The sequence below is a fragment of the Streptomyces sp. NPDC037203 genome, assembly GCF_055605065.1.
Genome location: NZ_JBVJUC010000003.1, coordinates 428890 through 486560, shown reverse-complemented (window position 1 = coordinate 486560; position 57671 = coordinate 428890). Strand labels below are relative to the sequence as shown.

At 74.4% G+C, this 57671-nt stretch carries 45 protein-coding genes (1 of these 45 running past the window's edge); 17 read left to right on the top strand and 28 right to left on the bottom strand.

Features of this window, described 5'->3' with window-relative positions; all coding sequences use genetic code 11:
* On the top strand, positions 1-232 hold the 3' end of the coding sequence (locus ACZ7EC_RS11365) for a DUF4232 domain-containing protein (RefSeq protein ID WP_471060950.1). It extends 482 nt beyond the left edge of the window; 232 of the gene's 714 nt are visible here — the last part of the coding sequence; the start codon falls outside the window, past its left edge; it ends in the stop codon at positions 230-232.
* Positions 233-274: 42 nt separating this feature from the next.
* Here the strand turns inward: ACZ7EC_RS11365 and asnB are convergent, their stop codons facing one another.
* On the bottom strand, positions 275-2116 hold the full coding sequence (asnB, locus tag ACZ7EC_RS11360) for an asparagine synthase (glutamine-hydrolyzing) (RefSeq protein ID WP_471060948.1): 1842 nt from the start codon (positions 2114-2116) through the stop codon (positions 275-277).
* 415 nt (positions 2117-2531) lie between these two features.
* Between asnB and ACZ7EC_RS11355 the strand changes: the two genes are divergently transcribed.
* A complete protein-coding gene (locus ACZ7EC_RS11355; protein ID WP_471060945.1) occupies positions 2532-3626 on the top strand; it encodes a baeRF3 domain-containing protein in 1095 nt (364 codons plus the stop codon).
* A 108-nt stretch (positions 3627-3734) separates the two neighbouring features.
* Here ACZ7EC_RS11355 and ACZ7EC_RS11350 read toward each other — a convergent pair whose 3' ends face one another.
* The gene (locus ACZ7EC_RS11350) at positions 3735-5759 is read right to left on the bottom strand and encodes a phosphocholine-specific phospholipase C (RefSeq protein ID WP_471060942.1); all 2025 of its coding nucleotides are present in this window, start codon (positions 5757-5759) and stop codon (positions 3735-3737) included.
* 174 nt (positions 5760-5933) lie between these two features.
* On the bottom strand, positions 5934-6347 hold the full coding sequence (locus ACZ7EC_RS11345) for an SsgA family sporulation/cell division regulator (protein ID WP_471060939.1): 414 nt from the start codon (positions 6345-6347) through the stop codon (positions 5934-5936).
* Positions 6348-6711: 364 nt separating this feature from the next.
* Between ACZ7EC_RS11345 and ACZ7EC_RS11340 the strand changes: the two genes are divergently transcribed.
* Positions 6712-8226, top strand: coding sequence for a PP2C family protein-serine/threonine phosphatase (locus ACZ7EC_RS11340; protein ID WP_471060937.1), 1515 nt, complete (start codon positions 6712-6714; stop codon positions 8224-8226).
* 120 nt (positions 8227-8346) lie between these two features.
* On the opposite strand, the gene ACZ7EC_RS11335 is transcribed toward ACZ7EC_RS11340, so the two are convergent.
* The gene (locus ACZ7EC_RS11335; RefSeq protein WP_471060935.1) at positions 8347-9840 is read right to left on the bottom strand and encodes a DNA-binding protein NsdB; all 1494 of its coding nucleotides are present in this window, start codon (positions 9838-9840) and stop codon (positions 8347-8349) included.
* Positions 9841-10084: 244 nt separating this feature from the next.
* Between ACZ7EC_RS11335 and ACZ7EC_RS11330 the strand changes: the two genes are divergently transcribed.
* A complete protein-coding gene (locus ACZ7EC_RS11330; protein WP_471060932.1) occupies positions 10085-11230 on the top strand; it encodes an aminoglycoside phosphotransferase family protein in 1146 nt (381 codons plus the stop codon).
* A gap of 364 nt (positions 11231-11594) precedes the next feature.
* The gene (locus ACZ7EC_RS11325; RefSeq protein WP_471060930.1) at positions 11595-13574 is read left to right on the top strand and encodes an N-acetylmuramoyl-L-alanine amidase; all 1980 of its coding nucleotides are present in this window, start codon (positions 11595-11597) and stop codon (positions 13572-13574) included.
* 4 nt (positions 13575-13578) lie between these two features.
* Here the strand turns inward: ACZ7EC_RS11325 and ACZ7EC_RS11320 are convergent, their stop codons facing one another.
* The 4 genes from ACZ7EC_RS11320 to ACZ7EC_RS11305 all read right to left on the bottom strand — a co-directional run bounded on the left by ACZ7EC_RS11320 (position 13579) and on the right by ACZ7EC_RS11305 (position 16743).
* The gene (locus ACZ7EC_RS11320; protein WP_111583711.1) at positions 13579-14076 is read right to left on the bottom strand and encodes a glycosyltransferase family protein; all 498 of its coding nucleotides are present in this window, start codon (positions 14074-14076) and stop codon (positions 13579-13581) included.
* 421 nt (positions 14077-14497) lie between these two features.
* Positions 14498-15397 carry a universal stress protein gene (locus ACZ7EC_RS11315; RefSeq protein ID WP_471060927.1) on the bottom strand — a complete coding sequence of 300 codons (900 nt, stop codon included), beginning with the start codon at positions 15395-15397 and terminating at the stop codon, positions 14498-14500.
* A gap of 173 nt (positions 15398-15570) precedes the next feature.
* Positions 15571-15813: a DUF397 domain-containing protein gene (locus ACZ7EC_RS11310; RefSeq protein ID WP_471060924.1), complete on the bottom strand. Its 243-nt coding sequence runs from the start codon at positions 15811-15813 to the stop codon at positions 15571-15573.
* A 93-nt stretch (positions 15814-15906) separates the two neighbouring features.
* A complete protein-coding gene (locus ACZ7EC_RS11305; RefSeq protein ID WP_471060921.1) occupies positions 15907-16743 on the bottom strand; it encodes an alpha/beta fold hydrolase in 837 nt (278 codons plus the stop codon).
* Positions 16744-16936: 193 nt separating this feature from the next.
* On the opposite strand from ACZ7EC_RS11305, the gene paaK reads away from it, so the two are divergent.
* Positions 16937-18247: a phenylacetate--CoA ligase PaaK gene (paaK, locus tag ACZ7EC_RS11300; RefSeq protein WP_471060919.1), complete on the top strand. Its 1311-nt coding sequence runs from the start codon at positions 16937-16939 to the stop codon at positions 18245-18247.
* A gap of 49 nt (positions 18248-18296) precedes the next feature.
* On the opposite strand, the gene ACZ7EC_RS11295 is transcribed toward paaK, so the two are convergent.
* The 3 genes from ACZ7EC_RS11295 to ACZ7EC_RS11285 all read right to left on the bottom strand — a co-directional run bounded on the left by ACZ7EC_RS11295 (position 18297) and on the right by ACZ7EC_RS11285 (position 22396).
* On the bottom strand, positions 18297-19820 hold the full coding sequence (locus tag ACZ7EC_RS11295; protein WP_471060917.1) for an acyl-CoA synthetase: 1524 nt from the start codon (positions 19818-19820) through the stop codon (positions 18297-18299).
* 124 nt (positions 19821-19944) lie between these two features.
* Positions 19945-21513, bottom strand: a complete 1569-nt coding sequence (locus ACZ7EC_RS11290; protein ID WP_471060914.1) for a phytoene desaturase family protein — start codon at positions 21511-21513, stop codon at positions 19945-19947.
* A 43-nt stretch (positions 21514-21556) separates the two neighbouring features.
* Positions 21557-22396, bottom strand: a complete 840-nt coding sequence (locus tag ACZ7EC_RS11285) for an oxygenase MpaB family protein (protein ID WP_471060912.1) — start codon at positions 22394-22396, stop codon at positions 21557-21559.
* A gap of 206 nt (positions 22397-22602) precedes the next feature.
* Here ACZ7EC_RS11285 and ACZ7EC_RS11280 point away from each other — a divergent pair, with 206 nt between their 5' ends.
* Entirely contained in the window at positions 22603-23538 is a 936-nt protein-coding gene (locus ACZ7EC_RS11280) for an adenosine kinase (protein ID WP_471060909.1), read from the top strand.
* A gap of 48 nt (positions 23539-23586) precedes the next feature.
* Here the strand turns inward: ACZ7EC_RS11280 and ACZ7EC_RS11275 are convergent, their stop codons facing one another.
* Entirely contained in the window at positions 23587-24363 is a 777-nt protein-coding gene (locus ACZ7EC_RS11275; RefSeq protein WP_471060906.1) for an SDR family NAD(P)-dependent oxidoreductase, read from the bottom strand.
* A gap of 188 nt (positions 24364-24551) precedes the next feature.
* Complete coding sequence (locus ACZ7EC_RS11270) at positions 24552-24926, bottom strand: four-helix bundle copper-binding protein (RefSeq protein WP_471060903.1); 375 nt, start codon at positions 24924-24926, stop codon at positions 24552-24554.
* 116 nt (positions 24927-25042) lie between these two features.
* Here ACZ7EC_RS11270 and ACZ7EC_RS11265 point away from each other — a divergent pair, with 116 nt between their 5' ends.
* Positions 25043-25408, top strand: a complete 366-nt coding sequence (locus tag ACZ7EC_RS11265) for a DUF6479 family protein (RefSeq protein ID WP_471060900.1) — start codon at positions 25043-25045, stop codon at positions 25406-25408.
* 76 nt (positions 25409-25484) lie between these two features.
* On the opposite strand, the gene ACZ7EC_RS11260 is transcribed toward ACZ7EC_RS11265, so the two are convergent.
* The 15 genes from ACZ7EC_RS11260 to ACZ7EC_RS11190 all read right to left on the bottom strand — a co-directional run bounded on the left by ACZ7EC_RS11260 (position 25485) and on the right by ACZ7EC_RS11190 (position 40464).
* Entirely contained in the window at positions 25485-25679 is a 195-nt protein-coding gene (locus ACZ7EC_RS11260; RefSeq protein WP_471060897.1) for a hypothetical protein, read from the bottom strand.
* Between the two features lie 77 nt (positions 25680-25756).
* Positions 25757-27001: an ANTAR domain-containing protein gene (locus ACZ7EC_RS11255; RefSeq protein ID WP_471060894.1), complete on the bottom strand. Its 1245-nt coding sequence runs from the start codon at positions 26999-27001 to the stop codon at positions 25757-25759.
* A 153-nt stretch (positions 27002-27154) separates the two neighbouring features.
* Positions 27155-28063, bottom strand: coding sequence for a glycosyltransferase family 2 protein (locus ACZ7EC_RS11250; protein ID WP_471060892.1), 909 nt, complete (start codon positions 28061-28063; stop codon positions 27155-27157).
* Positions 28063-29022 (bottom strand): glycosyltransferase family 2 protein, encoded by a 960-nt coding sequence (locus ACZ7EC_RS11245; RefSeq protein WP_471060889.1) that lies wholly within the window; start codon positions 29020-29022, stop codon positions 28063-28065. Before ACZ7EC_RS11245 ends, ACZ7EC_RS11250 begins: the two co-directional genes overlap by 1 nt.
* Complete coding sequence (locus ACZ7EC_RS11240) at positions 29012-30010, bottom strand: glycosyltransferase family 9 protein (RefSeq protein ID WP_471060886.1); 999 nt, start codon at positions 30008-30010, stop codon at positions 29012-29014. Before ACZ7EC_RS11240 ends, ACZ7EC_RS11245 begins: the two co-directional genes overlap by 11 nt.
* A 58-nt stretch (positions 30011-30068) precedes the next feature.
* Positions 30069-31532, bottom strand: coding sequence for a PfkB family carbohydrate kinase (locus ACZ7EC_RS11235; RefSeq protein ID WP_471060883.1), 1464 nt, complete (start codon positions 31530-31532; stop codon positions 30069-30071).
* Complete coding sequence (locus ACZ7EC_RS11230) at positions 31529-32200, bottom strand: D-sedoheptulose-7-phosphate isomerase (protein WP_471060881.1); 672 nt, start codon at positions 32198-32200, stop codon at positions 31529-31531. Before ACZ7EC_RS11230 ends, ACZ7EC_RS11235 begins: the two co-directional genes overlap by 4 nt.
* Positions 32197-33429 carry a glycosyltransferase gene (locus ACZ7EC_RS11225; protein WP_471060878.1) on the bottom strand — a complete coding sequence of 411 codons (1233 nt, stop codon included), beginning with the start codon at positions 33427-33429 and terminating at the stop codon, positions 32197-32199. Before ACZ7EC_RS11225 ends, ACZ7EC_RS11230 begins: the two co-directional genes overlap by 4 nt.
* Positions 33426-34388: a glycosyltransferase gene (locus ACZ7EC_RS11220; protein ID WP_471060876.1), complete on the bottom strand. Its 963-nt coding sequence runs from the start codon at positions 34386-34388 to the stop codon at positions 33426-33428. Before ACZ7EC_RS11220 ends, ACZ7EC_RS11225 begins: the two co-directional genes overlap by 4 nt.
* Positions 34385-35395 carry a glycosyltransferase family 9 protein gene (locus ACZ7EC_RS11215; RefSeq protein WP_471060873.1) on the bottom strand — a complete coding sequence of 337 codons (1011 nt, stop codon included), beginning with the start codon at positions 35393-35395 and terminating at the stop codon, positions 34385-34387. Before ACZ7EC_RS11215 ends, ACZ7EC_RS11220 begins: the two co-directional genes overlap by 4 nt.
* A complete protein-coding gene (locus tag ACZ7EC_RS11210) occupies positions 35392-35934 on the bottom strand; it encodes a D-glycero-alpha-D-manno-heptose-1,7-bisphosphate 7-phosphatase (RefSeq protein WP_471060871.1) in 543 nt (180 codons plus the stop codon). The genes ACZ7EC_RS11215 and ACZ7EC_RS11210 overlap by 4 nt, the downstream gene beginning before the upstream one ends.
* Entirely contained in the window at positions 35931-36941 is a 1011-nt protein-coding gene (locus ACZ7EC_RS11205; RefSeq protein ID WP_471060868.1) for a glycosyltransferase family 2 protein, read from the bottom strand. Before ACZ7EC_RS11205 ends, ACZ7EC_RS11210 begins: the two co-directional genes overlap by 4 nt.
* Entirely contained in the window at positions 36938-38572 is a 1635-nt protein-coding gene (locus ACZ7EC_RS11200; RefSeq protein WP_471060865.1) for a carbamoyltransferase family protein, read from the bottom strand. The genes ACZ7EC_RS11205 and ACZ7EC_RS11200 overlap by 4 nt, the downstream gene beginning before the upstream one ends.
* 30 nt (positions 38573-38602) lie before the next feature.
* A complete protein-coding gene (locus tag ACZ7EC_RS11195) occupies positions 38603-39619 on the bottom strand; it encodes an NAD-dependent epimerase/dehydratase family protein (RefSeq protein ID WP_471060862.1) in 1017 nt (338 codons plus the stop codon).
* 476 nt (positions 39620-40095) lie between these two features.
* The gene (locus ACZ7EC_RS11190; RefSeq protein WP_471060859.1) at positions 40096-40464 is read right to left on the bottom strand and encodes a DUF3040 domain-containing protein; all 369 of its coding nucleotides are present in this window, start codon (positions 40462-40464) and stop codon (positions 40096-40098) included.
* A 453-nt stretch (positions 40465-40917) separates the two neighbouring features.
* On the opposite strand from ACZ7EC_RS11190, the gene eccCa reads away from it, so the two are divergent.
* The 9 genes from eccCa to ACZ7EC_RS11145 all read left to right on the top strand — a co-directional run.
* On the top strand, positions 40918-44913 hold the full coding sequence (gene eccCa / locus ACZ7EC_RS11185) for a type VII secretion protein EccCa (protein WP_471060856.1): 3996 nt from the start codon (positions 40918-40920) through the stop codon (positions 44911-44913).
* Positions 44914-44965: 52 nt separating this feature from the next.
* The gene (gene eccD / locus ACZ7EC_RS11180; RefSeq protein ID WP_471060853.1) at positions 44966-46360 is read left to right on the top strand and encodes a type VII secretion integral membrane protein EccD; all 1395 of its coding nucleotides are present in this window, start codon (positions 44966-44968) and stop codon (positions 46358-46360) included.
* Between the two features lie 13 nt (positions 46361-46373).
* Positions 46374-47861 (top strand): type VII secretion protein EccB, encoded by a 1488-nt coding sequence (eccB, locus tag ACZ7EC_RS11175; protein ID WP_471060851.1) that lies wholly within the window; start codon positions 46374-46376, stop codon positions 47859-47861.
* Positions 47862-47865: 4 nt separating this feature from the next.
* Positions 47866-51123, top strand: coding sequence for a hypothetical protein (locus ACZ7EC_RS11170; protein WP_471060848.1), 3258 nt, complete (start codon positions 47866-47868; stop codon positions 51121-51123).
* Positions 51120-54683 (top strand): right-handed parallel beta-helix repeat-containing protein, encoded by a 3564-nt coding sequence (locus tag ACZ7EC_RS11165; protein WP_471060845.1) that lies wholly within the window; start codon positions 51120-51122, stop codon positions 54681-54683. Before ACZ7EC_RS11170 ends, ACZ7EC_RS11165 begins: the two co-directional genes overlap by 4 nt.
* A 153-nt stretch (positions 54684-54836) precedes the next feature.
* The gene (locus ACZ7EC_RS11160) at positions 54837-55178 is read left to right on the top strand and encodes a WXG100 family type VII secretion target (RefSeq protein WP_397987682.1); all 342 of its coding nucleotides are present in this window, start codon (positions 54837-54839) and stop codon (positions 55176-55178) included.
* Positions 55179-55242: 64 nt separating this feature from the next.
* Positions 55243-55530, top strand: a complete 288-nt coding sequence (locus ACZ7EC_RS11155) for a WXG100 family type VII secretion target (protein WP_037655754.1) — start codon at positions 55243-55245, stop codon at positions 55528-55530.
* 3 nt (positions 55531-55533) lie between these two features.
* Entirely contained in the window at positions 55534-56088 is a 555-nt protein-coding gene (locus ACZ7EC_RS11150; RefSeq protein ID WP_471060840.1) for a hypothetical protein, read from the top strand.
* A gap of 90 nt (positions 56089-56178) precedes the next feature.
* A partial coding sequence (locus tag ACZ7EC_RS11145; protein WP_471060837.1) for a WXG100 family type VII secretion target occupies positions 56179-57671 on the top strand: 1493 nt, incomplete at its 3' end.

Below are 57671 nucleotides of genomic sequence, written 5' to 3'. Positions count from 1 at the left end.
TTCGTCACGGGCCGCGGACCGGGACCTGGGACTCGGCGCGGCGACCCGGCCGAACCCGAAGCCGGCCCCGGCGAAGACGACGCCGGCTCCTAGCCCGACCCCGACCAGGACGACGCCGACACCGAGCCCGGTGAGCCCGAGCCCGACGCCGGTGAGCCCGAGCCCGACGCCGGTGAGCCCGAGTCCGAGCCCGACCAGCCCGAGCCCGGCGAGCCCTGCCAGCCCCAGCTGACACCCGGTGACCCACGGCTGACAGCGGCTCGCCGGGCCGCTGTCAGCCGAGGACGAGTTCCGGCGTGTACAGGTCCAGCCACTGCGCGAGGTCCAGGGTGCGTTCCAGGCCGCGCCGGGCCGCCTGGTCGGTCACCGGGTCCTCCCGTTCGGCGGCCTGCCGTACGCGGTCCCGGTCCACCAGGTCGAAGACGCTGTGCGAGGGCCGGGCGAGCAGGTCCTTGGCCTGCTCCTGGAGGGCGAGGGCGTAACGCGGGTCCTGGGTGGACGGGTAGGGGCTCTTGACCCTGTCGTACACGCTCCGCGGCAGGACGTCCTTGGCCGCCTCGCGCAGCAGGCTCTTTTCCCGGCCGTCGAAGGACTTCAGGGCCCAGGGGGCGTTGAACACGTACTCGACCAGGCGGTGGTCGCAGAACGGCACCCGCACCTCCAGGCCGGTGGCCATGCTCATGCGGTCCTTGCGGTCGAGCAGGATGCGCACGAACCGGGTCAGGTGCAGGTGGCAGATCTGGCGCATGCGGAACTCGAAGTCGCTCTCCCCGGCCAGCCGTTCGATGTCCGCGACGGCCGTGCGATAGCCGTCGGCTATGTACCTGTCCAGGTCGAGGTTCTTGACCAGGTCGGTGCGCAGCACGTCGGAGTCGTCGCCGAAGTGCCGGCCGAAGCGCACCAGCCAGGGGAAGGTGTCGGCGCGGCGGGCGTCCTCGTCGAAGAACTGGAGGTAGCCGCCGAAGACCTCGTCGGCGGACTCGCCGGACAGGGCCACCGTGGACTTCTGCCGGATGGCGCGGAAGAGGAGCAGCAGCGAGGCGTCCATGTCGCCGAAGCCGGCCGGCAGGTCGCGGGCCCGGATGACCTGCTCGCGCACGGCGGGGTCGGCGAGGGACTGGGCGTCGAGCACGATGTCCTGGTGCTCGGTGCCGGCGAGCCGGGCGACGTCGTGCACGAAGGGGGTGTCGGGGGTGCCGCGCAGTTCGTCGGCGACGAAGTTCTCCGTCTGGCCGACGAAGTCGACGGAGAAGGAGCGCACCGTCTCGCCCTGCTCGGCGAGCTGCCGGGCGGCGAGCGCGGTCATGGCGGAGGAGTCGAGGCCGCCGGAGAGCAGGGTGCAGCGCGGCACGTCGGCGACGAGCTGACGGCGCACGATGTCGTCCAGGAGGGTGCGCACGGTGGCGATGGTGGTGTCGCGGTCGTCCTCGTGCGGGCGGGTCCGCAGGCGCCAGTAGACGCGGGTGGACAGGCCGGAGCGGTCGACGGTGACGACGGTGCCGGGCTCCACCTCGCGCATGCCGTCCCAGACGGCGTGTCCGGGGGTCTTGATCATCACGAGCAGTTCGCGCAGGCCGTCGAGGGTGACCCGGCGGCGGGCCAGCGGGTTGGCGAGGATCGCCTTGGGCTCGGAGCCGAACAGGACGCCGTCGGGCGTGGGGTAGTAGTAGAACGGCTTGATGCCCATGCGGTCGCGGATCATCACGAGCTTGTCGCGGCGGCCGTCCCAGATGGCGAACGCGTACATCCCGTTGAGGCGTTCGGCGAGCGCGTCGCCCCATTCGACGTAGGCGTGCAGGACCACCTCGGTGTCCGAGTCGGTGGTGAACCGGTGGCCTCGGTCGGTCAGTTCGCGGCGCAGCTCGGTGAAGTTGTAGGTCTCCCCGGAGTAGACCAGCGCGACGGTGCCCTCGGGGGTCTCCAGGGTCATCGGCTGGCGTCCGCCGGGCAGGTCGATGATGGCGAGCCGGCGGTGGCCCAGGGCGGCGGGTCCTTCGGTCCAGGTGCCGCGGTCGTCCGGGCCGCGGCAGGCCATCGTCTCGGTCATCGCATGCAATGTGGTGGCCTCGGCGCTCAGGTCACGATCGAAGGAAACCCATCCGGTGATGCCGCACATGCGCTGTCTCCTGTCTCCGGCCGACCGCCGGTACCGTGTCCAGCTGCGCTTACGCGGGGGCCGCGGTGCCGGCCGGTGAACCAGTTGTATCGAGCACCTATATGACGAGCGTCCGCCAGCGTCCGGGACCGGTCAACGCGGACGTAACACGGATGCAACGCTCCGCCCGATGATTTCGGCCGTGTTTTGCCTGCGCGAGATCCGCGAATCGCGGCGGTGAAGCGCCTCAGGCGCCGGGAATCGGCCACGGGTAAAAAGTTCCCCAAGCGGCGGGTGTCGTCCGGATCCGCGACGGGGAAGCGCCCGGCGCTCCGGCGACCCGGCCACCGGAGCGCCGCGGACGGATCCCGCCGGGCGGACATATGTCCCGAATACCCCGAATGCCGTACGTGTGAATCAGCCCTATGGTTCTGTCATGGAGCACGCACTGAGTCCCGCAACCCTTGCCGAACTGCGGCGTCCGCGGCCCTATCCGGCGGTGTCCGTGCTGACCCCGACGCACCGCCGCGGAGCGGGCAGCGAGCAGGATCCGGTCCGGCTGCGCAATGCGCTGGCCGAGGCCCGCAAGCGCCTGGAGGCCGACCCGGCCGTGACCCGCGAGCGGCGCGCGGACGTCGACGCCCAGCTGGAGAGGGCGCTCGCCGAGGTGGACCTCACCCATGCCGAGGACGGCCTGGTGATCTTCGCCGCGCCGGGCGAGCACCAGGTCTGGTCGCTGGCCCGGAGCGTTCCCGAGCGCGTGGTGCTCGCGGACACCTTCCTCACCCGCAACCTGGTCGCCGCGCAGGCCGCCGAGCGGCCCTTCTGGGTGCTGTCCGTCTCGGCCGACCGGGTCACCCTGTGGAGCGGCGGGGTGGACCGGGTGGTGGAGGACCACGCCGGGGGCTTCCCGTTGATCCGCAGCAAGGAGAACTTCGACGCCGAGCGGCAGATGCGCGTCGGCGACCAGCCGAGCACCTTCCGCGACGAGGGCACCCGCCAGTTCCTGCGCGAGGCGGACACCGCGATGGCCGCGGTCCTGCGCGACCACCCCCGCCCGCTCTACGTCACCGGCGAACAGGCCGCGCTCTCCCTGATGGACGAGGCCGGCAGCATCTCCCGGCGCGCGGTGCACGTGGGGCACGGCGGGCTCGCGAACTCCGGACCCGAGGCGGTGTGGCAGGCGATCAAGCCGGCGCTGGAGGCGGAGGCGTCGAAGGGCACCGGTGCCGTGGTCGAGGAGCTGACCGCCGCGCGCGGGCGCAAGACGTTCGCGGCGGGCCTGGACGAGCTGTGGCAGAGCGCCCGCGAGGGCCGGGTGCGGCTGCTCGCCGTGGAGGAGGGCTTCCAGGCCGTCGTCCGCGACGACGGCGACCACCTGATACCGGCCGACCCCGGCGATCTGGACGCCCGCAACGACATCGTGGACGAGATCGTGGAGCAGTGCCTGGAGACCGGCGCCGACGTCCGCTTCGTGCCCGACGGCACGCTGGACGAGGAGGACGGGATCGCGGGGGTGCTGCGGTTCTGACCCGTCCCCCGCGGACCCCCGTCGCCGGGGCGGGGGTCCGGTCGGTGGAGGGCTGCGGCCGGGTGGCCGTCGCCCTCGCACCGCGCCCGCCCCCGCACGCCCCGGCGGTCAGCCGCTGACGCTGGCGGCGCCCGTCTCCAGGTGCCCGGTGAACCGGCGCGACCAGGTCGCGTCGGAGTCCACGGTGATCGTGAAGTCGTACCAGCCGTTGCTGTACGCGACCGCGTTGAAGAAGTCCTCCGCCGAGGCACCGGCGGCGACGGTGTACGTCCAGGGCCCGTCGCCGCGGTAGTGGTTGGCGGTGATGGTGAACTTCACCGGGGCCGTACCGGAGTTGGTCATCCTGAAGTAGAGGGCGAGCTTTCCGCTGCCCGGTTCCACGGCGTAACGGGTGCTCACCTCCGCCGACTTGCCCGCCTTGGTGGCGTCGCCCTGGAAGCGGCGCAGGAAGCGGTTGGGGCCGACCATCGACAGGTCGTACTTGCCGTCGCCGTAGCCCGAGCCGATGTTGAAGAAGTCGGTGGCGGTGCCGCCCGCGTCCACCGTGTACTGCCAGGGCGTGGTGTCCCGGTAGGCGTTGGGGTGGATGGAGAAGTGGGCCGCGCGGGTGGCGGGGCCGCCCTGGTTGGTCATGACGAACCAGGCCAGCGTCTTGCCGCCCGCGTCGAACTCCAGGCGGTCCAGGTAGCCGCCCGGCTGGTACGGCAGCGCGCGGGCCGGCCGGGTGCCGGGCTCCTGGGCGGGCAGCGCGTTGTCGGTCGGTACCGGGTTGGGCAGCGAGGTGCAGTTGCCGATGCCGATGACACTGGTCGCGGGCAGCGGGACGGGTCCCTTGACCGGGTGGGCGAAGTCGAAGACGCCGGTGAGGTCGCCGCTCACCGTGCGCCGCCAGTCGCTGATGTTGGGACACTTCGCGGGCGTGCCGAGAGCGGCCGTCCAGGTCTCCAGGAAGCGCAGCACCGAGGTGTGCTCGAAGACCTCCGAGGAGACCCAACCGCCGCGCGTCCAGGGTGAGATGACAATCATCGGCACGCGGAAGCCGAAGCCGATCGGCACCCCGTTCAGGAACTCTCCGGCGGTGCCGGAGGGCGGGGACGGCGGGGGTACGTGGTCGAAGTAGCCGTCGTTCTCGTCGTAGTTGAGGAACATGACGGTGGAGTCGAAGACGTCCTCGTCGGCGGCGAGGGCCTGGTAGACGAGGTTGACGAAGTGGGCGCCGTCGCCGGGCGGGGCGTAGGGGTGCTCGGAGAACGCCTGGTTGGCCACCACCCAGGAGACCTGCGGGAGGGTGCCCGCCTGCACATCGGCCTTGATGGCGGCGGCGATGTCGTCCGGGGTGGAGCCGGTCACCTTCGGCACCGACGCCATGCCGCGGTCGTACAGCGGGTCGCCCGCCTTGGCGTTGGTGAAGTTGCTGAAGTACGCGCAGGCGTTGTCGCCGTAGTTGTCGGCGGCGTTCTGGTAGACCTTCCAGCTCACCCCGGCGGCCTGGAGCGCCTCGGCGTAGGTCTGCCAGGTGAGGCCGGACTCGTCGCCGCCGTCGTTGCTGGAGGCGTCGACCTTGCCGCTCCACAGGAAGGTGCGGTTGGGGCCGGTGGCGCTGAGCGTGGAGCAGAAGTAGGCGTCGCAGATGGTGTAGTTGTCGGCGAGCGCGTAGTGGAAGGGGATGTCGGAGCGGTCCAGATAGCCGAGCGAGCGGACGTTGCCGACGCCCAGCACCCAGTTGTCCAGGCGGCCCTTGTTCCAGGCGGAGTGCTGGGAGGACCAGGAGTGCGGCAGGTCGCCGTTGCACTGCGCGAGGGTCTCGCCGTCCTTGCCGGCCGCCGACGGGGTGGCGCTGAGCTTCCACGGGTACTGGCGGGAGAGCAGGTTCGGCTGGTTGAAGACGGAGTAGTTGCCGCCGAGGGTGATGCCGCTGCGGTCGTCGAAGCCGCGCACGCCCTTGAGGCGGCCGAAGTAGTGGTCGAAGCTGCGGTTCTCCTGCATCAGGATCACCACGTGCTTGACGTCCCTGATCGTGCCGGTCGCCGTGGTGGCGGCCGCCGCGGCGGTGCGCGTGGTGGCGCCCAGCGCCACTCCCGCCGCCACGGATGCGCCCAGCCCCACGAAGCCCCTTCGGCTGATCGGTGTCATTCGTCCGTCCTCGGTCACGGGAGTGCCCCTGCGGCACACCGCGGGCCAGGGTGCCCGCGCCGGTCGTCGGGGTCCATACCCGTGCGGTGAGGCGAAGGTGAACAATATTCAAATCCGGCCAGGGCGGCCGGGACAACTGCGGCCAGGGTGGCCGGGACGGCTCCGGCAGACGCCTCACACCCCTCCGAACAACGCGTCCAGCCCCCGCTCCACGACCGCCGCCATGTCCTCCTGGCCGGCCGCCACCACCTCGTAGGTGTGTACCAGGAAGCGGCGCAGGGTCGAGGTGGGGAACTGGAGGAGGGCGAGTCCGTAGGGCGAGTGGAACTCCAGGACGGTCCGGGTGCGGCCGTAGGGCCAGATCTGCACGTCGCCGTGTCCGGCCGGGGTGCGCAGCCCCTGGTCCAGCAGGGAGCGCGCGAAGGTCCAGCTGACGTCCTCGTCCTCCAGCGCCGCCTCGGCCGGGAAGTCCACGAAGACGGCGAGCGGATCGCACGTGGTGTAGCGCAGCGTGGCCGTGACGGGGATCTCCCGGTCCTCGGCGGTGAGGAGCCGGGCGAGGGCGGGCAGTTCGATGGTGGTCTCCATGCCTTTATGGAGTACGGATCGACCCCTCGCATGCCGCCAAATCCGGTCAGAGTTCGACGGGTACCGGCCGGACCCGGACGACGAGGCGCACAGGGCCGTCGAACACGTGGCTGAACGTCCGGTCCAGGGGTCTCGGCGCAGGACCGCCGGGTCCGTCAACTCCCGTAGATTGTCTACGACTTGATGGCTCGACCGGGCACTTGAGGAGCGCTGCGGGACAGCTTCGGGAAGACTCTGGCATATGCCGGAAGCACCACCGTATCGTGTGTTGCCAAATCCCTTACGGGGCGTCCCGCGTTGTGCGACAGTCGTTGCGGTCCCCCCGTTCCGCCCGGCCCTGCCGTCCCCTCGTTCGGAGTGCGAAATGCCGTCCCCCCTCTCCGCGGACCGCCCAGCCGGCCGGCCGACCGGCCCCGACCCGGTCGAGGCGTTGATCACGCAGGCGCGGCGGCTCAAGGGCGAGGTGGACGCGGTACGGCGGGATGTCCGCCACGACGGCACGGACCCCGAGGAACGCTGGCAGCGCGCCCTGTACGACCTGGCGCTGCACCAACTGGACGACTTAGACGCCCACTTGGCCCAGCTGCGCACCGGCCCCGCACCGCTGCCCCCGGCCGGACCCGCGGACCCGGCGGAACCCGCCGGGACCGCGACGTCCGGCGAGACGACGGGGTCCGGGGAGACGACGGAGTCCGGGGCGGCCACCGAAGCCCTCACCGTCCGCCCGGCACCGGCCGGTACCCCCCGAGGCGTACTGCTCAGCCGGGTCGGCAGCGCGGAGTGGAACCTGCTGACGGACGAGGCGGCCTGGTCCGGGGAGCTGTACCGCATCCTCGGCCGCGACCCGGCCCTGCCCGCCCTCACCCTGGACGAGCTGCCCTCGCTGGTCGTGGAGGAGGACCGGCCGAAGCTGACGGCGATGGTCACCGGCTGCCTGATCGACGGCCGGCCGATCGACGGCGAGTTCCGGGTGCGCCGCCCCGACGGTTCCGTGCGGACCGTGCACATGATGGGCGAGCCGGTGCTCGGCGCCGACGGTGCCACCGCCTCGATGTGGGCCGTGCTGCGCGACGTGAGCACGCTGCGCCGGCGCAGGCGGACGGTGCGCGACCGGCAGGACTCGCTCCGCCGGCACCGGCAGCGCGAGCAGACCGAGCACCGGGTCGCCAGCGAGCTCCAGGAGGCCGTGCTGACGCCCTGGCGCGGCTCCCTGCGACCCCCGCACCAAGGCCCGCAGACCCTGGACCTCGCCGCGCACCGGCTGCCCGCCGACGGCACCGCGCCGATCGGCGGGACCTGGTACGACGCCCTGGAACTGGCCGACGGCGAGACCCTGCTGAGCATCGGCGACCTCACCGGGCACGGGGTGGCCGTCGCCTCGGGCATGGCCACCCTGCTCGGTGCGGTGCGCGGCATGGCCATGGCCGGCACCCAGCCCGGCCACCTGCTCGCCCTGCTCAACCAGTTGCTCGACGCCACGGTGGAGCCCGCCCTCGGCAGCGCCGTCTGCTGCCGCTACCGGCCCGCCACCCGCACCCTGGTGTGGGGGCAGGCGGGACACCCCGCCCCACTGCTGTACCGCGACGGGGCGGGGTGCGTGCTCGACGCCCCCGAGGGCGTCCTGCTCGGCGCCACCTCGGGCGCCCGCTACGGGCAGGCCGAGGTGAACCTCGCACCGGGCGACGTGCTCCTGCTGCACACCGAGGGGCTGGTACCCGGACACAGCGCGACGGCGGCCACGGACCGGCTGCTGGATCTCGCCCCACGCTTCGAAGACGCACGGGACGCACGGGACTGCGTGCGGGCGCTCGTGGAGGAGTTCGGCGGGGCCGGACGGGTGGACGACGCGTGTGTGCTCCTCGCCAGGGTGGCGGCGTGAGCCGACGACCGGACGAGTGTGTGAGCCGACGCCTGGACAGGTGCGTGAGGCGACGCCTGGACGGGTGACCGGCGGCGGTCGGGGCGGCCGGCCGGTCGAGAGGGTGCGGCGCGCGGACCGTTACGCCCGTGCGCTGTTCGCGCCCTTGCTCCGCGGCTTGGGCAGGGCGAGCCTGATCTCCTCCCGCAGCGCGTGGATCTTCGGGTATCCGGCGTACTGGGCGGTGAGCCGGTACATCTGGCGCAGCCGGTCCCAGGTACGCCGCGAGGAGTTCGCGCCCATCGACATCAAGGCGAGCCGCGCGTAGCGGTCGGCCTGCTCGGGGTCGTCGGCGATGAAGCAGGCCGAGGCCATGGAGAGATGGTCGAAGATCTTCGAGCGCTCCCGCCCGTCGACGCGCAGCGCCAGGGCCTTGTCCGCGAAGTACTGGGCATGCACGGCCGCGTCCGGGTCGGACTCGGCCAGCGTGCGGTAGGCCAGGGCCTGCATGCCGTACAGGTCCTCGGCCTTGAAGGTCTGCATCCAGTCGAGGGGTTCGCCGTCGCCCTTGTCGGCGACGAACAGGTCCTCCGCCTGCCCGAGGGTGCGGCGCATCGCCTGGCCCTTGCCCATCGCCGCCTGAGCCCAGGCCTCGATGGTGTGGAACATCGCCTTCGTGCGCGGCTGGAGGCCCTCGCCCGCGCCGGACTGGGCGAGCTTCATCAGGTCCAGCGCGTCGTCGGGCCGGCCCAGGTGGACCATCTGGCGGGCCGCGCGGGACAGCGCCTCCCCGGCGCGCGGCCGGTCGCCGCCCTCCCGCGCGGCGTGCGCCGCGATGACGAAGTACTTCTGCGCGGTGGGCTCCAGGCCGACGTCGTGGGACATCCAGCCCGCGAGGACGGCCAGATTGGCGGCGACGCCCCACAGGCGCCGCTGGAGGTGGGGTGGGTGGCGGTAGGCGAGCATGCCGCCCACCTCGTTGAGCTGGCCCACCACCGCCTTGCGCTGGAGGCCGCCGCCGCGGGCCGCGTCCCAGGCCCGGAAGACCTCGACGGAGCGCTCCAGCTCCGCGACCTCCTCCGAGCCGATGGGGGCGGCCTCGTAGCGGTCGAAACCGGCGGGGTCGGGGTGCAGGGGGTCGTCCAGGGCGGGGCTGTCCGCCTTCAGGACCGGGTCGGTGTGCAGCCAGTCGTGCATGGCGCTGCTGAGTGTGGATCCCGCGGCGAGCGCGGCACCCGCGCCCACCAAGCCGCGTCGGTTGAGCATGAGGTCCATTCCCGTGAATTCGGTGAGGACCGCGGCGGTCCGCTCGGGCGCCCACGGCACTCCGTCGGGATGTTCCTCGATCCCGTCGGCCTGCCGTTTCCCTGCCCGCCCGTGGCGCACCAGACCGAGGTCCTCGATGGTCACGACACGGCCGAGACGCTCGGTGAACAGGGCCGCCAGCACCCGCGGCACGGGATCGCGCGGGATCTCTCCCATGTCGATCCACCGCCGGACCCGTGAGGTGTCGGTCGCCAGCTGGGGGTGGCCCATGGCCGCCGCCTGCCGGTTGACCAGTCTCGCGAGTTCGCCCTTCGACCAGCCGGCCAGGCCGAACAGATCGGAAAGGCGGGTGTTGGGTCGTCCGCTCACGTCAAGCCCCCAGGTTCTCGGCTGAGTTGACAGTAGCCCGGTGGGAGTTGCCGAGCGACTATTCGCCAGGGTTCGCCAGGGTGCGCCAGATGGTGTGCCAGGGGCCAACGGGTGTCAGGTAGGAAAGCGCCACCCCGACCCGGTCTCGCCGGGGACATTCCCCAGGGTGTACCGGGGACCGGGCCGGGTTGACGCGAGGACTTCACAGGCAGGCACCGCAGGCAACGAAGGGATCGGATCTCCCATGTACGCGGCAACGTCCTCCGTGTCCGCCCCGCTTCGGCCGTTGCGCCCCCGCCCGGCGGGCGGCGGACCGTATCTCGACCCGGCGGCACGTCCGGGCGGCTCCGTGCTGGGCGCGCCCCGTCCCCGGCGGGTTCCGGGGCAACCCGGCGTCCCGCCGCTCAGCGGGAGACTCGACCTGTCCGGCCCCCAGGGCGCCCCGCTGCGCGCCGCGATCGCCGCGGTGCAGCGGATCTGCCCGGAGTTCGCACCGGTGCAGGTGCTGCGGCGCAGCGCGCGCTCCGTGCTGTTCGTGGGCACCACCGGGCGCAGTACGGCCGTCGCCAAGTGCCTGCTGGACAAGGCGCCGGCGTGGGCGGAGCGGAGCCGCCACGAAATAGCCGTATACCGCTCGTTCGTCCGGCACCGCCCCCCGGTTCGGGCACCCCGGCTGATCGCGGCGGATCCGGACAACTGCACCCTGGTGATCGAGCGGATGCCCGGCCGGGTGGCGGCACTTCAGCGGCATCCGATGGAGGCGCCGCCCCGCGCCGACATCCGCGCGGCGCTGGGCGCGGTCTGCCGGGTGAACTCCTGGCGGCCCCCGGCCGGTCTGTTCGACATGCCCCTGGACTATGTCGAACAGATGTCCCGCTACCACGAGTTGGGGCTGCTCACCGACCGGGACCTCGGCGACCTCCAGAAGCTGCTGCACGGCATCGCGCAGGAGGTGGGCCGGGGCGCCATGCTCCAGTTCTGCCACGGCGACGCCCTGCTGTCGAACATGCTGCTGTCCCCGGCGGGTCCGGTGCTGGTGGACTGGGAGCACGCGGGCTGGTACCTGCCGGGCCACGACCTGGCCACGCTGTGGCTGGTGCTCGGTCAGGCCCCGGCGGCTCGGCGGCAGATCAGCCAGATCGCCCAGTCGGCGGGCCCGGCTTCCCGCGACGCCTTCCTGGTGAACCTGATGCTGCTGCTGACCCGTGAGATCCGGCGGTACGAGACGGCCGTGCAGCGCTCGATGCAGGACCCGGCCCCGGTGGCGCCCGGTCCGTCCCGGCCGGGCGCGGCACCGTCCGGCGAGGAGCAGCGGCTGCTGCTGCGGCGGCTGCACGACGACTGCCAGATGGCCCGCAAGGCGGTGCGCGCGGCGGTCGGCACGCGCTGAGAAGAACACAGGGCACCTCGTGGAGGCCCGCGGTGCGCCGGAATGACGGCGCGCCGCGGGCCTTCGCTCTGCGGGAGCGGCTGTGCGGGGGAATCGTTTCGGCCGTACGGCGGCAAGCGTCCGGCGCCGGTACGGCCGTCTCCGTGCGACCCCGTACGGCGGCGACCAGCGACGCGACCCATTGGTCTACGCCACTGACGCGCCGCAGGCCCGCCCGCCGCCGTCGCGAAACTCGCCGAAACCCGCCGTGACGTGGGAAATCTCCTTTGCGATTGCATCATTGACGGATCGTCGGCCAGCCGATACCACTGACCCAGTTCGGCGCCGCACGCCCCGCCACGCCCGTCCGTCACAGGAGGCCGCATTGCGAGGTTCCGCCCCTGATTCCCCGTCCACGCCCGGCCACAGACATCTGAGGCGGGCCGCCGTGCCGCTCGCCGCGGCGGCTCTGCTGCTGCCGCTGCTCGGCGCGGCCCCCGCCCAGAGCGCCCCGGACTCCTCCCCCGACCGGCTCCAGTCCGCGTTCGCCTCCGCGTCCGCCGTCTACCACGTGCCGCAGAGCGTGCTGCTGGCCGTCTCCTACCTCCAGTCCCGCTGGGACTACCACGGGGGCGCGCCCAGCGTCTCCGGCGGCTACGGCCCGATGCACCTCACGGACGCCCGGACCGCGATCGCCGCCACCGAGCACTTCGCCGACGGCACCGAGGACGCCCGCGGCGACAGCTCCCGCCCCGATGCGCACCCCGAGGCGCGGGTGCCGGCCGACTCCGCGCTCCCCGCCCGGCTGACGACCCTGCGGCGGGCGGCGAAACTGACCGGCATCCCGGCCGCGAAGCTGCGCACCGACCCGGCGGCGAACATCTCCGGCGGCGCCGCCCTGCTGGCCGCCGCGCAGAAGCGGCTCGGCGAGCCGCTGAGCGCCGACCCGGCCGACTGGTACGGCGCGGTGGCCCGCTTCTCCGGCGCCGACGACAAGGCGACCGCGGCGTCGTACGCCGATGATGTGTACGACGTGCTGCGCACGGGTGAGCGGCGCACCACGGACGCCGGGCAGCGGGTGGCCCTGGCCGCCGAGCCGCGTCTCGCCCCGGACACCGCGCAGTTGGCGCGGACCGGTCTGCGCACGGTGAAGGACGACGGCGCGGAGTGCCCGAAGTCGGTGTCCTGCGAGTGGCTCCCGGCGGCGTACGCGCAGTTCGGCGACGACGACTACGGCAACCACGACCTGGGCGACCGCCCGGCGTCGCAGGCGATCAAGTACATCGTCATCCATGACACCGAGGGCGCCTGGGACGGCGTCCTGAACCTCATCCAGGACCCCACCTACGTGTCCTGGAACTACACGATCCGCTCGACCGACGGGCTGATCGCCCAGCACGTCAAGGCGAAGGACGTGGCCTGGCACGCGGGCAACTGGGACGTCAACGCGCGCTCGATCGGCATCGAGCACGAGGGCTTCCTCGCCGACCCGGACGCCTGGTTCACCGAGGCGATGTACCGGTCCTCGGCGCGGCTGGTGAGGTACCTGTCCGCGAAGTACGGCATTCCGCTGGACCGGCAGCACATCCTGGGCCACGACAACGTGCCCGGCCCGACCGCGTCCACCATCGCGGGCATGCACACCGATCCGGGGCCGTACTGGGACTGGGCGCACTACTTCCAGCTGCTCGGCCACCCGTTCGAGAAGACCGCGGGCAGGCAGGGCGGCCTGGTGACGATCCGGCCGGACTACGCCGCCAACCAGCCGGCGTACACGGGCTGCTCGACGGCGGGCGAGCCGTGCGCGGCGCACGCCTCCAGCGAGGTGCGGCTGTACTCGGACCACGATGTGAACGCGCCGCTGATCAAGGACATCGGGCTCGGTAAGGCGCCGACGATCGACGTCAACGACGTGTCCTCGCGGGTCTCCACCGGGCAGCAGTACGCGGTCGCCGATCACTGGGGCGACTGGACGGCCATCTGGTACCTCGGGCAGAAGGCGTGGTTCCAGAACCCGGCGAAGCACCCGACGGCGGTCTCCGCCAGGGGGCGGGTGATCACCCCGAAGGAGGGTCTGACGAGCATCCCGGTGTACGGCCGCGCCTACCCGGAGAAGTCCGCCTACCCGGCGGGGGTGCCCGCGCAGTCGGTGGTGCCGCTGCCGTATACCATCCCGGCCGGGCAGAAGTACGTGGTCGGTGACGAGATGCCGGGTGAGTACTACTACTCGGTCACCTTCACCCCGGACTCGCACCAGGTGGTGCGGGGCGACGACCTGTACTACGAGATCCAGTACGGCCACCGGGTCGAGTTCGTCCGCGCGGCGGACGTGACCCTGGAAAGCTCGGCGAGCTCGGCGGGCTAGAGCCTCAGCCCTGCTGGAAAAGCTCCGCCGGGAGCGGCTTCAGCAGGGCGTACAGGTCGTCCGTGATGGGCCGGTCCCAGGCGGCGATGGTGACGAGGACGCCGTCGCTGCGGTCGAACTGCACGCAGGAGATCCGGCTCTCGGACAGCTTCAGCCGGCGCACGATGAGGAGGTTGTCGCCCTGGAGCACCGGGGTGTCCTCGGTGCCGACGACGGTGACCTCCTCGTCGTTCTCCAGCGCCAGCAGCAGCTGGCCCACCTCGAAGGGGATCTCCTCCTCGGCCACCTCGCGGGCCGGGGAGCCCTGCGGCAGATTGCCGATGATCATCGCGGGGCCGCGGCCGCCGAAGAGGTCGTAGCGCAGGAAGACACCCTGGCAGGTGCCGTCGGGCGCGGGCAGCAGCCCCGCACCGAGATTGCCCGGCCAGTCACCCGGATCCATGGCCAGCACGTCGAAGTCGGGCCCGGCGGGAGTGGCGCTGCGGCGGCGGAGGAACGACATGCGGCCATGGTACGTGCCCGGACAGAACTGAGTGACCTGCGGGCGGCTGCTGGTGGGACGGGGGGCGACGCCGCAGGGGGGTGGCGGCGCGGGGGGACGGAGCGGGGTTCCGGGAGTGGTCCTACGGGGGTTGGGGACGGGTGCGGGGGTGGCGCCGCGGGGGCGGGTGGCGCGGCGCCGGCACTCGCCTGCGAGCCGACCGGGGCGATAAGGGGCGGGAGCGGGCTCGGCCGTCCGGGGGTCGCGGGGCACGGGTCCGGAACCGGCGAGCGCGCGGGGCCCGACCGGCAGCCGCCCCGCCCGTCCCGCCATCCGGGCCTACGACCAGCACTCCGGCCGGCGGATTCCGGCGGCACGGCGGGACACCACCGCCCCCGCGGTCACCGCACCTGACGTCGTCGGCTGGGCCGCACCGCCTCGCTCACGCCTCCCCCGGAGTCGGCGGCAGCACCGCGACCGGGCCGGCCGCGTGGAGGAGGACGGCCTGGGTGACGGAGCCCATCATGCGGGCGGGGGCCAGGAGGCGGCGGCGGTGGCGGCCGACGACGACCAGGTCGGCGTCGCGGGAGGCGGCCACGAGGATGCCCGCCGCGTCGCCCGGCAGGGCCTCGGCGTCGGCGCGGACGCTCGGGTGGCGTTCGCGGTGCGGGGCGAGGAATCCCTCGGCGAGGGCCCGCGTCTCGTCGGCGAGGGCCTTCTCGTCGGGCATCGGCGGCACCAGCTGGCCCGGCGCCGACCAGGTCTGGAGGGGCCAGGGATAGGCGGCGATCGCCTGGACCCGGGCGCCGCGCAGGGCCGCCTCGGTGAAGGCGAAGGAGAGCGTGGCCTCGTCGGGGCTGTCGACGTTCAGGCCCACCACCACACGGGGTCCCGGCTCGGCCGGTCCCTCGCCGTGCACCTCGCGGCCGGGCGGGGGGACGACGACCACCGGGCACTCGGCGTCCCGCGCGGCGGCGAGGCTGCTGGAGCCGAGCAGCAGGCTGGCGAAGCCGCCGCGACCCCGCGAGCCGAGCACCAACAGCTGGGCGTCGGCGCCCAGTTCGGGCAGCACCGCGCCGGGCGCGCCCTCCAGCGTGACGTACTCGACGCCCTCGGGGGCGTGGTCCGCGAGCCGGGTGCGCACCTCGTCGAGGACGGGGTCGCCCTCCGCCTCGGGCGGCCCGGCCACCAGGACGTCGGTCTGCCCCCAGGCGGCGTACTGGCGGACATGGACCACCCGCAGCGGTGCCGCGCGGCGGCGGGCGGCGTCCGCGGCCCACTCCATCGCCCGCAGGCTGTCCTCGGAACCGTCCACCGCGGCGATGACCGGCGCAGCGCTCATGCTTCCTCACCTCCGGAACACGACACTCTCCCTTGCTGGGGTCAGCCTCCATCAGGCATCGGCCCCGGCAGGGCACTGTGGATCACGTGTCCGGAAATCGGCGCGTGACACCCCCGGTTCAGGCGCGCGACGCCCCGGTCCGGATCAGGGCGCCCCGGAGGTCCGGGCCGCCCTCAGGTGAGGTCGAACTCCCCTTCCCGCGCGTCGGAGACGAAGGCGCCCCATTCCGCGGGGGTGAAGATCAGGGAGGGGCTCTCCGGGCGCTCGCTGTTGCGCATCGCGATGAAGCCCTCGACGAAGGCGATCTGCACATCGCCCTTGCCTCGGCTGCTGGACCGCCACTCGGCCTTGCTGAGGTCCAGGTCCGGCTTGTCCCAGCCCTTGAGCGGCTTGTGCTGGGTGGTGCTGTCGGCCACGTCCGTGCTCCTCCCGGTGTCGTCGTCCGCGGCTCAGCCTAGCGACCGGTCCCGGTGCCCAACAGCCCACGTGGGGAGGACGTTCAGCGCCGGTCACCGGTCGAGGAAGCCCGTGACCCGCCGCCTGAACTCCGCGGGATCGTCCAGCCATGGATAGTGCGCGGCACCCGGCTGGACGGTGACCTCCGCGTTCGGGAAGCACTCCGCCGCCCGGCGGGCCCGCTCCGGGCGCGGTCCGCCGTCGAGGGCGCCCGCGTACACGAGGACCGGGGCCGTCAGCGCGGTGAGGGCGGCGCGGGTCGCGTCCGGGGTGAAGGCGCCCTCGGCGAAATACCGGTCGGCGGCCTCGTCGGCGGTCTGCGCCGGCTCCGCGTCCGCGTGGGCCCGTGCGGTGGCGTCCCAGCGGCCGTAGAAGAAGGGCAGGAAGACGTCGTCGAAGTCCGCCTCGCCCGCGAGCCAGGAGCGGAAGGCCGGGTACGCCTGCGGGAACCACGGCTCGTGCGCCCGCGTAGCGGCGGCGGCGAGCCGGTCCTCGGGGGTGTGGGGCAGACCGAGGGCGGACGGATTCGGGGTGATCAGCAGCAGGCGTCTGATCCGGTGGGGGTGGCGGGCCGCGTAGAGCATGGCCAGGGCCGCGCCGGCGGAGTGGGCGAGCAGGTCGAAGCGGTCGAGAGCCAGGTGTGCGCGCCAGGTCTCCACGTCCTCCACCATGCGGTCGCAGCGGTACGTCGCCGGGTCGGCCGGTGCCGCCGAGCCGCCGGTGCCCCGCAGGTCGAGCAGGGCCAGCCGGCGGTGCGCGGTCAGGCCGCCGAGGTCTCCCAGGTAGGCGGAGGCGCGCATGGGGCCGCCGGGCAGGACGGCGAGGGGTTCGCCGGCGCCGCGCAGGTGGTAGGCGAGGCGGGTGCCGTCGGCCGTGGTGAAGGTCGGCATGCGCATGATCTTCGCGGTCCGGCCCGCCCCACCGCAACGCCTTTCCGCGGGCCGGCCGCGGCACGTGCCCGCGGGCGGGGCGACAAATGTCCGCAGCCCTCTTGTCCGAAACCCCCTCGGCCTGAATTACTGGCCCCGAACAGTTCGACCGAATGATCGGTCGTCCGTAATGTCTTGGTGAGGAGACGTGCCGATGGCTCAGGCGCGGGATCTGCTGGATGCGGGCGAACGGCTCGGACCGCAGGAGTTGCGGGCGCTTCAGCTGGAGCGGCTGCGCGCCTCGCTGCGGCACGCCTATGAGCACGTGCCGTTCTACCGGGAGTCGTTCGACAAGGCGGGGGTACGACCGGAGGACTGCCGTTCGCTGGCGGACCTCGCCCGTTTCCCCTTCACCACCAAGGCGGACCTGCGGGAGAACTACCCGTTCGGGATGTTCGCGGTGCCCAGGGAGCGGATCCGCCGGCTGCACGCCTCCAGCGGCACCACCGGCCGCCCCACGGTGGTCGGCTACACCGAGAACGATCTGTCCATGTGGGCCGACATGGTCGCGCGCTCCATCCGCGCGGCGGGCGGACGCCCCGGCGACGTGGTGCACGTGGCGTACGGATACGGGCTGTTCACCGGCGGCCTCGGCGCCCACTACGGCGCGGAGCGGCTCGGCTGTACGGTCGTCCCGGCGTCCGGCGGCATGACGGCGCGGCAGGTGCAGCTGATCCAGGACCTGGAACCGGCCGTGATCATGGTGACGCCCTCCTACATGCTGACGCTGCTCGACGAGTTCGAGCGGCAGGGCGTGGACCCCCGGACCACCTCGCTGCGGGTGGGGATCTTCGGGGCCGAACCGTGGACGGAGCAGATGCGGCGGGAGATCGAGGAGCGGTTCGCGATCGACGCCGTGGACATCTACGGGCTGTCGGAGGTGGTCGGCCCCGGTGTGGCGCAGGAGTGCGTGGAGACCAAGGACGGGCTGACCGTGTGGGAGGACCACTTCTACCCGGAGGTGGTCGATCCCGTCACCGGCGAGCCGCTGCCGGAGGGCGAGCGGGGCGAGCTGGTGTTCACCTCGCTGACCAAGGAGGCCATGCCGGTCGTCCGGTACCGCACCCGCGACCTGACCCGGCTGCTGCCCGGCACGGCGCGGGTGTTCCGGCGGATGGAGAAGATCTCCGGGCGCAGCGACGACCTGGTGATCCTGCGCGGGGTGAACCTGTTCCCCACGCAGGTCGAGGAGATCGTGCTGCGTACGCCGGGCGTGGCCCCGCACTTCCAGCTGCGGCTGACCCGCGAGGGCCGGATGGACTCGCTGACCGTGCGGGCCGAGGCGCGGCAGGGCGCGACACCGCAGGCGCGGGAGGCGGCGGCCCGGTCCATCGTGGCGGCGGTGAAGAACGGCATCGGGGTGTCGGTGGACGTGGAGATCGTGGAGCCGGAGTCGCTGGAGCGCTCGGTCGGCAAGATCCGCCGCATCGTGGACCTGCGGCCGCGGGACGCCGGTCGGGGGTGAGCGGCGGACCGGGCGGACGTCATCGCCCGGCGCCCGGCGGGCGATGACGTCACCCCTTGGCGAAGCCGTCCCGCAGTTCGCGCTTGAGGATCTTCCCGCTGGCGTTGCGGGGCAGCGCGTCGACGAACAGCACCCGCTTGGGCGTCTTGAAGGACGGCAGCTTCTCCCGTACGTGGGCGACGAGTTGCTCCTCGGTGACTTCACCGCGCGGCACCACGACCGCCGTGACGGCCTCGATCCAGCGCTCGTCCGGCAGGCCGATCACGGCGGCCTCCGCCACCGCCTCATGGGTGTAGAGCGCGTCCTCGACCTGCCGTGAAGCGACCAGCACGCCACCGGAGTTGATGACGTCCTTCACCCGGTCCACGATGGTGAAGCGGCCGTCCGCGTCCCGCACCGCGAGGTCCCCGGAGTGGAACCAGCCGTCGCGGAAGGCCTCCACGGTCTCCTCGGGCTTGTCCCAGTAGCCCTCGCACAGCTGCGGCGAGCGGTAGACGATCTCGCCGGTCGTGCCGTCGGGCACCTCCCGGCCCTCCGCGTCCACGACCCTGGCCTCCACGAACAGCACGGGCCGTCCGCAGGAGTCGAGGCGGCCCTCGTGCTCGGCCGGCCCGAGGACCGTGGCGAGGGGGCCGATCTCGCTCTGCCCGAAGCAGTTGTACAGGGCGAGGTGGGGCAGGCGCCCGCGCAGCCGCTCCAGGACGGGCACCGGCATGACGGAGGCGCCGTAGTACGCCTTGCGGAGCCCGCCGAGGTCGCGGGTGGCGAAGTCGGGCCGGTTCGCCAGGGCGATCCACACGGTGGGCGGCGCGAACAGGCTGTCCACGCGGCCCGCCTCGATCAGGTCGAACAGCAGATCCCCGTCGGGCGCGTCCAGGATGACGCTGGTGGCGCCGACCGCGAGGCAGGGCAGCAGGAAGACGTGCAGTTGGGCGGAGTGGTAGAGCGGCAGGGCGTGCGCGGGGCGGTCGTCCGCGCGCAGGTCCAGGGCGGTGATCGCGCTCACGTACTCGTGCACCAGGGCCCGGTGGGTCATCATCGCGCCCTTGGGCAGCGCGGTCGTGCCGGAGGTGTAGAGCAGTTGCACCAGGTCCTCGGAGCGCGGTTCCGGGCCGTCGTACGGCTCGGTGTCGGCGAGGCGCGCCAGGAGCGAGTCCCCGGTGTCCCGCAGCGGCAGCGACCGTACGCCTTCGGGCAGCCGGTCCGCGAGGCCGGGGTCGGCGAGCACCAGGCTGCTGCCGGACTGTTCGACGAGGTAGGCCAGGTCGTCGCCGGTGAGGTGGTTGTCGACCGGGACGTGCACGAGGCCCGCGCGGGCGCAGCCGAGGAAGGCGATCAGGTAGGCGTCCGAGTTGTGACCGTAGGCGGCGACCCGGTCGCCGGGGGCGACGCCCTCGGCGAGCAGCAGCGCGGCCGCGCGGGAGACGGCGTCGTCCAGTTCCCCGTACGTCCAGCGGCGGTCGCCGTACTCCACCGCGACCCGCGCGGGGGTGCGGCGGGCGCTGCGCCGCAGCACCGCGTCGACCGTGCTGCTGCCCTGTCCGCCGGCCGTGCCGCCCTGTGCCTCGCTCATGACCGCAGATCCTGGGCCCGCGGGACGCGCGGGTCAAGGACTGCGGGAGACCGGATGCGGGCCGGACGCGTGCCTGCCGCCGCGCGCCGGGCCCGCCGCAGCCGGTGCGCCTCCTGACGCAGCGTCAGCTTGCCGTGTTCTCCAGCACGGCCATCGCCGCGTTGTGGCCGGGTACGCCGCTCACCCCGCCCCCGCGCACCGCGCCCGCCCCGCACAGCAGGACGCGCGGGTGCCGGGTCTCCACGCCCCAACGGCCGGTGTCCTCCTGGGAGTAGGGCCAGGACAGGGCGCGGTGGAAGATGTTGCCGCCGGGCAGCCGCAGATCGCGTTCGAGGTCGAGCGGGGTCTTCGCCTCGATGCAGGGGCGGCCGTCGGCGTCGGTGGCCAGGCAGTCGGCGAGGGGTTCGGCGAGGTGGGCGTCGAGCTGGGCGAGGGTGGCGGCCAGCAGTTCCGCGCGGGCGGCGTCGTTGTCCCGGTCGAAGAGGCGGGCCGGGGTGTGCAGGCCGAAGAGGGTGAGGGTCTGGTAGCCGCGTTCGGCGAGTTCGGGGCCGAGGATGGTGGGGTCGGTCAGGGAGTGGCAGTAGATCTCCGAGGGCGGCGCGCTGGGCAGCCGGCCGGCCGCGGCCTCGGCATGGGCGGTGGCCAACTGGCCGTAGCCCTCGGCGATATGGAAGGTGCCGGCGAAGGCCTCGCGGGGGTCGGCGTCCGGGTCGCGCAGCTTCGGCAGCCGGGTGAGCAGCATGTTGACCTTGAGCTGGGCGCCCTCGGCGGGTTCCGGTGGCGTGTCCCCGGTGAGGGCGGCCAGTTCCTGCGGCGAGGCGTTGACCAGGACGTGCCGGGCGGCGGCGACGCCCTCGCCGTCGGCGGTGCGGTAGGTGACCTCGGCGCCGTTCTCGTCGGCGGCGACGCGGACCGCCTCGTGTCCGGTCACGATCTCCGCGCCCGCCGTACGGGCCGCCGCCGCGAGGGCGTCGGTGAGGGCGCCCATGCCGCCCACGGGCACGTCCCAGGCACCGGTGCCGCCGCCGATGACGTGGTAGAGGAAGCAGCGGTTCTGGGCCAGCGTGGGGTCGTGGGCGTCGGCGAAGGTGCCGATCAGGGCGTCGGTGAGGACCACGCCCCGCACCAGGTCGTCCTCGAAGTGCGCCTCCACCGCAGCCCCGATCGGCTCCTCGAACAGGGCCCGCCAGGCGTTGTCGTCGTCGATGCGGCGGCGCAGCTCGTCCCGGCCGGGCAGGGGCTCGGTGAGGGTCGGGAAGACGCGTTCGGCGACGCGGCCGGTCATGCCGTAGAAGCGCTGCCAGGCGGCGTACTCGCGCTCGCCGCCGGTCAGCCGGGCGAAGGCGTCCCGCGTGCGGGCCTCGCCGCCGCCGACGAGGAGTCCGGTGGGGCGGCCCGCGCGTTCCACGGGGGTGTACGAGGAGATGGTGCGCGAGCGCAGCCGGAAGTCGAGGCCGAGGTCGGCCACGATCTTCCCCGGCAGCAGGCTGACCAGGTAGGAGTAGCGCGACAGCCGTGCCGCCACCCCGGCGAACGGCCGGCTGGACACGGCGGCCCCGCCGGTGTGGCCGAGCCGCTCCAGCACCAGCACGGAGCGTCCGGCACGGGCCAGATAGGCGGCGGCGACCAGACCGTTGTGGCCTGCCCCGACGATGACGGCGTCGTACGCGCGGGTTCCCTGGTTCACGGACATGGTCCTTCGTAACACGGGGTGATCCGGCGGGGCCAGAGGAAGCTCAGGGCACCTTGTGCGGGGCCGGGCACGCGGCCGGGCCCAGCCGGGACATCGCGTGCAGGATGTGCTTCGGGGGACGCTGCCAGCGCAGGTGGGGCGGGATGCGGCGGAGCAGGGTGCCGGTGCTGCGCAGGCGGCGGGCGACGGTGGCGGGGTCGGGGGCCGATCTGCCGTACAGGTCGTGGGCGTACGGGGGCAGCGCGGCGTAGGCGAGGCCCGCCACCCGGCGCCAGAGCAGGTCGCGCGCCGGGATCAACAGGGTGGGTACCGGCGGGTGTTGGAGGAAGTCGTCCACCTCCCGCGCCTCGGGGCCCGCCGCGAGGTGGGGGCGCATCCGGGCGAAGTACGCGGCCAGTTCGGCGCGGTCGGCCGGGACTTCCCGCGGGTCGAGGCCCACCAGGCGGGCGCTGATCCGGCGCTCGGCGATGTAGCGGTCGGCCTGGGTGTCGGACAGCGGGTAGCCGGAGCGGCGCAGCACCTGGAGGTAGGAGTCGACCTCGGCGCAGTGCACCCAGCGCAGCAGCCCCGGTTCGCCGACGCCGTACCGTTCGCCGGTCGCGGGGTCGGTGACGGTGAGCCTGCGGTGGATGCCGCGGACGTGGGCACCGGCGCGTTCGGCGGCCTCGGTGGTGCCGTAGGTCGTGACGCCGACGAAGTCCGCGGTGCGCGACAGGCGGCCCCACGCGTCCCGCCGGAAGTCGGAGTTCTGGAGGACTCCGCGCACCGCGCGCGGGAGCAGGGCCTGGAGGTAGAGGGCGCGGACTCCGGCGACCCACATCATGGGGTCGCCGTGCAGCTGCCAGGTCACGGAGCGCGGGGTGTAGAGACCGGGGTCGCCCATGCCTCCAGTATGGCGGCAGGCGCTCGCAGGGGTCCGCGGCGGGCTTTTGGCGCTCGGGGCGGTGGCCGCGGGCCGGAACGCCTGCCCCCGGACCGGCCCGCCCGCCTGGTGCAACTTGCGGAAAGTTGCAGCACGTTGTTGCCAGTGGCGGGGGCGGCTGCTTGACTCACCCGTCCCAGCGACGTGAGAGAGACGAGCCGACTGCCATGACCACCGAGACCGATGTCCTCGTCCTGGGCGGCGCCGGCGTGGACACCGTCGTCCACGTGCCGGAGCTGCCGCTCCCCTACGCCGACAGCTACATGATCCGGCCGGGCATCGTGACCCGTGCCGGGCAGAGCGGGGACTTCGTGGCGCTCCAGGTCAGCGCCCTGGGCCTGCGCGCCCACCACATCGACCTGGTCGGCGCCGACCCCGAGGGCGATCTGGTGCGCGCGCTGCACCGGGACCGGGGCATCCCGCTCACCGACGTGCCCTCGGCCGCCGGAACCAAGCGCGCGGTCAACCTGGTCGGCCCGGACGGACGCCGGCTCTCCCTGTACGACGACACCCGCAGCCGGCCGTCCGACCGGCTGCCCGAGGACACCCTGCGCGCGCTCGCCGCGCGGAGCCGGCACGCGCACGTGGTCATCACCCATCCGTGCGCGTACGCCCTGCCGGTGCTGCGCGAGGCCGGGCTGACCGTCTCCACGGACCTGCACGACTGGGACGGCGCCAACCCCTACCACGAGCCCTTCGCGCTCGCCGCCGACCTGGTGTTCCTGTCCACCACGGCGCTGGCCGACCCGGAGCACACCATGCGGGACGTCGCGGCGCGGGGCCGGGCCCGGATCGTGGTGGCCACCGCGGGCGCCGAGGGCGCGTACCTGCTGGCCGACGGCGAGCTGGCCCATGTGCCCGCGATCGCCCCGCCCGAGCCCGTCGTGGACTCCAACGGCGCGGGCGACGCGTTCGCCGCCGCCTTCCTGCTCGGCTGGCTGGACGGCCTGGACCCGCTGCGCTGCGCCCACTACGGCGCGATCGCGGGCGCCCACGCCTGCACGGTGCCCTCGACCCGCGCCGACGCCATCTCACGGGACGAACTGCTCGCCCGCGTCGCCGCGTCGGACCCCGGCGGGCGGACCGTCAGGGCGGCCGGATGAACCCTTGCGGCCGCCCGCGAAGGGGCGACCGGGCGATCCGGCGGGGGCTCAAGCCGGGTCGGGTGCCGGGAAGACCGGCCAGCCCGCCATGAGGCCCCCGTCCAGGGTCAGGGTCTGGCCGGTGATGTACGACGCCCCCTCGGACCCGAGGAAGATCACGGCCTCGGCCACCTCCTCGGGGGTGCCCGGCCGGTGCAGGGGCAGCACGGAGTTCACCGCCTCGCGCGTCCGGTCGTCGCCGGTGACCCGCTCGTACATGCCGGTCCTGGTGAAGCCGGGGGCGACCGCGTTCACCCGGATGCCGTGCGCGGCGCCTTCGAGGGCGGCCGCCCTGGTGATGCCGATGACGGCGTGCTTGCTGCCGGCGTACACGGCGACCTCCGGGTAGCCCATCAGGCCGTACACGCTGCTGACATTGACGATGCTGCCGCCGCCGCGCTCCCGCATGGCGCGGAACTCGTGCTTCATGCTCAGCAGGGTTCCCTTGACGTTGGTGTCGAAGGTGGCCGCGTAGGCGTCGGCCGTGACGGCGGTGATCGGCGCGGACCGCCCCTCGGTCCCGGCGTTGTTGAGGGCGACGTCGATCCGGCCGAAGCGGTCGACGGCCTGCTCCACGAGATCGCGGACATCGTCCTCCAGCCGCACATCGGCCTGCACGAACAGGGCCCGCGCCCCGAGCCCTTCGAGTTCCCCGGCGAGTTCCTTGCCGGGGCCCGGATGCCGTCCCGAGACGACGACGTCGGCGCCCCGCCGGGCGTAGGCCACGGCGGTGGCCCGCCCGATGCCGCTGAGCGCGCCGGTGACGACGACCACGGGAGCTGACATGAGGGGAGTCCTCTCTGAGAGCCTCTGCTGGCCGCTGCGGACGCTGGACCGTGGCGAAGCGTAGAGGCACGAGGGGACGAATCACCCGCAGCTACGCGGTCGGCTGACCCGGACAGCGCACCGGCGCGCCGTGAAATCGCACGTCCTGCCCACGCCGGGCGCCGGTCGGACGGTGGGCGCCCCAGACCCTAGGCCAGGGTTTCCAGGAAGTCGGCGCACGCGTCGGCGCAGGCGCGGCAGGAGGCCGCGGCCGATTCGGCGCCGGGGTGTCCGTCGAAGGCATGGGCGGATTCGAGGCAGACCTGGCGGCACCAGTCCACCCGGCCGCGCAGCCCCTCCTCGTCCTGCCGGCTCTCCTCGCACAGCAGCCGGCAGGTGGCGTCGCACACCTCAGCGCACATGACCCCGAGCCGCCGCACCCGCTCCTGGCGGTCGGAGCCGCCCGGATCGACCAGGCTGACCCGCACGGAGCAGGCGCGGGCACACTCCGTGCACGCCTGGGCACACCCGAAGCGGTCCTCCAGGAACCGGTAGAGCTGCTGCGGGGAAGCCTGCTGGGTCACAGGGTGCGGGTTGCCCCGAGGCTCGGGGGCAAACCCGGCCGGCTCTCCATGACAGCGGAGTCCTATTTATTTCATATGTTCGATTCATACGGTTTTGGAGGGGGTATGCCTGTCGTATGAACACCGCACCGATGCAGCTGGCCGCGCCGAGCGGCCTGATCAGCCTCGTCCTCTTCGTCGTGGCCGTCGGGGTCCTGGCCCTGCTCGCCGGCGGCTTCTGGCTGACCTCCCGCGTCAAGTCCAGCGAACCCGCTCGCCCGCGTCCCGAGGAGCAGCCGAAGCTGCCGCCGGAGGGTGCGGTGCACGAGCTCCGGGAGAACCGGGACTACCAGGAAGTCCCCAGGACACCCAAGGGCGGCCGTCCGCTCACCCCCTACGAGCTGAGCAACATGGACTCCAAGACCAGCGAGGACCAGAAGCGTCCGCGCTGGAGCAGCGGGTCCAGCGGGTCCTTCGGAGGCGGGGGGCTCGGCGCTCACTGACCATCGGCTCACACGCGGCGGGACCCCGGCGGACACGCTGTGCCGCCGGGGTCCCGCCGCGTGGACGTACGCGGGCTCAGGGGTGGTCGGGCTGCTGCGCCGGGGGCACTCCGCCGCCCTCTCCCCCGCCCTTGCCGCCCTTGTCGGTGCCCTTCGGACGGGCGCCCGCACCCCGCTCGGCCGCCTGCCGGGCCTTGAGCTCGCCGCTGTCCTGCGGGGTGGTACCTCCCTTGTCGCTGCGCCGCTGTTCGGGCTGCTGCGGATTGGACATGCGCTCTACTCCCTCCGGGTGATGCGTGCTGCGTGCCGGGTCCGGGTTCCCGCGGCGGCGGGCATGACGCACCCCGTTCACGGCCTGGTCAGCCGCTTGTGCAGGTGTTCGAGGGCGTCGAGCAGGACCGTGCGGTGGTACCAGCCCAGCCAGGCCGCGGTGTCGGCGGCGAGCAGGCCGAGGGCATCGGCCTGGACGGAGGTCGGGCGGTGCCCGGCGTCGGGCCAGTGCACGGTGATCAGGCCGGCGCAGCAGCCGGCGGAGGACAGGACCGGGACGCATTGCAGGGCCCGCGCGCCGGTCGCGAGCAGGGCGCGCCGGCTGTCCTCGGAGAGCAGCGCGTCGGCGGCCACGTCGGGGATGCTCACGCGTCGTCCGCGGGCGCGGGCGACCGCCTCGGCCGTGCCGTCGTCATGACCGCGCCCGAGGTGGTCGAGGTAGGCGTCCGAACCGCCGTACCGGGCCTCCAGGGCGAGCGCGTTGACGGCGGGGTCGACGCAGAGCACATGGCCGGCCGGCGCACGGCCGATGGCGAGCGCCTCGCGCAGTACGGCGTCGATCATCCGCCCGCGGTAGCGGGGGTCGCGTTCCGTGCGGGCGAGGACGCGCAGCGCGGGCACGGGCAGCGGGCGGCGGCCGGGGAACCAGGCCGGGCCGTCGGGCGGCCGGGCCACGACCACGGCGGAGGCGAGGACGCGCAGCGGCACGTTGAAGCGCTGGGAGGTCTCCCGCAGCACGCGGAAGGCGCCGCCGGTCTCGGGCAGCGCGTAGCGGGCCATGAGCACGCCCTGCGCCATGCCGATCACCGGGGCGGTGCGGACCCGCGCGCGCAGGGCGCGGACCTCCTGGTCCAGGTCCTGGTACGAGGGCCGCAGCGGGTCGGCCATCTGGGAGCGCCAGGCGGGCAGCTCCTCCACTCTGGCGGCGGCGCGGGCCAGTTCGCGCACCGCCTCGTCCAGGGTGGCGTACAGCTGGACGCCCTCCAGGCGGGCCAGGCGCACGGCCTCGCGGACACCCGGCCGGGCCCGGACGATGATCAGGTCGGGTCGGCCGGCGCGGACGCGCGTGGTCTGGCTGAGGGCGCGCAGCACGGCGGCGCCGCCGAGCTGGACGTGGGCCATGTCCAGGACGGGCCGCAGCCCGGCGCGGTCCGCCTGCTCCAGATGGCCGCGCAGCTCCTGTGACCAGGCGTCGGCGCCCTGCGCGTCGAGGATGCCGGACATGCGCAGCAGCAGCGCGCCCTCGGCGGGCAGGCCCTCCACCACGGAGGACTCGATCATCAGGGGGGCCGGTGCGCCCGGCCGCGGCGTGAAGGCTTTCATGGGATCACCCGGACAGCTCGGGGAGGGACCGGTACGGCCGCTTCCCGACCATGAACCTGACCTTGGACCCCCACCATGCACGGCGGACGCCCCGCTCTCAACCGGACGCGGCCGGAGGCGGACGGTGTTTCGCGCGGTGCGCGACCTCGGGCGTCAGCCGATGTAGCGGCGAGCCGGGGAGTCGCGGCGGGCCCGTTCCAGGGCGGTCAGGCGGTGTTCCAGGTCGGGGGGCACGGGGTCGCGCTGGCGCAGCACCCAGGGCAGTCCGGCGGTGGCGTGGGCGAAGGCGCGCGCGGAGGCGGTGTCGCGGGGGACGGTGCGGATCAGGTGGCCGGTGCGGCGCAGGGCGGGCAGCAGCGGGCGGCGCAGCCAGGTGAACCACAGGGTGTTGCGCAGGCCGAGGACGCGCCGGGCGGTGCTGTCGCGCAGCGGGGATGCCTGGTGGTGGACGGTCAGTTCCTCGGCGTAGGCGAGCCACCAGCCCTGGCGGATCAGGTCGCAGGCGAGCAGTTCCTCCTCCCCGCCGAGCCACAGGCCGGGGTGGAAGCCGCCGCCCGCGCGGAAGGCGGCGGTGCGCAGCACCGTGGCGGCGGCGAGGAAGGAGCCGAGAGCCGGACCGGGGAGCCAGTCGGGGCCGGACAGGGGCGAGTCGCGCAGTTCGCGCACCACCGGGTCCTCCGTGCCGTCCGGCTCCACGACGATCCGCGCGGTGACGGCCGCGAGCCGGGGGCGGGTGTCGAGCAGGTCGGCGGCGCGGGCGAGACTGCCGGGCTCCCACCAGGAGTCGTCGTCGCAGAAGGCCACGTAGGGCGTGCGGACGTGGCGGACGGCCAGGTTGCGGCCGACGGCGCCGAGGTTGCGGCCCGGCCGCAGCAGCGTCACGTCCGGGAAGCCGTGCGCGACGGCCTCGGCGGTGCCGTCGCGCGACGCGTTGTCGGTGACGATCACGCGGGGCCGCTCGGGCAGGCGCGCCAGCTCGGCGAGGGTGCGCAGCAGTTCGTCGCGGCGGTTGTGGGTGATCACGACGACGGTCGTGCGGTCGTCCCTCCGGGCGTCGCTCATCATCTGGACTCCTCCTCCCGGCCGGTCCCCGCTGGGGCGGCCTCCCCTCGTGCCTGGCGGTCCAGCAGGCGGGCCGCGGTCTCGACCCGTGGCGGGAGCCGGCGGCGGCGCGCCAGGGTGGCGGGCAGGCGGGCGAGGGTTTCCAGCAGGGCCCGGCGGGCGCCGGGATGGTCGGCCGCGGCGGCGAGGGCGAGGGCTCCGGCGGCACGCAGGGCGACGGGCCAGGGGCGGCGCAGGCAGGTGGTGAGGACGTGGTTGCGCCGGACGAGGAAGGGGCGCCCGCTGCGGCCGTGCTCCTCGGGGTGGTGGCGGGCGCGCAGGGCGGGTTCGTAGGCCACCCCCCAGCCCCGCGCGGCGAGGTCGTAGGCGAGCAGGGTCTCCTCGCCGCCGAAGAACAGCAGCGGATGGAAGCCGCCCGCCGCGAGGAACGCGTCCCGCCGCACGACACTGGCGCAGCCGAGGAAGCCGAGGACCGGGCGGCCCGGCAGATCCGGTTCGAGGGGCAGGGGCGAGGCGGCGAGTACGGCGTTGAGGGGGTCCTCGGCGGCCTCGTCGCCGACCAGGGTGCGGGCGGCGAGCAGGCCGAGCCGTGGGTACCGGTCGAGGAGGTCGGCGGCGCGGGCGAGGCTGCCGGGCTCCCACCAGGAGTCGTCGTCGCTGAAGGCCACGTAGGGCGTGCGGGCGTGCCGGACGGCCAGATTGCGGCCGAGGGCACCGGTGTTGGCGGCGGGGCGCAGCAGCCGGGTGAGCGCCGGGTGGCCGTGTACGGCCCGGCGGGTGCGCTCGTCACGGGAGTTGTCCACGACGATGACCGGCGGGCGCTCGGGCAGCGCGGCCAGGGCGTCGAGGGTACGCAGCAGGCTGGCGGGGCGGTCACGGGTGATGACGGCGACGGTGACCCGGTGGCCGCCGACCGCGGGCGGGCGCTGGACTCGGGTGGGAGCGGGCTCAGTCGGCATGGGCCACCGCCGGGCACGGGGCTCGGTCCGCCGGGCGGTCCCGGTCGCGCCGCAGCAGGGTCAGACAGGCCGCGGCGACCTCGCCGTAGCCGATGCGCAGCAGGCGGGCGTCCGGAGTGCGGCCGTGCGGGTCGCCGGGCGGGCCGGGCCGCCACAGGGCCAGGTGGCCGGGGCTCGGGGGCGGCCCCCACAGGCGGGGCGAGACCGGCCCGAACAGGGTGACGGAGCGGGTGCCGTGGGCGTACGCGAGATGGGCGAGGCCGGTGTCGCCGCAGAGCACCAGGGACGCCTCGGCCACCAGCGCGGACAGTTCGGCGAGGGGCAGGCCGCCGGACCGTACGTCCCGCTGGTGCACGCCGCCGCGCTCGGCGACCGACCGGACCAGGGCCTCCTCCCCCGGACCGCCGGTGAGCACCATCTGGTGTCCGGCGGCCCGCAGGCACCGGACGACGGCGGCGAACCGCTCGGCCGGCCAGCGGCGGGCGCCGGAGGCGGCGCCGGGGTGCACGAGGACCGCGCCTGGCGCCGGGGAGGGCGCCGCGGGCGGGGGCAGGCGCAGGTCGAGGGGGTCGGCGGGGATGCCGTAGTGCTCCAAAAAGCGGCACCAACGGTCCCGTTCGTGCGTCTGGGCGGGCCAGGGCGGGCCGTCCGGGCAGGCGTGGGCGAGCAGCCGGCGCGGGTGCAGGGCGGCGAGGGCGTCGCGACTCTCGGGGCCGTTGCCGTGCAGGTCGATCGCCACGTCGGGCGGTGGGCCCGCCCAGTGGGTGAGCGCCGGGACCGCGCGCCCCGGTGCCTCGGCCGGGAACACGGCGTCCAGCGCGCCGGTGTCCAGGGCCGGTCCGGCGAGCCCCGAGGGCTGTGCGAGCACGATCCGGTGACCGGGGAACCCCCGGCGGATGCCGCGCAGCGCGGGCACTCCGGCCAGCAGGTCACCGAGGCCCAGCGCGCGCAGCACCAGGACGGTCGGGGGGCGGGGGGTGCGGGTCACGAGGGGTCTCCTCCGGGGGTGCGGGAGCCGGTGGCGCGGCGGGCCGGTGGGCCGGGGGTCAGCCGTCCGTGGCGCCGCCCCCTTGCCGCGCGGTCGCCGGGGACGAGGCCGCCCGGCGCGCGAGGCCCGTGGTGGAGCGGCCGTCCAGGTACGGCAGCAGCAGGACCTGGCCGCCCCAGCTCTCCACCAGGGACTGTTCGGGCAGCGGGGTGCGGGCGTAGTCGCCGCCCTTGGCCCAGATGTGGGGGCGCAGGTCGGCGAGGAGGCGTTCGGGGGTGTCTTCGTCGAAGACGGCGACCGCGTCCACGCATTCCAGGGCGCGCAGCACCCGGACCCGGTCGGCGACCGGGACCAGGGGGCGGCCCGCGCCCTTGCGGCGGCGGACCGAGTCGTCGGAGTTGACGCAGACGATCAGGCAGTCGCCGGCCCGCCGGGCGGCCTGGAGGAGGGCGACATGGCCGGCGTGCAGCAGGTCGAAGCAGCCGCCCGCGGCGACGACGGTACGGCCGGCGGCCCGGACCCGCGCGGCGGTGCGCACGGCGCCGGTGGTGGCGTCGCCGCCGGGCGCGGCCGGTGCCGGCTCCTCGGGACGGTCCGGCTGCTCCGGTGCCGCCACCGCGCGGGCCCCGCCCTCGGCGACGTACCGCGTGGCCGCGTGCACGGCGGCCTGCACGGCGGCCTCGGTGAAGGCGCCGTCGGCGAGCAGTCCGGCGGCGGCCGCGGCGAAGCGGTCGCCCGCGCCGCAGGGGTCGCCGGCCGCGGCGGCCGGGGTCGGCACCAGCAGCGGGGTCTCGCCCAGGGAGAGCAGCGCGCCGCGTTCGCCGAGGGTGACGGCGACGGCCTGCACCTGCCAGGCCCGTACCAGGGCGCGGGCGTCGCGCGCGGCGGTGCGCAGTCCGGTGCCGCCGTCCGGCTCGCCCTCCCCGTCGGCGAGCCGCCGGGCGAGGACGCGGGCCTCCTGCGCGGAGGGCGTGACCAGCCGGGCGCCCGGCGCCGGGGGGCCGCCCCGCACATGGGGGTCCCACACCAGGGGCGCGGCGGTACGGCACAGCGCGTCCCGCAGGACGTCCGCGGTGCCCCGGCCGTAGTCGGCGACCAGGACGCCGGGGGCCGCCGTGATCGCGGACTCCGCCTCGCGGGTGGCCTCGCGGGCGCGCCCCTCGCCGTCGTCCAGGCGCAGCAGCGGGCGGTCACCGGCGAGCACACGGGTCTTGCTGCTCAGGCCGCCGTCCAGCGGTATCTCCACCAACTCGACGCGACCGGCGAGGAGTTCACGCAGGACGGCGCTCGCGGGGTCGGTGCCGAGGGCGGTGACGAGGGTGACCGGGCGGCCGTCGGCGGCGGCCAGGCAGGCGGCGAGGGCCGCGCCGCCGGGGCGGGAGCTGCGCCGGGTGCCGTGGACGACGGGCACGGGCGCGTCGGGGGCGAGTCGCTCGGCGTGGCCGCACAGGTCGTGGTCGAGGAGGGCGTCGCCGACCACGACCAGCGGGGTGCGCGGGGCGGTCGTAGCGGTGTGTGTCATGTCCGGTCCCTCCGCAGGCCCACCGGGCGGCCGTCCAGCAGCCGCCCCACCTCGCCGTGTGCACCGTCGGGGCGGGCAGGCTCCCGCGCCTTCGCCGCGCCCTGTGCCACGGCCCGGTCGAACGCCTCGCACAGCATGTGCACGGCGACCAGGTGGAGTTCCTGCACGGTCGCGGCCGTCGGCGCGTCGGCGCACAGGGCGTCGTCGGCGCCGAGCTGGAGCGGGTTGGGGGCCCGGCCGGTCAGGGCCCACACGGTCATGCCGAGGCGGTGGGCGCGGTCGGCGGCGGACAGCAGGTTGGCGCTGGCGCCGCTGGTGGACAGCAGCATGAGCACGTCGCCGGCGCGGCCGTGGGCGGCGGTCTGCCGGGCGAACACCTCCTGGACGCCGTAGTCGTTGGCGATGGCGGTGGTGGAGGAGGTGTCGGCGTGCAGGGCGAGGGCGGAGAACGGCGGCCGGTCGTCGCGGTAGCGGCCGACCAGTTCGGCGGTCAGGTGCTGGGCCTGGGCCGCGCTGCCGCCGTTGCCCGCGACCAGCAGCCGTGCTCCGCCGCCCAGGCGGCGGGCCAGTTCGGTGCCCCAGCGCCCGATGAGCGGCCCGCACGCGCGGAAGCTCTCCAGGGCCTTCGCGAGGTCGTCGCAGTGCGTGGTGGCGATGGCGGTGTTCATCGGACGACTCCGGAGAGCGAGGGACGCGGGCAGACGGCGCGGTAGACCCCGGCGACGCCGTCGGCCACGCGGTCCCAGGTGTAGTGGCTGAGCACGCGGCGGCGGCCCGCGGCGCCGTACCGTTCGAGGCGTTCGGGGTCGGCGAGCAGGGAGCGCACCACGGCGCCGAGGTCGTAGTCGTCGTCGGCGGGGACCAGGACGCCGGTGCCGCCGTCCACGACGGTGTCGAGCTGGCCGCCGACCGCGGTGGCGAGGACCGGGGTGGCGCAGGCCATGGCCTCCAGCGGGACGATGCCGAAGGGCTCGTAGCGGGGCAGGGAGAGCACGAGGTCGGCGCCGGCCATCAGCCGGGGCATCCGGCTCCTGCCGACCCCGCCGAGCAGGGTGACGCGGTCGGCCACGCCGTACTCGCCGGCCAGCGCGCGCAGCCGCCGGGCCTCGGGGTCCCCGGCCAGCAGTTCGGCCTCCGGGCCGCCGGCGATGAGGAGTTCGGCGTCGGGGACGCCGGCCAGGGCGCGGATGGCGCGGTCGAAGCCCTTGCGGGGCACGAGCCGGCCGACGGCGAGCAGCCGCCGGCGGGCCCCGGCCGGACGGGTGCCGGGCAGCGGGGCGAACTGGTCGGGGTCGACCCCGCAGGGCACCACGCTGAACCGGTCCTCGGGCAGTCCCATGGCCTTCAGTTCGGCGACCTCGTCGCTGCACGTGGCGATGATCCGGGCGCACTCGTGGCCGATGGCCTCCTCGACGGCGAGGCGCTGCGGCGGGCTGGTGTCGGCGGCGCCCTGGTAGCGCTGCTTGACGGTGCCGAGGGCGTGGTAGGTCTGCACGACCGGGATGCCGAGGCCGCGGGCGCCGCACAGGGCGGCCAGGCCCGACATCCAGAAGTGGGAGTGCACCACGTCGGGCGGGTTCGCCGCCCACTGCCCGGCCAGGAACTGCCCGAACTCCACCATGTGCGGCAGGAGTTCGTCCTTGGGCACGGGGGCGGCCGGCCCGGCGGGCACATGCACCACCTGGACGCCGTCGATGAGGGTCATCTGGTCCGGCAGGCCGGTCGAGTCCCGCCGGGTGTAGACGGTGACCCGGTAGCCCTTCTTGGCGAGTTGCCGGGCGACCTGGGCCACGTACACGTTCTGGCCGCCCGCGTCCGGTCCGCCGAGCGCGGCCAGCGGGCTGGCGTGCTCGGAGACCATGGCGACGCGCCCGGCCGTGTGCGGAGTACGGCTCATCGGGTGACCTCCTTGATCAGGCGCTCCCAGTCGTCCAGGAAGCGCCGCTCTCCGTACCGGGCCCGGACCGCCTCCCGTGCCGCGTCGCCGGTGCGGCGCGCGTGCTCGGGGTCGGCGAGGAATGCCTGGACGGCGTCCTCCAGGACGTCGAGGCGGTTGGAGACCACCCCGGCGCCGTCGGGTACGGCTTCGCGGACCTCGGTGGTGTCCAGGGCGACCACCGGCATGCCGAGGAACATGGCCTCCAGCAGGGACAGTCCGAGCGAGGTCCAGCGCACGGGGTGCAGGTACAGGCGGCACCGGGCCATCGCGCGGTGGAGTTCGCGCTGGGGCAGGTCGCGGGTGCGGACGCGGTCGGGCGGCAGTCCGAGGTGGCCGGCGAGGCCCTCGGTGCGCATCCCGAAGACGTCCAGGGGGGCGCGGCGGGCGAACCGGGGCAGCAGGTCGGTGCCGGTCGTACGGCCCCTGCGCACGGGCTCGTTGACGACGACGGCGGCTCGCCGCTCGGTGCCGGTCCACTGCCGGCCGGGGTCGATGATGCCGTGCTCGACGACCTCGGTGGGCGCCCGGCCGTTGTCCCACATCAGCCGGTTGAAGTGGGTGACATGGACGACGGGGATCGCCGACTGGTCGGCCAGCGGGTGGAGTTGGCGCTCCGGAGAGGCGTCGGGGCTGTTGTGCTCGACGTACACGGCGGGCACGTCCCGGCCGGGCCGGCGGCCGGTCCAGCGCAGCGCGAGCTCGGGCTCGTGCGGGCGTTGCAGGACCATCAAGTCGATCGCGTCCGTGCGGAGTTGGTCGGGGGCGCGCTCCAGGACGGAGGGTGGCCAGTCCCAGGTGACGGCGCGGCCGAGGCCGTCGGGGCCGCGGTCGCCGGTCACCGGGACCAGGTAGGTGTGGGGGCCCTGCACGAAGGTGGTGAGCCACGATCCGTGCACGTGCCAGACGAGGATGTTCATGCGTGCCCCTCCTGGATGAGCTTGTGCACCGCGCCGACCACGTCCTGTCCGGTGACCTCGTCCAGACAGGGGTGGCCGGGTACCGGGCAGTGGAGGGCCCGGCTGTTCGCGCAGGGGGCGGACTGGTCGCCGAGCAGGATGACGGGAACGCCGTAGGGGACCCAGCGTTCGGCGGGGACCACGGGGGCGAACAGGGAGACGACGGGGGTGCCGACGGCCGCGGCGAGGTGGGCGGGGCCGGTGTTGGCGCTGACGACCGCGTCGGCCGTGCGCAGCACTCCGGCGAGGGTGCGCGGTCCGGTGCGGCCGCCGAGGTCCACGGCCGTCGCGCCGCTCACGTACCGGGTGAGCGCCTTCTCGTGCGGGCCGCCGGTGACGACGACGCGGTGGCCGGCGTCGGCGAGCAGGGTCACCGCCTCGGCGCAGCGGCGCGGGCTCCAGGCGCGGGCGGGCGCGCTGGCACCGGGGTGCAGGACGACGTAGGGGCCGTTGCCGGTCAGGTCGCCGGTGTCGGGGGGTGGCAGGACGCGCAGCCGGCCGTCGTCGCCGGGCGGCAGCGTGAGGCCGAGGGCGGCGGCCGTGTCGAGGGCGGCCTCGGCCTCGTGGCGGCCGGGCAGGCGGCGGTGGCGGACGTCGAGCAGCCGGCCGGGGTGGTCGGTGCTGTCGGCGCCGATGCGGCCGATCCCGGCGAGGCGCAGCAGCAGCGCGGCGGGCAGCGGGCTCTGGTGGAAGGAGGTGAGGATCAGGGCGGTGTCGTACGCCCCCGCGCGCAGCCGGTCGATCAGGGCGCCGATGTCCGCCGGGTCCACGGGCGGTGGTTCGAAGCCCTCCCAGGGCGCCTCCCAGACGAGGACGTCCGCGACCGAGGGCAGCATGCGGGCGGCGTCGGCGCCGCGCGGGCCGCACAGCATGGTCACGGAGTCGTGGTGGGCGGCGACGGCGCGCACGGCGGGGCCGGCGAGCAGCACGTCGCCGAAGCTGTCGAGCCGGACCACGAGTGCCTTCATCGCGGGCACCTCCCCGTGCCCGTGCCGAGGGCGTCGCGGACGGCGGTGAGCACGTCGGGGGCGCTGTGCCGGGCGAAGCGCCGTACCTCGGCCAGGGCGGTGGCGTCGTTGGGCACCAGGACGCCGTGCGCGCCCGCGGCCCGCGCGGCCAGGACGTCGGCCGCGATGTCGCCGACGACGAGGCAGGCCGCGGACGGCACGCCGAGGCGTGCGGCGGCGGCGAGGACGAGTCCGGGGCGGGGCTTGCGGCAGGGGCAGCCGGCGTCCGGGGCGTGCGGGCAGTGCAGCCAGGCGTCGAGGCCGCCCAGCAGTTCGTCGGCGCGCTTGTCGACGCGGGCGACGTCCTCGGTGGTGAGCAGCCCGCGGCCGATGCCGGACTGGTTGCTGACCACGGCCGTCGCCAGCCCGGCGGACCGCGCGAGGGCCACGGCCTCGGCCGCGCCGGGCAGCAGCCGGACCCGGTCGGGGTCGCCGTTGTAGGGCACGTCGGCCACGAGGGTGCCGTCCCGGTCGAACAGCACGGCGCGCGGCGCGCTCACGCGGCGCCTCCCGCGGGCCGGGCGTCCAGCGGCCGGACGTGCCGGTGGCGGACGGTGCCGGACAGCCAGTGGCGGACGGCGAGCGGCGGGATGAGGACGCTGGTGCCGAGCATCCCGGCGATCTCGCGGGCGGTGCACGGGCCGGGCAGGATGCGGGCGAGCGCGAACTCGGCGGTGCCCAGGCCCCACAGGGCGGCGCCCAGGGCGGCGGCGCGGCGGCGGCCGACCAGGGCGCAGCCGGCCCCGGCGAGCGCGGCGCCGGTGACCAGCAGGTGCCGGGGCAGCCGGCCGCGGGGTGCCCGCGCGCGGGCCCACCAGTCGCGGCCGTGCAGCCGGCTCATCAGCGCGTCGTCGGCGTTGCCGCGCTGCGCGGGCAGCGAGGCCCACCAGTGGGCCGGGCGGACCGGGTGCCGGGTGACGCGATGGCCGCGGACGAGGAACCAGCCCGCCCGCCGGACGCGCAGGGCGAGGTCGGCGTCCTCGCGGAAGGCGCGCGGGAAGCGTTCGTCGAAGCCGTCGACGCGGGCCAGCGCGGCGGTGCGGTACGCCATGTCGGCGGTGGCCCAGGCGGCGGTCTCCAGGCCCTTGGTGGTGCGCTCCCAGTCGGTGGGCCTGCGGTCCTCGGGCAGCGGGACCCGCAGCCGGCCCTGGACGCCGCCGATGCCCTCGCCCGCCTGCCGCAGGTCGTCGGCGAGTTGCCGGGACCAGTCGGGCAGCACCTGGACGTCGTCGTCCAGGAAGACGGTCCAGGGGGTCTCGACGGTGCGCCAGCCGGCGTTGCGGGCGGCGGCCGGGCCCTTGCCGCCGGTGCGCAGGATGCGAATGCGGTCGAGCAGCACTCCGGCGGCGGACAGGGGCAGTTCGCCCTCGGTGCCGGGCCGGTCGTCCACGACGATCACCTCGTGCGGCACGTGTCCCTCCGCCGCGGCGAGGGCGCGCAGGCACTCGGCGAGGCAGGGGCGGCCGATCGTCGGCAGGACCACGGTGTAGGCGGGCGCGGCGCTCATGCGAAGGCCTTTCCGCGGCGCACGGCGAACGGGCCGAGCACCAGCAGGTCCACGGGGGCGGAGCCGAAGCACTCCAGGGCGTCGCGCGGGTCGTCCACCATGGGGCGGCCCGCCGTGTTCAGGCTGGTGTTGACGACGACGGGCAGCCCGGTGCGCCGTTCGAAGCCGTCGATCACCCGCGCCATCAGGGGCTCCTGGGCACGGTCGACGGTCTGGATGCGGGCGGTGCCGTCGACGTGTACGACGGCGGGGATGCGGGCCCGCCAGTCGGCGGCCACGTCGTGCACGAACAGCATGTGCGGGCTGGGCAGCGGCCCGTCGAAGATCTCGGCGGCGCGTTCGGCGAGCACCATGGGGGCGACGGGCCGGAACTCCTCGCGGCCCTTGACCGCGTTGAGCCGCTCCACGTTCTGGGCCCGGCCGGGGTGGGCGAGCAGGGAGCGGTGGCCGAGCGCGCGCGGCCCGTACTCGGCGCGGCCCTGGAACCAGGCCACGATCTGATCCGCGGCGAGCGCCTCGGCGGCCGTCTCGGCGATGTCGGCGGGTTCCTCGTACGGCACGGCGGCCCGCTCCAGCCAGGCGCGCAGTTCGGCGTCGCTCCAGTCCCGGCCGAGGGCGGCCGTCGGCATCGGCTCGACGGTGTCCTTCATGCCGGCGATGTGCGCGGCCGCGCCGAGCGCGGTACCGGCGTCTCCGGCGGCGGGCTGCACCCACACGTGCGTGAAGCCGCTCTCGCGCCAGAGCCTGGTGTTGGCGACGCAGTTGAGGGCGACCCCGCCGGCCATGGTGAGCGCGTCCTCCCCGGTGCGTTCGCGCAGCCACCGGGCGATGGCCACCATGGTCTCCTCCAGGCAGAGTTGGGCGCTGGCCGCGAGGTCGGCGTGGTCCTGGCTCCAGGCGCCGCCGGCCGGGCGCGGCGGGACCAGCTCGGCCCAGGGCACCGGGCGGGCCCGGAAGCCGCCTTCGCCGTCGACGTGGACGTACTCCCGGAGCCGGTCGGCGAAGCGGGGGCTGCCGTAGGAGGCGAGGGCCATCACCTTGAACTCGTCGCTGCTGCGCAGGAATCCGAGGTGCTGGGTGAGGTCCTCGTAGAACAGGCCGAGGGAGTCGGGCAGTTGCTGGGTGCCGAGGACGGTGAGTTCCCGGTTGGTGTAGCGGCCGGCCAGGTGGGAGCCGCATTCGCCGCGGCCGTCCAGGACGAGGACGGCGCAGTCCGGGTACGGCGAGACGGGTCCGGCGGAGGCGGCGTGCGCGATGTGGTGCGGGACGAACCTGACCTTGGCGGGGTCCAGTCCGGGCAGCGCCTCGGCGAGGAACTCCGGTGCCCGGCGCGCGTATTCCTGCCGCAGATGGTCCCAGGGGTCGTGCAGGCCCAGCCGGTCCGCGGGGCGGGCCAGCGACGGGTCGTAGGAATAGGCGACGGCGTCCAGGTCGGCCGGGGTGAGTCCGGCGCGGTCGAGGCACCAGCGGGCCGCGCGCTCGGGCAGCTCCCAGGCGGAGAAGGGCAGGGGCCGCTTGCCGTGCTTGCGGCGCGAGAACCGCTCCTCCTCGGCGGCCGCCACGACCCTGCCGTCGGTGAGCAGGGCGGCCGCGGGGTCGTGGAAGAGTGCGTTGATTCCGAGGACGTGCATGCGCTGCCTCCCAGGGCGGCGGGGGGACGCTCAGGTCTGCGGGGCCGGCTGCGGTGTGCCGCTCGTGCTCGGCACCGGCTGCGGGAGCCGGGCCGCGAAGTAGGCGATGGTCTGCTTCAGGCCCTCCTCCCAGGGGATCTGCGGCGACCAGCCGAGCAGTTCGCGGGCGAGGGTGGTGTCGGGGCGGCGGCGGCCGGGATCGTCCACGGGCCGGTCGACGAAGGCGATGGGCGAGCGGGAGCCGGTGAGGGCGACGATGCGGCGGGCCAGTTCGGCGACGGTGATCTCGTCGCTGCCGCCGATGTTCACCGGCCGCACGGACTTGCTCCTGGCGACCCGCAGCACGCCGTCGACGGTGTCGTCCACGTAGCACAGCGAGCGGGTCTGGCTGCCGTCGCCGGTCACGGTGACCGGCTCCCCCGCCAGCGCCTGGCAGATGAAGGTGGGTACGGCACGGCCGTCGTGGGCGCGCATCCGGGGCCCGTAGCTGTTGAACAACCGGACGATCCCGGCGTCGGCGCCGCGGGTGCCGGCGTGCGCGGTGACCAGGGCCTCGGCGAACCGCTTGGACTCGTCGTACACGCTGCGCGGGCCGATCGGGTTGACGTTGCCCCAGTACCCCTCGTGCTGGGGGTGCACCTGCGGGTCGCCGTACACCTCGGAGGTGGAGGCCAGCAGGAAGCGGGCGTCGTCGCGTTCGGCGAGGCCGAGGGCGTTGCGGGTGCCGAGGCTGCCCACGTCCAGGGTCTCCAGGGGCATGCGCAGGTAGTCGGCGGGCGAGGCCGGGCAGGCGAAGTGCAGGACCAGGTCGTACGGGCCCGGCAGCCGCTCGGCGCATTCGGGTTCGGAGACGTCGCAGTACACGTACCGGAAGCCGGGCCGGTCCTCCAGATGGGCGACGTTCTCCCGGCGGCCGCAGGCCAGGTTGTCGGCGCAGTCGACTTCGACGCCCGAATCCAGCAGCCGCTCGCACAGATGGGACCCGAGGAAGCCGGCGCCGCCGGTCACGAGGGCGCGCCGCCAGGGAAAGGGTGTGTCACCGGTCATGGGCTTTCCTTTGTCGTCCTGCGTCCGGAAACGTCGTGGATACGGCGCGGATGCGTCGTGGATACGGCGCGTGGATACGGCGCTGTGGTGCGCATCGGGTCGTCCGTGTCGGCTCGTCGATGCGGTCCGCGTCCCGTGGACGCTCCCGCGCGGCGTGCGGCGCACGCCCTGCCACCGGCCGGGCAGCGCCGGCCCGCGGTGCGGGGAGAGGACAGGGCCGGTGCCCCGCGTCCTCGCGGGACTGCCCTGTGCGGCCGCCGTTGTCTGGACGGCACTGGCAGCTGAGTTCCCCTGCCAGTTGGTTTCACACGTTGGAGTCAATTGTCCGGTCGGAGGGTGGTGCGCGCTACTCACGGCGTCGAAAGCGCAGGTGAGAGGGGGTTTTGGCGCCGGGTGAGAGGCCGGCGCGGCGGCGGGCGGCCAGGTGCGAACACCTGCCCCCTCGATGGACGGCCCCGTGAGTGCGGACCGCGGCGTCAGAGCCAGGAATTCGGCCGCTCTCCCGGACGACGCCTCCGGTGGTGGGCCAGGCGGCACAGCAGGCGGAAGGTCTGGAAGAGGGTGAGCGGCCACAGCACCGCGAAGCACCACAGCAGGCCGGGGTCCGAGGTGCGGATGCCCATGACCGCGCAGAAGGCGGACGCGAGGACCAGCAGCAGTACCCCTACCGGCAGCCAGATCCGCCGGTGCGCCCCGTCGTCCCCCTCCCGGTGCGCCCCGCCGCCCATCCGCCGGACGAAACCCCGGTCCTGCCGCAGATGCGCCTCGATCTCCAGCAGGGCCAGCCGCTCGCGCGGTGACAGCCGGGACTCGTCGCGCTTGTCCCCCCTATCCCAGTCGTCCACGGCGACGGCACCTCCTCCGCGGTCGGCGGCATCAGGCCCCCGAGTTCCCCCCGGCGAGCAGCCCGAAGCGGGAGGACACACCGCGTAGCCGACGCGCCGCGCAGAGCCACCTCGGCTACAACGGCGCCATTCGTTCATATCGCCTTAACCGCTGATTCGATCCGTGGGCGCACTGCACGGGCGAAACCCTCATCGGTGTCAAATACGCCCAGATCAAAGGGGTTGGCGGGCATGCGTCCCGGCCCGCGCCGCGTAAGTAATTCAAAAGGCAAGCAAAGTTTCCGAGTTGGCGCCCCGTGGTCCCGTATGTGTTCACCCGCCACCGCCGTCTCGTGCATATCATCTGATCAGTAGTGGATCACTGCCCTCCACATCGCCAAGCATCAACCCGCGCCCACACCTGGATGGTTGACCGGCCATACCCGCGTGAGCGCCTCAGAAAGGTCCCTGCCATTGAGCACCGTGGTGGCCAAACGATCACCGCGCGCCGAGGGTCCGCAGCTCCCCGAGGGACAGGTCGAGCTGGCGGAGCCACCGGTTCTGGGGGAGCCGGCGAGCGCCGATTTCGGATCGGCGCTGATGTACCTGCCCATGGCGCTGGGCACCGGCGCCATGGTGCTCATGTTCTCCATGCGCAGCGCCGGACCGACGACGTACATGATGTCCGGGATGATGGGCGTCGCCATGGTCAGCATGACGCTGACCCAGATCGGCCGGGCCGGTGCCGAGCGCCGGCGGCGGATGCGGGCCGAGCGGCGTGACTACCTGCGCTATCTCGCGCAGAAGCGCCGGCAGGCCCGGCAGGCCGCCGAGCAGCAGCGGGCCGCCCTGCTGTGGGACAACCCCGATCCGGGCCGGCTGTGGGCGCTGGTGATGGGCACCCGGCTGTGGGAACGCCGCCCGGCGCACGAGGACTTCGCCCGCGTCCGCATCGGACAGGGCGTGCGCCGCGCCGCGCTGGAGTTCCTGCCGCCGCAGACCAAGCCGGTGGAGGACCTGGAGCCGCTGACCGCGATCTCGCTGCGCCGGTTCACCAAGGCGCACCAGACGGTGCCCCGGCTGCCGATCCCGGTCGCGCTACGGCGGTTCACCAGCGTGGAGCTGGCCGGTGAGCCGGAGCCCGCGCTCGGGCTGCTGCGGGCGATGATCGCGCAGCTCGCCGCCTTCCACTCCCCCGACGAGCTGCGGATCGCCCTGCTGGGCGGGGCGTCGGCGCGGGCCGAGTGGGACTGGCTCAAGTGGCTGCCGCACAACGCGCATCCGCACGAGGAGGACGCCGCCGGTCAGGTGCGGCTCGCGGCCGAGGACCACGACGCGCTGATGGACCTGCTGGGTACCGAGGTGCGGGACCGGCCGGACCACGATCCGGACGCCTCGCCGAGCGTGGCCGAGCCGTTCGTGGTGATCGTGGCGCAGGGCGTACGGCTGCCGGAGACGTCGCGGCTGACGCACGGCGGGCTGCGCAACGTGGTCCTGCTGGACGCGACCGGCACCATGACCGGCGGTCCGAAGGTGCTGCGGCTGACCACGCGCGGCACCGGTGTCACGTTCCCGGCCGGTGACGACACGGTGACCGCCGAGGCCGACGCGCTGAGCCGCACGGAGGCGGACACCCTGGCCCGGCTGCTGGCGCCGATGCGCACCAGCGGCAGCGTGGACCTGGTGGACCGGCCGCTGGAGTCGGACTTCGACCTCACCGCGCTGCTCGGCATCCGGGACCCGCGCACCTTCGACGTGGCCGCCAAGTGGCGCCCGCGCCTCACCCAGTCCGCGCGTCTCCTGGTGCCGCTGGGCGTCACCGAGGAGGGCGAGGTCGTCGAGCTGGACATCAAGGAGTCGGCGCAGGGCGGCATGGGCCCGCACGGACTGCTCATCGGGGCCACCGGCTCCGGCAAGAGCGAGCTGCTGCGCACCCTGGTGATGGGCCTGGTCGCCACGCACTCGTCGGAGATCCTCAACCTGGTCCTGGTCGACTTCAAGGGCGGCGCCACCTTCCTGGGCATGGACCGGCTGCCGCACACCTCGGCGGTCATCACCAACCTGGCCGACGAGATCCACCTCGTGGACCGCATGCGCGACTCCATCAACGGCGAGATGATCCGCCGCCAGGAACTGCTGCGCGAGTCCGGGTACTCCTCGCTGTTCGACTACGAGAAGGCGCGGGGCGCCGGGGCGAACCTGACGCCGCTGCCCTCGCTGCTGATCATCGTGGACGAGTTCTCCGAACTGCTCGCCAGCAAGCCGGAGTTCGTGGACCTGTTCGTCTCCATCGGCCGCCTCGGGCGCAGCCTCGGGGTGCATCTGCTGCTGGCCTCCCAGCGGCTGGACGAGAGCCGCATCCACAAGGTCGAGGGGCATCTGTCGTACCGGATCGCCCTGCGGACGTTCTCCGCGATGGAGTCGCGCAGCGTCATCGGCGTCTCGCACGCCTACGAGCTGCCGTCGGCGCCGGGCAACGGCTATCTGAAGGTGGACACCACCAACCTGGTGCGCTTCAAGGCCGCTTACGTCTCCGGCGCCGCGCCCGAGCCGGTGGGCGAGGCGGAGCAGTCCGCGCAACTGGCCGCCGCCGGGCAGGAGATCACCCTGTTCGGGCTGGAGCAGCAGGGCACCCTGAGGTCCGAGCGCATCGCCGAGCAGCAGGCGCTTCAGGCCGCGCGGGAGGCCACGGCCGCCGCCGAGCGCAAGGCCGCCGCACAGGTGTCGGGCGGCGAGCAGAGCGAGGAGAGTCTCCTGGAGGTGCTGATCGGGCACCTGGAGGAGAGCGGGCCGCCGGCCCGGCAGGTGTGGCTGCCGCCGCTGACCGAGCCGCCGAGCCTGGACCAGCTGCTGCCGGGCATCGTGCCGGACCCGGTGCGCGGCATGAGCGCGGCGGACCATCCCTCGCTCAGCTCGCTGCGGGTGCCGCTCGGCATCGTGGACCGCCCCTTCGAGCAGCTGCGGGAACTGCTGGTCGCCGATCTCTCCGGCGCCGACGGGCACATCGGCGTGGCCGGCGCCCCGCAGACCGGCAAGTCGACGCTGCTGCGCACCCTGCTGCTGTCCCTGGCGCTGACCCACACCCCCGAGGAGGTCCAGTTCTACTGCCTGGACTTCGGCGGTGGCGGCCTGGTCTCCACGGCCGGCCTGCCGCACGTCGGCTCGGTCGCCACCCGCCTGGAGCGCGACCGCGTGCTGCGCACGGTCGCCGAGCTGAGCCAGCTGCTGGAGAAGCGCGAGGAGGAGTTCACCTCGCGCGGCCTGGAGTCGATGGCGGCCTACCGGCGGCTGCGGGCCACGGGCGAGATCGACGACCCCTACGGCGATGTGTTCCTGGTGGTCGACGGCTGGGGCACGCTGCGCCAGGACTACGAGGAACTGGAGCCCCGCGTCATCGAGATGGCGGCGCGCGGCCTGTCCTTCGGCCTGCATGTGATCGGTTCCGCGGTGCGCTGGTCGGAGTTCCGGCCCCGGCTGCGCGATCTGCTCGGCACCAAGTTCGAGCTGCGGCTGGGCGATTCGATGGAGTCCGAGGTCGGCTCCCGGATCGCGGCGGCCGTGCCGCACCAGCCCGGCCGCGGTCTGACGGCGGCGGGCCACCACTTCCTGTCCGCGCTGCCCCGCCTGGACGGCTCCGGCGAGACCGGCGATCTGACGACGGCCACCAAGTCGGCCGTGGCCGAGATCGACACCTTCTGGACGGGCCGCCCCGCACCGGGCGTCCGGCTGCTGCCGACCCGCCTTCCGGCGACCGAACTCCCGCTGGCCGAGGGCGACTTCAAGGTCTGCCTCGGCTGGGACGAGCAGCGCCTCGAACCGGTGTGGCACGACTTCACCGCCAATGCGCACCTGATGGTGTTCGGCGACGGCGAGACCGGCAAGACCAACGCGCTGCGCCTGATGATCCGCGCCATCACCACCCGCTACACCCCCGAGGAGGCGCGCATCATGGTCGCCGATCCGGGGCGCGGGCTCCTCAACTCGGTGCCCGAGGCGTACCGGGTCGGGTACGTCGTGGACAGCGACGCGCTCGCCCAACTGGCCACCAGCGCCTCGGTGTCGGTGGGCAAGCGGGTGCCGGGCCCGGACATCAGCCCGGAGCAGCTCGCCCGCCGCGACTGGTGGGAGGGGCCGCTGCTGTTCGTGCTCATCGACGACTACGACCTGTTCTCCGGGTCCCCCGGCGCCCCCTCCCCGATGGCGCCCCTGGTGCCGCTGCTCGCGCAGGGCCTGCACATCGGCATGCACCTGGTCGTCGCCCGCAGCACCTCCGGATCGGTCCGCGCCATGATGGACCCGGTGCTGCGCCGGCTGTGGGAGCTGGGCAACCCCGGACTCCTGTTCTCCTACCCCAAGGAGGAGGGCAAGTTCCTCGGCGAGGCCAAGCCGCGCACGCTGCCCGCGGGCCGGGCCCAGCTCGTCACCCGGCGTTCGGTGCGGCTCGTGCAGACCGGGCTGGTGTCGCCGTGAGTGACCCGAGCACCCTCCCCACGTCCCCCTCCCTCTCCCCAGGAGCAGTCCGATGACCACAGCCCCCGCGGTCACCGCGCCCGCCTCGGAGGTCTGCCGGGTCACGGTGGTGGGCCCCACCGGCCAGGCCGATCTGGCCATCCCGCTCACCACACCGGTCTCCGCGCTGCTGCCCGTGCTGGTGCGCCATGTGACGGCGGAGGCACCCGACCACGGCACGCCCTGGGTGCTGCAACGGCTCGGCGAGGACCCGTTCGACGCCGACGCCACCCCCGCCACCGTCGGCCTGCGCCATGGCGAGGTGCTCCATCTGCGGCCCGCCGACGAACCGCTGGCCGCCCTGCACTTCGACGATGTCGCCGACGGGGTCGCGCATGTCGTGACAGCGTTGCCAGGCGGCTGGCGGCCGGCGCTGACCCGGAACCTGGCGCTCGCCCTCGCGGTGCTGGCGCTGCCGGCGGTGGCGTGGGCGCTGCTGGGGTTCGGTCCGGGGCTCGCGGCCTCGGCCGGCGCCGGGGTGATCGCCGTACTGCTGGCCGCCGGATGCGAGGCCGGGCACCGGCTCTCCGCCGACGCGGGCAGTGTGCTGGTGGCCGGGCTCGGCGCGCTCGCGTTCGGCGCGCTGGCCGGGCTGACCTTCCGCGAGGGACCGCACGGCGGCTTCGCGCCGGGGCTGCCCGGAATGCTGGCCGCGGCGGGCGGGGTCGCGGTGGTGGCCGTCGCGCTGCTGGCGCTGCGCCCGCTGCCGCTGGTGGTCCCCGGCACGGCGCTGGGCACCGCGCTGGCCGCCGCGGTGGGCACCGGGCTGATGCGGGCCACCCACTGGCACGGCGGTCAGGCGGTCGCCGTGGTCGCGGTCGCGATGTTCGTGCTCGGTCACTTCGGCCCCCGGCTCGCGCTGCGCGCCGCCCGGCTGCGGGTGCCCCGACTCCCGCACAACGCGGCCGAGTTGCAGGAGGACATCGAGCCGGAGCCGCAGGAGCGGGTGGAGCGCAGGGTCAAGGCCGCCGGCGCCTTCCTGGACACGCTCAGCGTGTCCTCCGCGCTGGTCTACACGGCCGGGTTCTGGTACATGACCCGCGAGGGCGGCTGGATCGGCTGGCTGCTGCCGCTGGTCTTCGCCGGTGCGGTGCTGCTGCGGGCGCGCGGCCTGGACCGGTCCGCGCAGCGCGTGCCGACCGTGCTCGCCGGGGCCGCCGGTCTGGCCACTGTGGCGCTCACCCGGTTCGCCGCGGCGGGCGACGGCGCCCGGCTGATCGTGGTGGCCCTGCTGCTCGCCGCGGTCCTCGCCCTGCTGGTGGCCGCGTGGCGGCTGCCCGGCAGCCGGCTGCTGCCGGTGTGGGGGCACAGCGGCGACCTGCTGGAGACGGTCACCGCGATCGCGCTGCTGCCGCTGCTGCTCCAGGTCCTGCACGCGTACGCCTACTTCCGCGCCCTGACGAGCTGAGGGGGGCCGAGGCGTGCAGACCCGACGCGATCACATGCAGGCGTACCAGTTCGCCATGGGCCGGCTGGCGACCGCCCTCGTCACCGGCGACCCCGGCCGCGGCGACAGCCCCACCAAGCGGGCCGCGCTGGGCAGCTTCTTCGGCGCCGGGCTCGTCGTCCTGCTGTCCCTGGGCTTCCTGGTGTACGGCAAGCTGTCGCCGGTGACCACGGCGGCCTGGCGCGAGCCCGGCTCGATCATCGTGGAGAAGGAGACCGGCACCCGGTACCTGTTCCTCGACGGCCGGCTGCGCCCGGTGCGCAACTACGCCTCGGCGCTGCTGCTGACCGGCAACGGCGCCGCCGTACGCACCGTTGCGGCGAAGGCGCTGAGCGGCGTGCCGCACGGCGCGCCGGTCGGCATCGACGGCGCGCCCGACTCGCTGCCCACCCCGGCCACCCTGCTGGGCGGGTCCTGGACCGACTGCCTGCGTCCGGACCTGCCGTCCGGCCATGTGATCGACTTCGCGCCGGGCAAGCGGGCGGGCGCCTTCCCCGCGGGGCGGCAGCTGCTGCTGAAGTCGGCGGACGGCCGGCGCTTCGTGCTGTGGCAGGGCGTCAAGTACCCGGTGCCCGCGCAGTCCGCGTTGATCGCGCTCGGCCTCGACGGCGACCGGCCCGTGGCCGCCTCCGCCGCGTGGCTGGCCTCCGTACCGACCGGGGCGGCGCTCGCCCCGGCGAAGCTCGACCAGGCGGGCCGCGCGGCCGGGAAGGTCGCCGGACGGCCGGTCACCGTGGGCCAGTTGTTCACCATGACCGCGGCGGACGCGAAGCACACCTACGTCATGACCGCCGACGGGGTCGCCCAAGTCAGCGCCACCGAGGCGGCGTTGCTCGCGGCCCGGCCCGGCGCGCCGGCCCCGCGCCAGGTGTCGGTGACCGACATCGCCTCCGCGCGGGTCTCCGCCGCCCACTCCCTGGACAGCGGGGTGCCGGATCTGCTCGGCGCCCCGGCCCTCGACATCTCCCGGCAGGCGGTGTGCCTGCGCGAGAGCACGCGGGGGGCCCGGCTGACCGTGGGCGTGGCCGTGGAGAGCGGCCCGGCGGCGACCGGAACCCGGCGGGTGCTGATGCCGCCGTCGCACGGTGTGTACGCCGTGGACCAGCGGGAGGTGGCGCTCCGGGCGTCGAACCCGCACACCTACCTGATCACCGACCAGGGCATCGTCTACCCGCTGGGCTCCTCCGCCGCGCAGTCCCTCGGCATCGGCTCCGGCACCGCGACCGCGCTGCCGCAGTCCCTGCTGGCCGAGTTGCCGCGCGGACCGGTGCTCGACCGCTCGGTGGCGGCACTGACGGTGCAGGCCGGGCAGGACGGGGCGACGGTCTCACCCTCCGGCGACTCCGGTGCACCCGAAGGTCATTCGGGCGCTGCCCTGACCCCTTCGGGTGCGGGCCGGGCCCCGGTCCCGGCGGTCTCCGCCGACCCCTCGCCCACCGGCTCCGCCGCACGGGTGGGGTGAGCGGATGCGCAGAGGACTGGGCAGCACCCGCGCGGGCGGGACGGCGTTGCAGTGCCGGGCCGAGGGCCGGGCGCTGCTGGTGCACCCCAAGGGTGAACCCGACCCGCACGCCGCCGCGTTCGCCGCGGGGCTCGCCGCCGATCCCCAGCACACCCTGGCCGTGGTGGACCTCCCGAACGGGTCGCTGGAGGGGTCGGCGGACGCGGTGGCACGCCTTTTGGCGGGCCGCGGCGAGAGCCTGCGCCTGGTCTTCGGCCGCGGCACGCCCCAGGAGTCGCGGCGCGCCGCCCAGCGGATCGCGGACCGGCTCGGCCGGCTGGTGCTCGCGCCGGACGGCGCGGTGCTGCCGACCGACGGCGGCGGCCTGTTCATCCCGAGCGACCACGGCGCGGGCTGGCTGCGGTTCCGGCCCGGCCGTTCGGCGGAGCGCGACTCGCGCCGGTTCCCCAAGCCGCGCTGGGAGTTCTCCACCTTCGACCGCCCCTGGACGACCAGCGGCCACGGCATCGCCGAGCCGGCGCCCTGCGGGGTGTGGGTGCGCAGCCCGCACGACCATCCCGCCGCCGAGAGCGGCCGGCGCCTGGTGGACCGGCTGCCCAGCCACCCCGACATCCTCACCGTGGTCCTCGGCAGCCCCGGCGGTCCGCCCGTGACCCTGGCGGACGTGACCCGGCTGTGGGAGACGGTCCTGCCGTCCGCCCGCTCCTGGGTGCGCTTCCTGCACCTCGGTCCCGTCGCGCTGCCCGAGGGCGCCGAGGCGCTGGGCCAGGAACTCGCCGACGCGCTCGGCCAGCAGGTGGTGCTGTACGCGGGCGTGCCCGTCGAGTCCCGCGTCGGCCTCGCCTCGCCCGAGGTGGCGGCCGTACGGCCGGACGGCACGCTCGGCCACCACCCCTTCGTCAGCGAGCTGATGTACTTCCCGCGCACCGGGAGCGCCCCCGCCCCGCCCGCCCTCTTCGGGCTGCGCCGTCCCCTGTTCGGGGTGCCGGAGATATCCACCGGCGTGTACGAGTACGCCGCCGACGCGGTCCTCGAAGTGGTGCAGAGCGGGCTGTGGATGCGCCCGCTGGCCGAGCCCGCGGACGGCGACGCGGTGCGCCGCGTACCGGCCGCGCCCGGCTATGCCGCGATCCTCTACGACCGCAGCACGCCGGGCACGGAGGAGCGCATGCGCTCCCTCGCCGAGGACATGCTGTGGCGGCTGGACCCCGAACGCCGCGAGGGCTTCACCATCGCACCGGCCGACGAGCCGGGACACCTGGTGGTCCCGGCGGACGACGCGCACCTGTGGTCGGCGCCGGACGCCACGGCGACCGGCCCGCAGGCGATCGCCCCCGCCGCGTTCCGCGGGCAGGCGCGGGCCGCGGAGGTGGCGCCCTGGAGTTCGGCGGCCTCGGCGGCGGCTCCGTTGGCGGAGAACGCGGTCGTACGAGGCGAGGGTTCGGGCGCGGCGTCGGCGCTCGCGCGGTTGGACCTCGACGAGCAAACCGTCCGGGTACGCGGCGCCGCGGCACCGGCGACGCCCGCTCCCGCCGCGGCGCCGCCCGCGGCCAGGATCGAGTCCGAGGCGCCGGCGGCCGGGTTGCCGCAGGTGGAGTCGGGCGACGACGTCCAAGTGACCGGAGCGCCCGCAGACGCGCGTACGGCCGGCCGGCCCGCGCAGGAGTCCGCCGCCGGGTCGGCCGCCACGGCGACCGGGGGACCCGCGCCCGCACCCGCGCCCGAGCCGGTGCGGGAGGCGCCCCGCCCCGGCCCGGAGCCGATACCCGACGCGTCGCGCACCGAGGGTCCGGCACCCTCGTCCCTGGACCAGGCCCCGGTTCCGCCGGTCCCCGCGCCGCCTCGGCCCGCCGCGCCCGCGCGTCTTCCCCTGCCCCACCTTCCGGCCGTGTCCGAGCCGGGGCAACCGGGCGAGCCGCCGCGCGAGAACCCGCGCCCGGCGGACGGTCCCGAGGGCCGGGGTACGGACCGCCCGGCAGGGACCGAGGCACCCACGCGACCGCCCGGCCCGGCACCGGAGCCTGAGCCGCGACCGGAAGCGGAACCGGCGGGGTCGGCCCCGCACACGTCCGGCAGCCCCGGCGCCGGTCCGTCGCTGCCGCCTGCCCCCGCCACCCAGGAGCCGCAAGCGGAACGGCAGTCGGAGCCGCAGCCGCAGCCTGCGGTGCCGCCGACCGCGGCTCCCGCGCCCACGGCTCCCGCCCCCGCCCCCCGGCCGGCCGAGCCGAAGCCCGCCGTGCGGCCCGCGCCGTTGATCCGCCTGGAGTCCGACTCCCCGGCCGCCGCTCCGGTGGCGCCCGCCGCCGACGACGACCGGGCCGGCACGGCGACGCCGCCCGCCCCCGCGCCGAAGGCCGCAGACGCCCAGAAGCCCCCCGCGGCCACCCCCGGCGTCCGCGTCCAGCCCACCCCCAAGGCGTCCGCCTGCGCCGTGCCGCCCGAGCGCGGCACCGAGAAGGAGCGGGACTGGGTGCGGCGGACGCTGAGCACGCAGTACAACGCGGTCGCGGGCACGGTGTCGCGGGTCATGTCGGAGTCGCCGGGCCTGCGCGGTGGCGCGCGCGGCGAGGCGGCGGACGCGCTCACCGACCTGGTCGCCGTACGGCTGTTCCTGTCCGGGGACAGCGCGCAGGTCAACGCGGCCGTACGCGCCGCGGCGGTGGGCCCGCACGTGCCGCTGGCCCGCTGCGTGGCGGCGGGGCTGCGCAGGCTGCCGTCGTACCGGGGTGCCGCGCTGCTGCGGGCCCGCGCGAACGCGGCGGAGCGGGCGTGGTTCCGCGAGGGACGGCTGGTGACGGAGTGGGCGTTCTGCACGGCGTACGGCGCCCCGCGCCCCGGCCCGCACGACGCCACCGACTTCCTCATCTGGTCGATCACCGCCCGCCGTACCAATCTGATCGACCCCGCGGAGCCGGACCGCGTGGTGTTCCTGCCCGGTACGAGGTTCAAGGTGCTGCGTCCCGCGGAAGGCGAGGGCCCGGTGCTGCTGCGGGAGTTGTCGCCCTCGGAGATCGCTTCCGACGGCAAGGTGGACACCCAGCGGGTGCCGTTGGACGAGATCGCGCTGGACGGTCTCGACCGCGCGGCGGCCGCGTTGCGCGCCGACGACGCGGCCGGGCGGGACGAGCGGGGCGGCGAGGAGAGCCTCGGGACGCCTCCGGGCCTGATGGGTGAAGCGCCGGCGCCGCGGCGGGGCCCGCGCACCACCGGCGACGGCGACAGCGGCGACCTGAGTGCGCCTGACGAGGGAGCGAAACTGTGACCCGGCCCGTGCTACTGGTGTCCCCGGACCGCCCCGGTGCCTACCGCGCCATCGCCGACGCGCTCGCGGACGCCACCGACGGGGCGCTGATCACCATCGCGCCGGGGCGTTACGACGAGAGTCTGTACGTCAACCGCGCGGTGACGCTGGCCGCCGAGGGCGCCGGCGGCACGGTGGAGATCGCGGCGTCCGCGGGCAGCACCGTCGTCCTGGACGCGGAGGCGGTACGGATCACCGGGCTCCGGTTGTCCGGCACCGACCGGGAGGCCCCGGTGGTCGACGTGCGCCGGGGGCAGGCCGCGCTGGACGGCTGCCGGATCTCCGGCGAGGCGTGGGCTGCGGTGCTGGCCTGGCAGGACGGCGTGGTCGCGCTGCGGGACTGCCAGGTGACCAACGCGCAGGGCGCGGGCATCGTGGTCACCTCCGCGGGCGCCAACGCCGTGGAGGGCACGCACATCCAGGAGGTCGGCTCGTCGGCGGTCGTGGTGGCCGAGCACGGCCGGCTGACGCTGCGCGACTGTCGGCTGGAGCGGGCGCGGGGCAACGGCGTATGTGTCAACGGGCAGGCCACGGCGGTGGTGGAGGGCACCCGGATCAGCGGCAGCGGCAAGCCCGCGCTCGCCGTGGAGCAGCAGGCGCGCGCCACGCTGACCGGCGTCGAGGTGAGCGGCAGCGCGGCCCTGGACGCGTATCTGACCAGTGCCGCGGACGTCACCCTGGTCCGCTGCTCGTTCACCGGTTCCGGCGGTCAGGCGGTCCGGGTCGGCGAGGGCAGCGCGCCGGTGCTGCGCGAGTGCCTGGTCGCCGGGGCGCGACGGGAGGGCATCCATGTCGCGGCCGGGGCGCGGCCCCGTCTGGAGGACTGCCGGATCACCGGCACCCCGACCGGTCTGCTGGTGGAGGCGGGCGGGCAGGCCGAGGGCGCGGGGCTGAGCGTCGAGGGTGCGAGCACGGCGGCCGTGCACGCGGCGGACGGTGTGGTGGTGCTCGACCGGCTGACCGCCGACGACGGCGGCACCGCGCTGCTGGGCGCCGGCTCCAGGGCCCGACTGACCGTACGCGACGCCGAGTTGGCGACCGGTGTCGAACTGTCCGAGGGCGCCTCGGCGACGCTGTCCGCGGTGCGCCTGCGCTCCGGGGGCGGCACGGGCCTCGCCCTCGCCTCGGGCGCCCGCGCCGAGGTGACCGGCTCGGCCTTCACGGGCTGTACGACGCTCGTCGGTGCGGAGTCCGAACTCAGCGCCCAAGACAGCGAGTTCACGGGGGCGGACGGCGACGGCATCCGGATCAGCGCGGGCGGTGCGCTCACCGCGGTCGGCTGCCGGGTCAACGGCGCGCGCGGGCATGGCGTGAACGTCCAGGCGTCCTCGCGGGCCGAGCTGACCAACTGCACCGTCTTCGACAACGGCGGCGACGGCGTGCGCTGCAACACCGAGGAACCGGTGCGGGTGCACGACTGCGAGGTCCGCGACAACGGCGGCGTCCCGGTACGCCAGCTCACCTCGGGCCGGGTCTCGGTGGAGCGCGTGGACACCGGCGGCGACCCGGCGGGCCGTGCGAGCGGCACCAGCGGTTCCGGTGAGTCCGGCGCGGCGGACGGCGACGCGGCGACCCGGCAGGCCGCGCACACCGGCACCGGGCCGCTCGCGGAGCTGGAGGCGCTGGTCGGCCTGGAGAGCGTGAAGCGGGAGGTCACCGGGCTGATCAACCTCAACAAGATGGCGCAGCGCCGCCAGGAGATGGGCCTGCCGATGCCGCCCATGAGCCGGCACCTGGTCTTCGCGGGCCCGCCCGGCACCGGCAAGACCACGGTGGCCCGGCTCTACGGCGCGGTCCTCGCCGAACTGGGCATTCTCAGCCAGGGCCATATCGTCGAGGTGGCCCGCGCCGATCTGGTGGCGCAGATCATCGGCGGTACGGCCATCAAGACCACGGAGGTCTTCAACAAGGCGCTCGGCGGTGTGCTGTTCATCGACGAGGCGTACACGCTCACCAACCAGTCCCGCGGCAACGGCCCCGACTTCGGGCAGGAGGCCGTGGACACGCTGATGAAGCTGATGGAGGACCACCGCGACGAGGTCGTGGTGATCGTCGCCGGGTACTCCGCGCAGATGGAGCAGTTCCTCGCCTCCAATCCGGGCATGGCCTCCCGCTTCGCCCGCACCGTGGAGTTCCCCAACTACAGCGCCGAGGAACTGGTCACCATCGTGCGGGGCCTGTGCGCCAAGCACTACTACGAGCTGTCGGGCTCCGCCCTCGAGGCCCTGGACCGCTACTTCCAGGACGTGCCCAAGGGCGCGACCTTCGGCAACGGGCGCGTCGCCCGTCAGGTCTTCGAGGAGATGATCAGCCGGCAGGCGTCCCGGCTCGCCGCCGAACCGCCGGGCGATGACGCGGAGTTGTCACGGCTCGACGGTGCGGACGTCATCACGGTGCCGGGCGGCGCTGCGGAGGCGGCGCAGGGCGGCGGAGCGCCGACCCCGGCGAGCGGCCGGACCGACCGGCCCGCCGACCGGGGCGGCCCGCAGCCCGCGACCCCGGCCCCCGCGCCCTCGCCTGCGGCCCCCGCTGCCGGACCTCCCCGTCCGGCGGGCCTGCGGAAGCTCGACGCGATGACCGGGCTCGACCCGGCCCGCGCCGCCCTGGCCACCCGTGTGGAGGCGCTGGCCGGTGCGCCGCGGGAGCACGGGCGGACGATCTCCGCGCAGGCCAACATCGTGCTGGAGGGGCCGCAGGGCAGCGGCCGGCGGGCGCTGGCCCGCGCGTACGCGCGGTGTCTGACCGAGGCGGGGCTGCTGACCTCGGGCACCGTGCACGAGGTACGGCTCTCCACGCTCCCGGCACGCTTCCCGAAGCAGCCCGCCCACCGGCTGGCGGCGGCGCTGGAGGAGGCGGAGGGCGGGCTGCTGGTGCTGCGCCTCGACGACGCCCTCGGCCGCCGTTCGCCCGCCGAGCGCGCGGCGGTGCTCGACGGGCTGGCCCGGCTGGCCGGCACGCCCTGCGACACCGTGCTCGCGCTGTGCGGCTCGCCCGCCGAGCTGCGTGCGCTGGTGGCCGAACGGGCCGACATCGCCGGGGAGTTCGCCGAGTACCTGCGGCTGGACCCGTACACCGTGGAGCAGGCCATCGAGCTGGTACGCCGGCGGCTGTGGGCCTTCGGGTTCCAACTGGCCGACGACGCAGGGGAGATGCTGGCCGCCGCCTTCCATGCCGCGCCGCCGCGCGGGGGTGCCTGGGAGGCGCACCGCCTGGCCGAACGGCTCGCCGCGTCCGCCCGTACCCGTACCGTCTGTGCGACCGACCTCCCCGGCCCCCCGGCCCCCGAGGCGCCAACGGGCGCCGGCCCGGCGGGCCCGGCGCAGCCGACGGGCTCGGCGGCTCCCGCGGGCGCGGCGGCCCCTGCCGGTTCAGCGGGTCCTGCGGGCCCCCCGGCGGCGGGACCGGCACCCCGCACCGCACCGGCCGCGGCAGCGCACCCGGCGAAAGCCCCGTATGCGGGGGCCGGGCGGCCGGGCACCACCGAGCCACCGCCCCCGGCGAGGCCCCTGGTGCAGACCTGAAGACGTCCGCCCCCGGCGCCGCACACGACCTCGTGCGCGGCGGCGGACGGCGGGTGAACCCCCCACCACCCGGCGCCGATGCGCATCCCCTGTGGATGTGACATCGCTGTCAACAGCCAAGGCCGGCGCCGCAGTTCGAGAGAGGACCATACGATGGCACTGACGTCAGTCGAACTACAGGGAATGACCGCCGCCCAGGGCAGCTTCCAGACCGCCCTGGACGAGACCACCGGCTCGTACGCGCAGATGGACGGCCAGATCGAGGGCCTGCGGGCGAGCTGGAGCGGCGAGGCCGCGAACATCTACCACTCGGCCATGCAGGACTGGCTGACCGACTTCGACAAGGTCAACCAGGCGCTGCGCACCATGCTGGAGAAGCTGGCGGAGAACACCCACATCTACGCCAACACCCACGAGAACACCCAGCAGCAGGCGCAGCAGGTCGCGCAGCAGATGGGCTCCGGCCAGGTCGGCCTGCCGGGCTTCCCCTCCTGAGCCGGTCCCCGACCGACACACCCCCCTTCGTACTCGCATCCGTTCCCAAGGAGCCGGACAGCAGATGACCACGTACACCGTCCAGATGGAGCAGGTCGACTACATCGTCGGCGAGATGAACTCCATCACGCAGCGCATCAACCAGACGCTCACCGAGCTGGACAACGCCGCGAAGATGCACCTCAGCGAGTGGACCAGCGACGCCCAGCAGACCTACCAGCAGGTCAAGGCGCAGTGGGACGCGGCCGCCGCGGACATGACGCAGAAGGCCGCCTCCGCCACCCAGATGCTCGGTGAGATCAACGAGTACTACTCGAGCGGCGAGCGCCAGGGCGTTCGGCTCTGGGGGTGACCGATGGCTGACCAGCCCTTGCCGATTCCGGAACCGCACAGGTCGACGCCGACTCCGGACCCGAAGCAGTACGACGGCGGTACGACGATCGACCCCGGCCACGGCACCGTGACCGCGAGCACGACGTTCACCCCGCCGAACGTACCGGGGGGTTCGGGCAATCCGGGCAGCGGTACCAGCGTGGACACCCCGTCGATGCTGTTGTTCGCCGACAACATCGACAAGCTGATCCAGCCCGCGCGGGACGCCGCGACCGAGCTGGGGAAGGTGCAGGCCGAGCCGGGCGCGTTCTACCACGCGAACCAGATCCGGACGAAGATCAACGGTCCGAACGCCGACTCCGGGCTCAAGGAGTCGTACATCAAGGTGTTCCAGGACCTGGCCCAGGGTCTGGGTGATCTGCGCGACGGTGTCAAGCAGTTGGCACAGCACTACACCACTCTGGAAGACGCCGGGCGGATGAAGGCGACGGATCTGCAAAGCGCCATGCAGAGCACGAGCAGCGACTTCACCAGCCTGGTGACCGACGCCGGCGGGTCCGGCGGCGGAGCAAGTTGACGGGTGGTCCCCGCCGTTCCCGGTGCCGTACGACGGCGGCCGGGGCGGCGGGGACCCTGACAGGGGCGCGAGCGGGAGACTGGGACACAGATGGCCAGCCCGGACTACAACAGCGGTGGGTTCAGCGACAGCGGCGACGGCATCTTCGCCGATCCCGGAAACGATCCCGGATCGATCGACGACTACAACTCGTGGGACTGGAAGCAGATCATGGCGGCCATCAACGGCATGTCCGCCGGAACCGCCTCGGACGCCAACGAGGAGCGCGCCAAGGGCATCTCGGACCCGCAGTCCCTGATGGACGCTGCCGGTCACTTCCTCAACGCGCAGGTGGTGCTCGCCGGCATCGCCAAGAGCCTCGCCGACCAGGCGAACGCGCTGGCCGGGGAGAACGGGCCGTGGAAGGGGGCCGCGGCGGACGCCTTCTGCGACATGATCAACACCTTCTCCCGGCAGGTGAAGGCGACCGCCGACGTGCTCTCCGGCGGTGAGGCGGGCAACTCGGTGCCGCAGCAGCTCGCTGACAACTCGGTCAATCTCTACAACGCCAAGGTGAAGATCGCCGACATCGACAACTGGTACGCCAACCAGGCCCTGAAGATGGGCGTCCATCCGATGAGCAACGGCCTGATCCCGATCCACGAGAAGCCGCAGCTGGTCGAGTGGATGACCAGGGACATGCGCGCGGTCCTCAAGAGCCTGGCGGGCGAGTACCAGGTCACCATCGACTCGGTGCACACCCCGCCGCCCGTCACCAGCCCCACGGACAGTCCCGATGTGCCGGACAACGTCCCGGACGTCTCCGACCCCAATCTGACCGACCCGAACCTGCCGGACGTCAACGCGCAGGATCCGCAGTCGTTCTCGGCCCCCGACATCTCGGGCATCCAGGCATCGGGCATGCCCGGCCTGGATCCGATGGACGCGCTGGCCACACCCGCGCCGTTCTCCGGCGGCACCGGTGTGGACGGCGGCGCGCCCGGTCTCGACGGGCTCCCGGAGGACGCGATCGGCAACGACACCCTCGATCCGAGCGCCCTGGACCGGGCGCTCAACCCGTCCGCGTTTCCGGGCGGCACCGGCGTGGGCGACGGTGTCCCCACGCTCTCGCCCACCTCGTTCCCCGGCGGTACCGACGTGGGCGGCGGTGTTCCCGCCCTCTCGCCCACCTCGTTTCCGGGCGGCCTGAACACGGACGGCGGCAAGATGCCGAAGCTGTCCGACAACCTCGCGGAGGATCCGGCCAGTTGGGCCGACGGCGCCGGCGCCCCGGAGGAGTTCCCCGGCGACACGGGTGTCGGCGGATCCGGCGGGCTCACCGCGGGGCACGGGCTCGGCGATGTCTCTCCCGAGCAGTTCCCCGGCGGCCTCGGCACGGAGTCCGGATTGCCGGAGGGGCTCGCGTCGCCGTCCCTGCTGAACGACGCGCTGGAGTCGCCGTCCGTCGACGGCCTGTCGGACGGCGAAAGGGGCCTCGGCACGGGCGGGATGCCGATGATGCCCGGCATGGGCTCGGGAGGCATGCCCCAGAGCGGCGCACTCGACCCCAGCGATGCCAGCGGCCTGCTCGACAGCGAGGCCGC

What these genes read in the sequence shown, in the direction of transcription:
- ACZ7EC_RS11220 (WP_471060876.1), bottom strand. Translation starts at nt 34,388, where the DNA reads ATGAACATCCTCGTCTGGCACGTGCACGGATCGTGGCTCACCACCTTC.
- ACZ7EC_RS11245 (WP_471060889.1), bottom strand. Translation starts at nt 29,022, where the DNA reads ATGCCGACTGAGCCCGCTCCCACCCGAGTCCAGCGCCCGCCCGCGGTC.
- ACZ7EC_RS11230 (WP_471060881.1), bottom strand. Translation starts at nt 32,200, where the DNA reads ATGAACACCGCCATCGCCACCACGCACTGCGACGACCTCGCGAAGGCC.
- ACZ7EC_RS11200 (WP_471060865.1), bottom strand. Translation starts at nt 38,572, where the DNA reads ATGCACGTCCTCGGAATCAACGCACTCTTCCACGACCCCGCGGCCGCC.
- ACZ7EC_RS11170 (WP_471060848.1), top strand. Translation starts at nt 47,866, where the DNA reads ATGCGCAGAGGACTGGGCAGCACCCGCGCGGGCGGGACGGCGTTGCAG.
- ACZ7EC_RS11345 (WP_471060939.1), bottom strand. Translation starts at nt 6,347, where the DNA reads ATGGAGACCACCATCGAACTGCCCGCCCTCGCCCGGCTCCTCACCGCC.
- ACZ7EC_RS11155 (WP_037655754.1), top strand. Translation starts at nt 55,243, where the DNA reads ATGACCACGTACACCGTCCAGATGGAGCAGGTCGACTACATCGTCGGC.
- ACZ7EC_RS11295 (WP_471060917.1), bottom strand. Translation starts at nt 19,820, where the DNA reads ATGAGCGAGGCACAGGGCGGCACGGCCGGCGGACAGGGCAGCAGCACG.
- ACZ7EC_RS11225 (WP_471060878.1), bottom strand. Translation starts at nt 33,429, where the DNA reads ATGAGCCGTACTCCGCACACGGCCGGGCGCGTCGCCATGGTCTCCGAG.
- ACZ7EC_RS11250 (WP_471060892.1), bottom strand. Translation starts at nt 28,063, where the DNA reads ATGAGCGACGCCCGGAGGGACGACCGCACGACCGTCGTCGTGATCACC.
- ACZ7EC_RS11285 (WP_471060912.1), bottom strand. Translation starts at nt 22,396, where the DNA reads ATGGGCGACCCCGGTCTCTACACCCCGCGCTCCGTGACCTGGCAGCTG.
- ACZ7EC_RS11330 (WP_471060932.1), top strand. Translation starts at nt 10,085, where the DNA reads ATGTACGCGGCAACGTCCTCCGTGTCCGCCCCGCTTCGGCCGTTGCGC.
- ACZ7EC_RS11205 (WP_471060868.1), bottom strand. Translation starts at nt 36,941, where the DNA reads ATGAGCGCCGCGCCCGCCTACACCGTGGTCCTGCCGACGATCGGCCGC.
- ACZ7EC_RS11350 (WP_471060942.1), bottom strand. Translation starts at nt 5,759, where the DNA reads ATGACACCGATCAGCCGAAGGGGCTTCGTGGGGCTGGGCGCATCCGTG.
- eccD (WP_471060853.1), top strand. Translation starts at nt 44,966, where the DNA reads ATGACCACAGCCCCCGCGGTCACCGCGCCCGCCTCGGAGGTCTGCCGG.
- ACZ7EC_RS11235 (WP_471060883.1), bottom strand. Translation starts at nt 31,532, where the DNA reads ATGACACACACCGCTACGACCGCCCCGCGCACCCCGCTGGTCGTGGTC.
- ACZ7EC_RS11315 (WP_471060927.1), bottom strand. Translation starts at nt 15,397, where the DNA reads ATGAGCGCTGCGCCGGTCATCGCCGCGGTGGACGGTTCCGAGGACAGC.
- asnB (WP_471060948.1), bottom strand. Translation starts at nt 2,116, where the DNA reads ATGTGCGGCATCACCGGATGGGTTTCCTTCGATCGTGACCTGAGCGCC.
- ACZ7EC_RS11215 (WP_471060873.1), bottom strand. Translation starts at nt 35,395, where the DNA reads ATGAAGGCACTCGTGGTCCGGCTCGACAGCTTCGGCGACGTGCTGCTC.
- ACZ7EC_RS11320 (WP_111583711.1), bottom strand. Translation starts at nt 14,076, where the DNA reads ATGTCGTTCCTCCGCCGCCGCAGCGCCACTCCCGCCGGGCCCGACTTC.
- ACZ7EC_RS11340 (WP_471060937.1), top strand. Translation starts at nt 6,712, where the DNA reads ATGCCGTCCCCCCTCTCCGCGGACCGCCCAGCCGGCCGGCCGACCGGC.
- paaK (WP_471060919.1), top strand. Translation starts at nt 16,937, where the DNA reads ATGGCTCAGGCGCGGGATCTGCTGGATGCGGGCGAACGGCTCGGACCG.
- ACZ7EC_RS11265 (WP_471060900.1), top strand. Translation starts at nt 25,043, where the DNA reads ATGAACACCGCACCGATGCAGCTGGCCGCGCCGAGCGGCCTGATCAGC.
- ACZ7EC_RS11355 (WP_471060945.1), top strand. Translation starts at nt 2,532, where the DNA reads ATGGAGCACGCACTGAGTCCCGCAACCCTTGCCGAACTGCGGCGTCCG.
- ACZ7EC_RS11160 (WP_397987682.1), top strand. Translation starts at nt 54,837, where the DNA reads ATGGCACTGACGTCAGTCGAACTACAGGGAATGACCGCCGCCCAGGGC.
- ACZ7EC_RS11195 (WP_471060862.1), bottom strand. Translation starts at nt 39,619, where the DNA reads ATGACCGGTGACACACCCTTTCCCTGGCGGCGCGCCCTCGTGACCGGC.
- ACZ7EC_RS11280 (WP_471060909.1), top strand. Translation starts at nt 22,603, where the DNA reads ATGACCACCGAGACCGATGTCCTCGTCCTGGGCGGCGCCGGCGTGGAC.
- ACZ7EC_RS11275 (WP_471060906.1), bottom strand. Translation starts at nt 24,363, where the DNA reads ATGTCAGCTCCCGTGGTCGTCGTCACCGGCGCGCTCAGCGGCATCGGG.
- ACZ7EC_RS11290 (WP_471060914.1), bottom strand. Translation starts at nt 21,513, where the DNA reads ATGTCCGTGAACCAGGGAACCCGCGCGTACGACGCCGTCATCGTCGGG.
- ACZ7EC_RS11305 (WP_471060921.1), bottom strand. Translation starts at nt 16,743, where the DNA reads ATGCCGACCTTCACCACGGCCGACGGCACCCGCCTCGCCTACCACCTG.
- ACZ7EC_RS11255 (WP_471060894.1), bottom strand. Translation starts at nt 27,001, where the DNA reads ATGAAAGCCTTCACGCCGCGGCCGGGCGCACCGGCCCCCCTGATGATC.
- ACZ7EC_RS11150 (WP_471060840.1), top strand. Translation starts at nt 55,534, where the DNA reads ATGGCTGACCAGCCCTTGCCGATTCCGGAACCGCACAGGTCGACGCCG.
- ACZ7EC_RS11260 (WP_471060897.1), bottom strand. Translation starts at nt 25,679, where the DNA reads ATGTCCAATCCGCAGCAGCCCGAACAGCGGCGCAGCGACAAGGGAGGT.